Source organism: Terriglobus sp. ADX1 (assembly GCF_036877645.1).
Taxonomy (GTDB): domain Bacteria; phylum Acidobacteriota; class Terriglobia; order Terriglobales; family Acidobacteriaceae; genus Terriglobus.
In genome coordinates, this window is the sequence record NZ_JAEDXV010000027.1 from 1 (window position 1) to 57,340 (window position 57,340).

52 protein-coding genes (1 of these 52 cut by a window edge) are annotated in these 57,340 nt (G+C 56.5%); 32 read left to right on the top strand and 20 right to left on the bottom strand.

The window, feature by feature from the left end:
* The 5 genes from JAO32_RS15800 to JAO32_RS15820 all read left to right on the top strand — a co-directional run.
* The coding region (locus JAO32_RS15800) for a DcaP family trimeric outer membrane transporter (RefSeq protein WP_334242133.1) at nt 1-1,235 on the top strand (1,235 nt) is incomplete at its 5' end.
* Nucleotides 1,236-1,264: 29 nt separating this feature from the next.
* Nucleotides 1,265-2,968: an aspartate-alanine antiporter gene (gene aspT / locus JAO32_RS15805; RefSeq protein ID WP_334242135.1), complete on the top strand. Its 1,704-nt coding sequence runs from the start codon at nt 1,265-1,267 to the stop codon at nt 2,966-2,968.
* A gap of 22 nt (nt 2,969-2,990) precedes the next feature.
* Nucleotides 2,991-4,610: a bifunctional aspartate transaminase/aspartate 4-decarboxylase gene (locus JAO32_RS15810; protein ID WP_334242137.1), complete on the top strand. Its 1,620-nt coding sequence runs from the start codon at nt 2,991-2,993 to the stop codon at nt 4,608-4,610.
* A 285-nt stretch (nt 4,611-4,895) separates the two neighbouring features.
* A complete protein-coding gene (locus JAO32_RS15815) occupies nt 4,896-8,738 on the top strand; it encodes an alpha-amylase family glycosyl hydrolase (protein WP_334242139.1) in 3,843 nt (1,280 codons plus the stop codon).
* A gap of 52 nt (nt 8,739-8,790) precedes the next feature.
* Complete coding sequence (locus tag JAO32_RS15820) at nt 8,791-9,285, top strand: hypothetical protein (RefSeq protein WP_334242141.1); 495 nt, start codon at nt 8,791-8,793, stop codon at nt 9,283-9,285.
* Between the two features lie 9 nt (nt 9,286-9,294).
* On the opposite strand, the gene JAO32_RS15825 is transcribed toward JAO32_RS15820, so the two are convergent.
* Nucleotides 9,295-9,789, bottom strand: coding sequence for a hypothetical protein (locus tag JAO32_RS15825; RefSeq protein ID WP_334242143.1), 495 nt, complete (start codon nt 9,787-9,789; stop codon nt 9,295-9,297).
* Nucleotides 9,790-9,880: 91 nt separating this feature from the next.
* Nucleotides 9,881-10,339, bottom strand: coding sequence for a YraN family protein (locus JAO32_RS15830; protein WP_334242145.1), 459 nt, complete (start codon nt 10,337-10,339; stop codon nt 9,881-9,883).
* Nucleotides 10,340-10,454: 115 nt separating this feature from the next.
* Here JAO32_RS15830 and JAO32_RS15835 point away from each other — a divergent pair, with 115 nt between their 5' ends.
* From JAO32_RS15835 to JAO32_RS15845, 3 genes are all read left to right on the top strand, one after another.
* Nucleotides 10,455-13,034 (top strand): patatin-like phospholipase family protein, encoded by a 2,580-nt coding sequence (locus JAO32_RS15835; RefSeq protein WP_334242147.1) that lies wholly within the window; start codon nt 10,455-10,457, stop codon nt 13,032-13,034.
* Between the two features lie 118 nt (nt 13,035-13,152).
* Nucleotides 13,153-13,818, top strand: coding sequence for a YceI family protein (locus JAO32_RS15840; RefSeq protein WP_334242149.1), 666 nt, complete (start codon nt 13,153-13,155; stop codon nt 13,816-13,818).
* Nucleotides 13,819-13,957: 139 nt separating this feature from the next.
* Nucleotides 13,958-15,520: an alpha/beta hydrolase-fold protein gene (locus JAO32_RS15845; RefSeq protein WP_334242151.1), complete on the top strand. Its 1,563-nt coding sequence runs from the start codon at nt 13,958-13,960 to the stop codon at nt 15,518-15,520.
* A 219-nt stretch (nt 15,521-15,739) separates the two neighbouring features.
* Here JAO32_RS15845 and JAO32_RS15850 read toward each other — a convergent pair whose 3' ends face one another.
* The 3 genes from JAO32_RS15850 to JAO32_RS15860 all read right to left on the bottom strand — a co-directional run bounded on the left by JAO32_RS15850 (nt 15,740) and on the right by JAO32_RS15860 (nt 18,303).
* On the bottom strand, nt 15,740-16,735 hold the full coding sequence (locus JAO32_RS15850; protein WP_334242154.1) for an aldo/keto reductase: 996 nt from the start codon (nt 16,733-16,735) through the stop codon (nt 15,740-15,742).
* 59 nt (nt 16,736-16,794) lie between these two features.
* Nucleotides 16,795-16,935, bottom strand: a complete 141-nt coding sequence (locus JAO32_RS15855; RefSeq protein WP_334242156.1) for a hypothetical protein — start codon at nt 16,933-16,935, stop codon at nt 16,795-16,797.
* A 93-nt stretch (nt 16,936-17,028) separates the two neighbouring features.
* Nucleotides 17,029-18,303, bottom strand: coding sequence for a glycosyltransferase (locus JAO32_RS15860; protein ID WP_334242158.1), 1,275 nt, complete (start codon nt 18,301-18,303; stop codon nt 17,029-17,031).
* 229 nt (nt 18,304-18,532) lie between these two features.
* On the opposite strand from JAO32_RS15860, the gene JAO32_RS15865 reads away from it, so the two are divergent.
* The 9 genes from JAO32_RS15865 (at nt 18,533) to atpC (ending at nt 25,847) form a co-directional block, all read left to right on the top strand.
* Nucleotides 18,533-19,003, top strand: coding sequence for a F0F1 ATP synthase subunit B family protein (locus JAO32_RS15865; protein WP_334242160.1), 471 nt, complete (start codon nt 18,533-18,535; stop codon nt 19,001-19,003).
* An 11-nt stretch (nt 19,004-19,014) separates the two neighbouring features.
* Nucleotides 19,015-19,737, top strand: coding sequence for an ATP synthase F0 subunit B (locus JAO32_RS15870; RefSeq protein WP_334242162.1), 723 nt, complete (start codon nt 19,015-19,017; stop codon nt 19,735-19,737).
* Nucleotides 19,738-19,739: 2 nt separating this feature from the next.
* On the top strand, nt 19,740-20,279 hold the full coding sequence (gene atpH, locus JAO32_RS15875) for an ATP synthase F1 subunit delta (RefSeq protein WP_334242164.1): 540 nt from the start codon (nt 19,740-19,742) through the stop codon (nt 20,277-20,279).
* A gap of 66 nt (nt 20,280-20,345) precedes the next feature.
* Entirely contained in the window at nt 20,346-21,893 is a 1,548-nt protein-coding gene (atpA, locus tag JAO32_RS15880; RefSeq protein WP_334242166.1) for a F0F1 ATP synthase subunit alpha, read from the top strand.
* A 58-nt stretch (nt 21,894-21,951) separates the two neighbouring features.
* Nucleotides 21,952-22,191, top strand: coding sequence for a hypothetical protein (locus JAO32_RS15885; RefSeq protein ID WP_334242168.1), 240 nt, complete (start codon nt 21,952-21,954; stop codon nt 22,189-22,191).
* 4 nt (nt 22,192-22,195) lie between these two features.
* Complete coding sequence (locus JAO32_RS15890; protein WP_334242170.1) at nt 22,196-23,329, top strand: F0F1 ATP synthase subunit gamma; 1,134 nt, start codon at nt 22,196-22,198, stop codon at nt 23,327-23,329.
* A 116-nt stretch (nt 23,330-23,445) separates the two neighbouring features.
* Nucleotides 23,446-23,859 (top strand): hypothetical protein, encoded by a 414-nt coding sequence (locus JAO32_RS15895; protein WP_334242172.1) that lies wholly within the window; start codon nt 23,446-23,448, stop codon nt 23,857-23,859.
* The gene (atpD, locus tag JAO32_RS15900) at nt 23,835-25,277 is read left to right on the top strand and encodes a F0F1 ATP synthase subunit beta (RefSeq protein ID WP_334242174.1); all 1,443 of its coding nucleotides are present in this window, start codon (nt 23,835-23,837) and stop codon (nt 25,275-25,277) included. The genes JAO32_RS15895 and atpD overlap by 25 nt, the downstream gene beginning before the upstream one ends.
* A 141-nt stretch (nt 25,278-25,418) precedes the next feature.
* The gene (atpC, locus tag JAO32_RS15905; protein WP_334242175.1) at nt 25,419-25,847 is read left to right on the top strand and encodes an ATP synthase F1 subunit epsilon; all 429 of its coding nucleotides are present in this window, start codon (nt 25,419-25,421) and stop codon (nt 25,845-25,847) included.
* Nucleotides 25,848-26,012: 165 nt separating this feature from the next.
* Here the strand turns inward: atpC and JAO32_RS15910 are convergent, their stop codons facing one another.
* Nucleotides 26,013-29,258: a TonB-dependent receptor gene (locus tag JAO32_RS15910; protein ID WP_334242177.1), complete on the bottom strand. Its 3,246-nt coding sequence runs from the start codon at nt 29,256-29,258 to the stop codon at nt 26,013-26,015.
* A 317-nt stretch (nt 29,259-29,575) separates the two neighbouring features.
* On the opposite strand from JAO32_RS15910, the gene JAO32_RS15915 reads away from it, so the two are divergent.
* The 3 genes from JAO32_RS15915 to JAO32_RS15925 all read left to right on the top strand — a co-directional run bounded on the left by JAO32_RS15915 (nt 29,576) and on the right by JAO32_RS15925 (nt 35,014).
* Nucleotides 29,576-30,493: a metallophosphoesterase family protein gene (locus JAO32_RS15915; RefSeq protein WP_334242179.1), complete on the top strand. Its 918-nt coding sequence runs from the start codon at nt 29,576-29,578 to the stop codon at nt 30,491-30,493.
* A gap of 194 nt (nt 30,494-30,687) precedes the next feature.
* Entirely contained in the window at nt 30,688-33,213 is a 2,526-nt protein-coding gene (locus JAO32_RS15920) for a 2-oxoglutarate dehydrogenase E1 component (RefSeq protein ID WP_334242182.1), read from the top strand.
* Nucleotides 33,214-33,310: 97 nt separating this feature from the next.
* Nucleotides 33,311-35,014: an MFS transporter gene (locus tag JAO32_RS15925; protein WP_334242184.1), complete on the top strand. Its 1,704-nt coding sequence runs from the start codon at nt 33,311-33,313 to the stop codon at nt 35,012-35,014.
* On the opposite strand, the gene JAO32_RS15930 is transcribed toward JAO32_RS15925, so the two are convergent.
* From JAO32_RS15930 to JAO32_RS15960, 7 genes are all read right to left on the bottom strand, one after another.
* Nucleotides 35,011-36,228, bottom strand: coding sequence for a cation:proton antiporter (locus JAO32_RS15930; protein ID WP_334242186.1), 1,218 nt, complete (start codon nt 36,226-36,228; stop codon nt 35,011-35,013). The two genes, JAO32_RS15925 and JAO32_RS15930, sit on opposite strands and share 4 nt — an antisense overlap.
* 6 nt (nt 36,229-36,234) lie before the next feature.
* The gene (locus tag JAO32_RS15935; RefSeq protein ID WP_334242188.1) at nt 36,235-36,732 is read right to left on the bottom strand and encodes a hypothetical protein; all 498 of its coding nucleotides are present in this window, start codon (nt 36,730-36,732) and stop codon (nt 36,235-36,237) included.
* On the bottom strand, nt 36,732-37,766 hold the full coding sequence (locus JAO32_RS15940) for a zinc-binding alcohol dehydrogenase family protein (protein ID WP_334242190.1): 1,035 nt from the start codon (nt 37,764-37,766) through the stop codon (nt 36,732-36,734). The genes JAO32_RS15935 and JAO32_RS15940 overlap by 1 nt, the downstream gene beginning before the upstream one ends.
* 31 nt (nt 37,767-37,797) lie before the next feature.
* Nucleotides 37,798-38,136 carry a phage holin family protein gene (locus tag JAO32_RS15945; protein WP_334242192.1) on the bottom strand — a complete coding sequence of 113 codons (339 nt, stop codon included), beginning with the start codon at nt 38,134-38,136 and terminating at the stop codon, nt 37,798-37,800.
* 48 nt (nt 38,137-38,184) lie between these two features.
* A complete protein-coding gene (locus tag JAO32_RS15950) occupies nt 38,185-38,517 on the bottom strand; it encodes an Hpt domain-containing protein (protein WP_334242195.1) in 333 nt (110 codons plus the stop codon).
* A 3-nt stretch (nt 38,518-38,520) separates the two neighbouring features.
* Nucleotides 38,521-38,904: a response regulator gene (locus JAO32_RS15955; RefSeq protein WP_334242197.1), complete on the bottom strand. Its 384-nt coding sequence runs from the start codon at nt 38,902-38,904 to the stop codon at nt 38,521-38,523.
* A 155-nt stretch (nt 38,905-39,059) separates the two neighbouring features.
* Entirely contained in the window at nt 39,060-40,121 is a 1,062-nt protein-coding gene (locus JAO32_RS15960) for a 1,9-bis(guanidino)-5-aza-nonane synthase (protein WP_334242199.1), read from the bottom strand.
* Nucleotides 40,122-40,361: 240 nt separating this feature from the next.
* On the opposite strand from JAO32_RS15960, the gene JAO32_RS15965 reads away from it, so the two are divergent.
* Nucleotides 40,362-41,609, top strand: coding sequence for a DUF2264 domain-containing protein (locus JAO32_RS15965; protein ID WP_334242201.1), 1,248 nt, complete (start codon nt 40,362-40,364; stop codon nt 41,607-41,609).
* 1 nt (nt 41,610) lies between these two features.
* On the opposite strand, the gene JAO32_RS15970 is transcribed toward JAO32_RS15965, so the two are convergent.
* From JAO32_RS15970 to JAO32_RS15980, 3 genes are all read right to left on the bottom strand, one after another.
* A complete protein-coding gene (locus JAO32_RS15970) occupies nt 41,611-43,068 on the bottom strand; it encodes a GH1 family beta-glucosidase (protein WP_334242204.1) in 1,458 nt (485 codons plus the stop codon).
* A gap of 328 nt (nt 43,069-43,396) precedes the next feature.
* Nucleotides 43,397-43,588: a helix-turn-helix transcriptional regulator gene (locus JAO32_RS15975; protein ID WP_334242205.1), complete on the bottom strand. Its 192-nt coding sequence runs from the start codon at nt 43,586-43,588 to the stop codon at nt 43,397-43,399.
* Nucleotides 43,581-44,006 carry a hypothetical protein gene (locus JAO32_RS15980; protein ID WP_334242207.1) on the bottom strand — a complete coding sequence of 142 codons (426 nt, stop codon included), beginning with the start codon at nt 44,004-44,006 and terminating at the stop codon, nt 43,581-43,583. Before JAO32_RS15980 ends, JAO32_RS15975 begins: the two co-directional genes overlap by 8 nt.
* 156 nt (nt 44,007-44,162) lie before the next feature.
* Here JAO32_RS15980 and JAO32_RS15985 point away from each other — a divergent pair, with 156 nt between their 5' ends.
* A complete protein-coding gene (locus tag JAO32_RS15985) occupies nt 44,163-45,548 on the top strand; it encodes a nicotinate phosphoribosyltransferase (RefSeq protein ID WP_334242209.1) in 1,386 nt (461 codons plus the stop codon).
* Here JAO32_RS15985 and JAO32_RS15990 read toward each other — a convergent pair whose 3' ends face one another.
* Nucleotides 45,549-46,046: a DUF2062 domain-containing protein gene (locus tag JAO32_RS15990; RefSeq protein ID WP_334242212.1), complete on the bottom strand. Its 498-nt coding sequence runs from the start codon at nt 46,044-46,046 to the stop codon at nt 45,549-45,551.
* 153 nt (nt 46,047-46,199) lie between these two features.
* Here JAO32_RS15990 and JAO32_RS15995 point away from each other — a divergent pair, with 153 nt between their 5' ends.
* Both JAO32_RS15995 and JAO32_RS16000 read left to right on the top strand, forming a co-directional pair.
* Complete coding sequence (locus tag JAO32_RS15995; protein ID WP_334242214.1) at nt 46,200-46,991, top strand: GNAT family N-acetyltransferase; 792 nt, start codon at nt 46,200-46,202, stop codon at nt 46,989-46,991.
* Complete coding sequence (locus JAO32_RS16000) at nt 46,988-47,806, top strand: lysophospholipid acyltransferase family protein (RefSeq protein ID WP_334242215.1); 819 nt, start codon at nt 46,988-46,990, stop codon at nt 47,804-47,806. The genes JAO32_RS15995 and JAO32_RS16000 overlap by 4 nt, the downstream gene beginning before the upstream one ends.
* Here the strand turns inward: JAO32_RS16000 and udk are convergent.
* Together udk and JAO32_RS16010 are read right to left on the bottom strand one after the other, a co-directional pair.
* Nucleotides 47,724-48,368, bottom strand: coding sequence for a uridine kinase (udk, locus tag JAO32_RS16005; protein WP_334242218.1), 645 nt, complete (start codon nt 48,366-48,368; stop codon nt 47,724-47,726). The genes JAO32_RS16000 and udk overlap by 83 nt on opposite strands.
* Nucleotides 48,365-49,216, bottom strand: a complete 852-nt coding sequence (locus JAO32_RS16010; protein WP_334242220.1) for a purine-nucleoside phosphorylase — start codon at nt 49,214-49,216, stop codon at nt 48,365-48,367. The genes udk and JAO32_RS16010 overlap by 4 nt, the downstream gene beginning before the upstream one ends.
* A 165-nt stretch (nt 49,217-49,381) precedes the next feature.
* Between JAO32_RS16010 and JAO32_RS16015 the strand changes: the two genes are divergently transcribed.
* The 5 genes from JAO32_RS16015 (at nt 49,382) to JAO32_RS16035 (ending at nt 53,268) form a co-directional block, all read left to right on the top strand.
* Nucleotides 49,382-49,834, top strand: a complete 453-nt coding sequence (locus JAO32_RS16015; RefSeq protein WP_334242223.1) for a MaoC family dehydratase — start codon at nt 49,382-49,384, stop codon at nt 49,832-49,834.
* A gap of 66 nt (nt 49,835-49,900) precedes the next feature.
* Nucleotides 49,901-50,947 carry an MBL fold metallo-hydrolase gene (locus JAO32_RS16020; protein ID WP_334242225.1) on the top strand — a complete coding sequence of 349 codons (1,047 nt, stop codon included), beginning with the start codon at nt 49,901-49,903 and terminating at the stop codon, nt 50,945-50,947.
* 70 nt (nt 50,948-51,017) lie between these two features.
* Nucleotides 51,018-51,509 (top strand): hypothetical protein, encoded by a 492-nt coding sequence (locus tag JAO32_RS16025; RefSeq protein WP_334242226.1) that lies wholly within the window; start codon nt 51,018-51,020, stop codon nt 51,507-51,509.
* 38 nt (nt 51,510-51,547) lie between these two features.
* On the top strand, nt 51,548-52,426 hold the full coding sequence (locus JAO32_RS16030) for a rhomboid family intramembrane serine protease (RefSeq protein ID WP_334242228.1): 879 nt from the start codon (nt 51,548-51,550) through the stop codon (nt 52,424-52,426).
* Between the two features lie 68 nt (nt 52,427-52,494).
* Nucleotides 52,495-53,268 (top strand): hypothetical protein, encoded by a 774-nt coding sequence (locus JAO32_RS16035; protein WP_334242231.1) that lies wholly within the window; start codon nt 52,495-52,497, stop codon nt 53,266-53,268.
* Between the two features lie 52 nt (nt 53,269-53,320).
* Here JAO32_RS16035 and bla read toward each other — a convergent pair whose 3' ends face one another.
* A complete protein-coding gene (bla, locus tag JAO32_RS16040) occupies nt 53,321-54,211 on the bottom strand; it encodes a class A beta-lactamase (RefSeq protein WP_334242233.1) in 891 nt (296 codons plus the stop codon).
* A 98-nt stretch (nt 54,212-54,309) separates the two neighbouring features.
* Here bla and JAO32_RS16045 point away from each other — a divergent pair, with 98 nt between their 5' ends.
* From JAO32_RS16045 to JAO32_RS16055, 3 genes are all read left to right on the top strand, one after another.
* Complete coding sequence (locus tag JAO32_RS16045) at nt 54,310-55,335, top strand: YihY/virulence factor BrkB family protein (protein ID WP_334242235.1); 1,026 nt, start codon at nt 54,310-54,312, stop codon at nt 55,333-55,335.
* 186 nt (nt 55,336-55,521) lie between these two features.
* A complete protein-coding gene (gene pyk, locus JAO32_RS16050; RefSeq protein WP_334242237.1) occupies nt 55,522-56,988 on the top strand; it encodes a pyruvate kinase in 1,467 nt (488 codons plus the stop codon).
* A 7-nt stretch (nt 56,989-56,995) separates the two neighbouring features.
* Nucleotides 56,996-57,340: the 5' end (the start) of a TIGR03435 family protein gene (locus JAO32_RS16055; RefSeq protein WP_334242239.1), read on the top strand. Its footprint extends 510 nt past the window's final position; only the first 345 of its 855 coding nucleotides appear in the window; its start codon is at nt 56,996-56,998; its stop codon lies beyond the right edge, outside the window.

Below are 57,340 nucleotides of genomic sequence, written 5' to 3' on the forward strand. Positions count from 1 at the left end.
CTCCTTCGTCGGCAGTGCAGCTTTCCGAGCGGAAGACGCGTCAGGGCGCTGGCCAAGCAACGCGGACTTACGACACGTTCTCAGAAGATCCCTTTGCTGTCGCACGGCTCTATAACGTGCCGCTTGATCCCAAGTATTCCGGTTACTTTGTCCTTCCTGGAACTCAGACACTGTTGCGTATCGGTGGATATGCAAAATCAGATTTCAATTTTGACCTTCGACCTGCGGGCAATGCAGAGGAGTTTGTGCCTGCGACGATTCCCGTTCCAGGCGTCGCCAGCACAAATAACTCAACGGTAAGCATCCGTCCCACGCGACTTACTGCGGACTTCCGCATTCCCAAGAGTGCAGCCGGTGATGTCCGTATGTACTTTGAAGGTGATTTCTTTGGAACCAACGCCACCAGCTTCCGTCTGCGCCATGCTTATGCGCAAGTGGCCAACATTGTCGTTGGGCAAACGTTTTCTAACTTCACGGATGGTGATACCTGGCCGGACACGCTCGACTTTGAAGGGCCAAACTCAATTCTTAATGCTCGTAACCCGCAAGCTCGTTACGGTTTTCCTGTTGGCCCCGGTTCAAGCGTTTACGTGTCGGTAGAAAAGCCGACTTCAGACATCGCCTTCACTGTGAACGAAGGCACTGCGACCGCGACCAGTCCCGCGCCTGATAGCAGTGTGCGTTACCGCTATGAAGCGGAAGGAGGGCATGTCCAGGTGGCCGCTCTCTTTCGTGATGTCGCAGCATATCTTCCCGATAGTCGCCATGTCTCGACGCTGGGTTGGGGCGTAAGTTCTTCGGGACTCTGGCGTTTGAAGTCTGACAACCTTGTTTATCAGATTGCTTATGGGAAAGGTATTTCTCGCTATATCAATGACACTTCTGGCCTTGGGTTGGATGCTTCACCCAGATCAGTTTTCGATCCATCTCTTAAGGCGACTCCAGCCTTTGCTCCCTACATTGCCTATCAGCATTACTGGACCAGGCAGGTACGCTCTACAGGGACGTTTGGCTATGTCCTTATCCAGAACTCCGCTTTTGATGCTCCGTCGACGTATCACAAGACCACTTACTCCGAAGCGAACGTCATCTGGAATCCGCTCGGCAGTTTGAATGTCGGTGCGGAATTTCTTTATGGATGGCGCGAGAACAAAAACGGCCAGCATAACTATGCGCCACGTGTTCAGTTCTCGGCAAAGTACAGCTTTATCAAGATGAAGCCCGACAACAAATAACAAAGTTGCTCCAAAGAGGGAAACCTAAAATGCACGCATTCGCGGAGTTTCTGAGGTCCCAACCCGAAATTGCTCTCTTTATTTCTCTCGCATTGGGCTATCTCATTGGCAATCGCAAGATTGGCCCGTTCAGCCTTGGTGGCGTCTGCGGAACATTGTTAGTTGCGCTTGTGCTTGGACAAGCTGGGGTGCGTCTTTCCGCTGATCTTAAGAACGTGGCGTTCGCGCTGTTTATTTTTGCGCTTGGTTTTACGGGAGGACCGCAGTTCTTCGCCAATCTCCGCACTGGTTGGCGATATGGCATTCTCTCCGTGATCGAAGCGGTTTCCGTGATGGCTATCGTGATTAGCACGATGCTTCTCTTTCATCTTGATGAAGGTACGACCGCAGGCATGCTTGCAGGAGCAGCGACGGAGTCTGCGGTTGTGGGAACAGCATCCGAAGCTATCGGGCGACTTAGTCTTCCGCCAGCACAGATTCAGGGTCTGCAAAATAACGTCGTTACGGCGTACAGCGTCACCTATCTTTTCGGCTTGATCACGATTGTTCTTTTCACCAGCCAGGTTGCGCCTCTTATCCTTCGCATCAACCTGCGCGAAGAGTCGGCCAAGTTATTTAACAAAATGAGTGGCGGTATTTCGCTCACGGAAGGGCAGGTCACAGGGGCGCCATCACTCGTTGGCCGGATCTACCGTGTTGATCAGGCTGCCGGGAAAACCGTGGCGCAGTTCGAGGCCGCTCATAAGATGAGCATCACAGTCGAACAACTAAAGCGTGGCGATGCGGTCCACGAAGCAAAGATGGACGATACGCTCCTGGCAGGTGACTTGATTCTCGTCGTAGGTCGCCGTAATGAGCTTGTGCTGGCAGCTTCGGAGATTGGCCCGGAAATAGGCGAAGCAACGCAGCTTGACGCCGTTGAGGGTAGCGAGGATGTCTTTGTCACACGTCGCGACGTGCAGGATGTTGCGCTTGAAGACATGCGTTCGAAAGCGCCCGTGGAAGTGGGGCGCGGCGTGTATGTTTCCGCTATCAAGCGCATGGACACTCCTATTCCTGCATTGCCCGCGACGAAAGTTCATCGTGGCGATGTGCTGACTCTGTTCGGCCTTCGTTCCGGGATTACTCGTGTTGCTCGCGAACTTGGTTATGTCGTCACGCCAACCACGAAGACAGATTTTGTATATCTGGGGTTGGGTATCGTCGCGGGAATGTTGCTTGGTCGTATTACTTTTCACCTTGGTGCCGTTCCTGTGGGTTTTGGAACCGGTGGCGGCTGTCTTCTAAGTGGATTGCTTTTCGGATGGGGGCGATCAAAGTTTCCAGTGATAGGGTCTTTTCCTGCGGCTGCTTCACAAATCCTCAAGGATTTTGGCCTTGCTACTTTTATCGCGGCCGTGGGGCTTTCCTCTGGCCCGGATGCCGTTCGACTTATCAAGTCATACGGTCTTTTGCTTCCGGTTGTTGGTGTCCTGGTCGTGTTGATTCCGGCATGCATCTCGCTTTTTGTCGGGAGACGATTACTGCACTTTGATTCGCCCATACTGTTGGGTGCGATTGCAGGACAACAATGCAGCACGCCCGCCATTAGTGCCGTGACAAGCGTCTCCGGCAATTCCATTCCGGTTATTGGTTACACCATCACTTACGCCATCTCGAACGTTCTTTTGCCGCTGTTAGGCCCACTTCTTATCGGTATTGCTGCTTTGCTCCATCAACGCAGCACGCCCTGATGCTTCCTAAGGAGCTACGATTATGAGCACTAAAATCAACACGAAAAAAGTAGCAGGGCTTAGCCCTTTTGAGATCAAAGACGAACTCATCAAGCTTGCCGGAAACAGTAATGCTCACGCCATGCTCAACGCAGGCCGCGGCAATCCCAATTTCATTGCAACGGTGCCACGTTATGGGTTCTGGCAACTGGGCCTGTTTGCCATGCGTGAGGCTGAACGCTCTTTCGCCTATCTTCCTGAAGGCGTTGGCGGGTTTCCCAAACTGGAAGGTATTGCAGAGCGTTTTGAGATTTTTGTGCGTGAGAATGGAGACACGCCCGGCATCAAGTTTCTTGCGGGAGCTGTGTCTTACGTTCGCGATCAGCTTGGGCTAAGTGACTCCGCTTTTCTCTATGAGATGTGTGAGGGCATTCTCGGCTGTAACTATCCTGTCCCGGACCGCATGCTCAGGCTCTCCGAGCAGATTGTGGCGCATTACATCCATCAGGAGATGATTGGCAACTATCCCTTCCTCGGCAAATACGATCTCTTCGCCGTAGAAGGTGGAACTGCTGCCATGGCGTACATCTTTAACACCATGAAGGAAAACGGACTCATTGAAGCTGGAGACTCTATTGCGCTTGGTCTTCCTATCTTCACGCCCTACATCGAGATTCCTGCGCTCAGCGACTATCAACTTAACCAGGTGAGTATCAATGCCGATCCAATTACCTGGCAGTATCCTGCGCTTGAGCTGGATAAGTTGATGGACCCGAAGGTGAAGGCCTTCTTCCTGGTCAATCCCAGCAATCCTCCTTCACGCCGTATCTCGCAAGAGGGGCTTGAACAGATTGCACGGATTGTTGAGAAGCGTCCTGACCTGATCATCCTTACCGACGATGTTTACGGCACTTTTGCAGACGACTTCATCTCGCTCTTTGCGATCTGCCCGCATAACACCATTCTTGTGTATTCCTTCTCGAAATACTTTGGCGCGACCGGTTGGCGGCTTGGTGTGATCGCAACACATGACGAGAACGTACTCGACAAAAAACTCGCCGCACTTCCCAAGAGAACGAAGGAAGCGCTCAATAAGCGCTATAGCTCGATCACCATCGAACCCGAGAAGCTGAAATTCATTGATCGTCTGGTTGCAGATAGCCGCGCGGTGGCTCTCAACCACACGGCGGGTCTTTCCACACCGCAACAGGTGCAGATGGTCCTGTTTTCGCTCTTTGCACTGATGGATACGAGCGATGACTACAAACGTGCGATGAAGCGTCTGCTGCGGAACCGGATTATCGCTCTCTACCGTGCGGCTGGACTTACACCGGTTCATGACCCCAACGACGTCAACTATTACACCATTCTCGATCTTGAAGTGCTGGGCGAGCAGGTCTATGGCAAGGACTTTGTGAAGTGGATGCTAAAGCAATTCCAACCCAACGAACTGCTCTTCCGGCTGGCGCAGGATTCTGGTGTTGTCCTGCTGCCGGGGCGGGGCTTCGGGACGGCGCACCCATCCGGCCGTGTCTCGCTCGCCAACCTGAACGAGACAGACTACATCAAGATCGGCCAGTCTGTGCGCAAGCTGATCGATGAATACGTTGTGAAATACAACAAAGAAATGAAGAAACACCTGCAGCCGGGCAAGAGCAACTAAATATCCATTTCGGTCTGAGAGCAGCGGCTACACAGGATTTGTGTGGCCGCTGTTGATTTTTCCAAGGAACTTGGAAACCCGCCCTCCCCGAGCGTCGGTCGTTCCTGGGCACTCCTCATGGAGTTGCGGCAAGCAAAGCCCCACCGCTCCCGTGCATCTCAGTCTAAAGAAGCTCCTGATGCATGCATGTATGCAATGCTTTGTGTGCACAGAGAGTAAGCTCATGCCGTGGGCCTTTATGCCCGTTCCGTTGCTGCCTGATTCTTTTGAGAGCCTGAGGTGTTCATGGAGTTCCATATTGCCCGTGTCTTTCGCGACCGATTTCAGTTGCGCGATCTGCTGTTTTCTTACACGGGTAATGTCATCTTTGCGAACGTTGCGGCCAGCCGCCATCTTGCACAGCAGATGAATGACGCGCGTGTGGCCATGGGCGGCCCCACCGCGCAGGAAGACCCCACCTCCGTCGTTCATGCGGGCCAGTTGTTCGCCATGGGGCTGATTGATGAACTGAGCCATGCCGTCGTTGAGCGTTATCGCAAGCAACAGGATCCCGATGTCCTGAAGGACGCGCTGCGTTGGTTCGGCGAACGTGTGGGTGCGGATAATGTCGATGCGCTTCTGCTGTCGTTCACGGAGCGTTTTCCGAACGTCGCGGTTTATAACGGCAAACTGACTGCGAAGGAATGGCTGGCTGGGTCGACCGATGGCATGTCGCATCGGGAAGCCGCGCTGGAAGAGTTATTGCTGTTGTGGCTGGCGAATCAGAACCCGGCGTACAAGCCGTTCCGGATGCTGTTTGACGACACGACCCTGCGCACCACGCTGCCCGCCTATCGCGAGATGCAGAAGGACGCAGATGCTTATTTCGAAACGCGCCCCCAGTTCTCAGCCGATGCGAAGACGTTGTTGAAGGCGCTGCGGGCACCTTTTGAAGCGTCGCCCGATTCACTCAGCGGACAGCTTGATTTCATCCGGCAGCACTGGCCCGATGTGCTGGGTCCGGCGCTCTCGCGGACGTTACTGGCCATTGATACGCTGCGCGAAGAAGAGGTGGCCATCTGGATGCAGTTCCATCCTGCGGGTCACAATGTGCGCCATCACGGCCCTGTGGAATATGGCGGCAAGGAAGGCTTCGTTGGCGATGAGTACATCGGATTCGACGAGTACTGGGAAGACGTTCGCAACGACGATGGCAGCATTTCGCGTCGCAGACGCACTGGCAAACGCTACGCCAGCGATTATCAGGCACCGCTGAATGAGTACGAGGCTTTCTCAGTTGACGATGCGTGGATGCCCAACGTAGTGCTCATGGCGAAGAGCACGTATGTGTGGCTGGAGCAGTTGTCGAAAAAATATCAGCGCCACATCTATCGGCTGGACCAGATTCCGGTAGAGGAGTTGAAGCTGCTGCGCGACCGCGGTCTGACGGCGCTGTGGCTCATCGGTTTGTGGGAACGTTCGCGCGCATCGCAAACTATCAAGCGTTTGCGCGGCCAGGCGGATGCTGTGGCATCGGCATACTCACTGATGGACTATCACATTGCCGAAGACCTTGGCGGCGATGAGGCTTATCAGAAGCTTCGTGATCTTGGGGCCAGCGTTGGTCTGCGGCTGGCCAGCGATATGGTGCCGAACCACATGGGCCTCGATTCCAACTGGGTGATTGAACATCCGGAGTGGTTCCTGCGTCGCAGTGAAAGTCCCTATCCCAACTATCGTTTCGATGGGCCTGATCTTTCCACTGATTCGCGAGTGGAAATCAAGATTGAGGATCATTACTACGATCAGACGGATGCTGCGGTGGTGTATCGCATGCGCTGGCGTGACGCGTCGAATCGTACGGAGTTCATCTATCACGGCAACGATGGCACGACCTTTGCATGGAACGACACGGCGCAGTTGGACTACTCGCAACATGCTGTGCGCGAACATGTAATCCAGGTCATCCTTGAAGTTGCGCGTCGGTTCCCCATCATACGTTTTGACGCGGCGATGGTGCTTGCCAAGCGTCATGTACAGCGACTGTGGTTTCCGCTGCCCGGTGTAGGTGGGTCGATTCCATCGCGCGCAGAAAACGCGCTTACACAGGAACAGTTTGACGCGCTGATGCCGCATGAGTTCTGGCGTGAAGTGGTGGATCGCGTGCAACAGGAAGTTCCCGGAACGTTGCTGCTTGCAGAGGCATTCTGGCTGCTGGAAGGCTACTTTGTGCGCACGCTGGGCATGCACCGCGTGTACAACTCCGCATTCATGGTCATGCTGCGCGATGAAGAAAATGCCAAGTATCGCAGTTATCTAAAGAAGACCATCGAGTTCGATCCGGACATCATGAAGCGCTACGTGAACTTCATGTCGAACCCCGATGAGAAGACGGCCATCGAGCAATTCGGCACCGGCGACAAGTATTTTGGCGTCGCGACGATGATGGCGACGATCCCCGGCCTGCCCATGTTCGCACACGGGCAGATTGAGGGCTACACCGAGAAGTACGGCATGGAGTACAAGACGGCCAAGTATGACGAATGGCCGAATGAAGAACTTGTTGCGCGTCACATGCGTGAGATTGCTCCGTTGCTTGCGAACCGTGCGCTGTTTGCTGAGAGCGAGAACTTTGTCTTCTTTGATTTCTGGACCGAACACGGAACAGTGGATGAAAACGTGTTTGCGTACTCCAATCGCAGAGGTAACGAACGCGCTCTCGTCGTTTACAACAATGCATACGGGGCCACGCGCGGTACGGTACATACCTCTGCAGCCTCCATGAATAAGTGGACAGGCCAGTTGTGGCAGCGTCCGATTGCAGATGCGCTTGCACTCCCACGCGGTGATGAATTTCTTATTGCATGGCGCGATGCCGCATCAGGTCTGGAATATATTCGCCGCTCCAATGACCTGGTTCACGGCGGTCTTTCCATGGATCTCCGCGGTTATCAATATGCCGTGTTGATGCACTGGCGGGAACTGCGCGCCTCCGCAGAGCAGCCATGGGATCAGCTATGCGATGCTCTGCAGGGTGCGGGCGTTCACAATCTCGATGAAGCACTTACGCGCCTGCGCCTGCGTCCTTTCACTGGAGCTTTGCGTCATGCTGTTGGTCACGATGCCGTAAGCCTGATCGCACCGAAAGGCGAGCATCCTTATTCTGAGACAGAGGCCACGCGTACGTGGGGAGACGGCGCAAAGAATATCTTCTATCGCTGGTCCGATCTGGAAACGCCTTCATCGGTGGCAACGGCGGATCGTTATGCCGCTATTGCGACCGCGCTTGGTGCCAGTGCTGTGCAGGCAGTGGTCGCCGCAAAGGCCACTCGCGCATTGCCGCCGCAGATGAACATCGAAGCACATCCTGAGGCGCTTTGGACACCACTGCTCACTGTCGCAGCGTTACGTGCATTGCCATCAGAATCGAAAGACATCGTGGATGATCTTGGCCTGCGTTCCTCGCTCGCAGAGATCTTTTCTGAAGTTGGTGTTCTTGGCCAAGACTCATGGCGTGCAGCGGCGCGTGTGCGGCTTGCACTGATGCGACCGAAGTTCGATGACATTGCGTTCTGGAATGAAGGTGATGTGCAGTGGCTTGCCGCAGTGAACGAGCACGAAGGCGTGCGTTATGTGAATCACGAAGCACTGGAGCAGCTTCTGCAATGGCTTACTCTTACAGCCGCCATGCAGCCTGCGGGGGAAGCGAAAAAGACAGTGCCGCTGGCAGAAATACTTGCAGCCGCAAAATCAGCAGACTATCACTATGACGTCATGGTGAAGTTGGTGACACAGAAACCACCTGCGACAAACGCGAAAGAGTTGACAGAGAAGCAACCCATACCGTCATCGGCAGGCGTGGAAGAGCCGTCAGCCGCAACAAAGAGTGAGGTGAAGGAAGCTCCTGCGAAAAAGGCGGTAACGAAGCAGGCGCCGACGAAGCCATCAACCGTAGTTTCCGCCGCGAAGAAACTGGAAAAGAATGCAGTAACAGCGCAAACGGCGGATACCTTGAAGGCTCATACCGTGGACGGCCATCTGACCGTGGACACGGCCAGCATTGCTGACAAATCAGTGGCCGGCAAGACGGCTGCGAAGAAGGCAGCAGCAAAGAAAGCCCCTGGGAAGAAATCGCCGCCCGCACTGTAACCAACGGCGTATTACCAGGTGTAGTCTGTCACTGATCGACGGAGGGTTCGCTATGCGTGGTTCCGGAGTCGCTCTTCTTCTTGCGTTTGCTTCTGTCTGCTCGGCTCAAACTGGCAACATGTCCGCAACACCTGCGACGGCCATGGCGCTGCCGCAGGGCGGTTGTCCCATTCGTATCGACGTGCGTCAGCAGTCGCATGGCGCATATCTCTTGGCCAACACGGCCCCTTCCTTTCACCCGTCATTTGTGATCTCTTTTCATCCGCGCGGAGATCGTGCCATCCAGCAGGTGGTATTGGATGTCTCCGGCCCAAGCGGGCCACGTTTCCGTGATGCAGCATTGAGCGCGGCCACATCAAGCGGAGCGGATGTGGTGGAAACATTTACCGTTGCTGGTTCTGGCGAAGCTACGATTGTGACGAAAAAGCTGACTGCCGTGGAATGGTTTAGCCTTGTCTCCGTTACCTACGCCGATGGCAATCGCTGGCATCGTAGCGGAACGGACGTCTGCTTCATTCCACCCAACGGTTTTGTTCCAGCAAAGTAAGGGCGTTACTTAATACGCAAAGATATGCGGTGCGGGATAGGTAAACGTGCCATCGCTACGCTGCACTGCGATGAAGAGGCGTTTATCGGGATCGCCGTTGATTGTGGCTGCCACCAACAGCGTGGTGCCGAACGTACCGGAGCCGTCGCTCACGCTCTTGTCCACGTGGTGCGAATGAATCGGGCCCACCGGAGAGTACTTCGTCCAGTCTTCCGTGAACCGCTGCAGGGGATAGCCACTGTACTTGTCGGGATGCTGCTGCCAGTCGGCATCGTTCTGGTAGATGCCGTATGCCTTGGCAAAGTCCTGTTGCTCAATCGCTGTCAGAAATTTGTTTACGCGATGTTCCGTGTACACATTGCTGAAAAGCCATCCATGCCCTGAGATGAAGCCAGCAAACGTGGCCACCACCAGCAGCGCGACCAAAACACCCGCGCCGATCCATGCGTACCGCATGCGTTTGGCTTTTCCCGCGTCGTAGACAGGTGCATTCATCAGCGTCATGGATCGTTCCTCTTCTTTTGGGCAGTCTTTGCCGCCTCTGAAGCATTAGACACCGCGGCAGTGGAGATTGGTCAATGCGTGTCCGAAAGTTTCAGAAGACATTGCGTATCAACTGCACATCTGGCCTGCCTTTTTCGCGAAGATGTACCAGCACGGCATCAAAGCGGATGGCGATCTTTGGTCTGCGGCTGTCCGGCCACGGCAGTTCTCGCACATAGGCATCCGCCTGGCGTTCCATTGCCTGCTGCTTCTCTCCATCGATTGCGGCTTCGGTGGCGATAGGAGAGTTCTGTCTGCGTGTTTTCACCTCAATGAAACAAAGCGTCTCGCCCTCCCAGGCCACAACGTCCACTTCGCCCGGTGCAAAGTCATTTTCCCAACGCTGCGCCACGACTTTGAATCCAAGACGTCGCAGATAAAAATATGCAGCATCTTCACCTATGTGGCCTCGCATGGTGGCGCTATCCACGCCTCGTCGTCGATCGTGCCACTGCGTGGAAATCGTCGTAAGACGTTCCATCAGCGTAAGTAACGGATGTAATCGCAGCATTCGCGTCCAGTATGTCAAATCTGACAGTCGTCACGGGGCGTTTTTGCATCCAACCTGCTAAATCATGAGGATGATGTTTTCCGGAAGATACAGCCGACTCTTGGCCTGCTCGTTGATGGCAGTGTTTCTCCTGCCCAAGCTACCTGCTCAGGCAAACGGAGCCGTGGCTCCAGCTTCCGGCGGCGGCACCAATCAGCAGTTGACTCCGCAGCAGGGCACTCCTCAGGGTGCGCTGGCGCACCCGCCCACGGGCAGTGGAGCGCAAGGCGATTCCTTTCCGGATCTCGGTCGTAAACGCATCGGCCTTGCATTGGGTGGCGGGGGTGCGCTTGCGCTGAGCGAGATTGGTGTGCTCCGGTGGATGGAAGAAAATCATATCCCTGTGGATGTGATCGCAGGCACCAGCATGGGCTCGTTGCTTGGTGCGCTGTATGCAACAGGGCATACCCCGGATCAGATTTCCGCCCTTACCAGCGATGCCGTATTTTCCAAAGTGTTTCGTCTCGATACAGATTTTCGTCAATTGAACTTCCGTCGTCGTGAAGACCAGCGTTTTCTTCCTGGTGGTTTCAACCTTGGTTTGAAGCACGGCGTCTCTGCGCGGAACGGTGTTCTTCTTGATTACGGTCTGAACCAGTTTCTGAATGCGCAGTTCCTGCCCTATGGAGCAGACTTTTCGTTTAACAATCTGCCGCTACCGTTCCGTTGCGTGGCCACAGATATCCTTGTGGGCCGTGAAGCGGTGTTCACGCGCGGTCCACTTGCTGAGGCGGTGCGCGCTTCCATCTCCATCCCCGGCGTGTTTCCGGCACTGGAAGATGGTGGCCATATCTACGTGGACGGCGCGCTGACGGAAAACCTGCCGACGGACCTGGTCAAACGCGAGCTTCATGCGGACGTGGTGCTGGCTGTCTCGCTACCGTTGACACCGCCGGCCGCGGGCGATACGAATTCTCTCCTCGGCATTCTTGGTCGTAGCTTTTCCGTTGCTTCCTGGAGCAACGAAGTTCGTTCGCGTCAGCTTGCGGATGTATTGATTGAACCCATTGCGCCTGCAGGTGCGGGAACCTCCGACTATGCCAAAGCCAGCGCGTTGGCACAGGCTGGCTACGTGGCCGCACAGAAGATGGCGCCGCAACTGCTGAAATATCGCGTTAGCGATGAGGAGTGGGAGGCATACATGGCCCACCGTCAACGTCGCGAACCGCGCCCACCGCAGAACATAGCCTCTGTCAAAGTCCTTGCCCCTAATAACCGCAGCGCCATCGGTGTGCGTGATACGGTAGACGACCTTCCAGGAAACAAGCTGGATACGAATAAGGTGGAGGCGAAGCTGAATGAAGTCCGCAGCGATGGTCGCTACAACACGGACTACTTCCTCACACGTCCAGGCCAGAAGATAGACACCGAAGTTACCGGTCCTGCAAATGTAGGGCGTCATGTAGAGGGCAGGGAGTTGCTGCATCCGGATGAAAAGCGTGGCCCCGGCGATGACACGCTACCGGACATGCTGCAGGCGGCAACGCAGCAGGGAGAAACGGGCGCCGAGGCTCCGAATAATACGATTCCTCCCGGTAAAGCGGCGAAAGAATCCAAGAAGAAAGAGGCGAAGGCGGTCTTTGAGACGGTCGCTCCCAGCAGCGCAGGCAAGGTTGCCAGCGCCGTCGCTCAGAAGCCTGGCTATGTTGCTGGTCCTGATGATGTGGATCTGAACATGGTGGTGCGCGATCGGCCCGGTGGACCACCGTATGTTCTTCTCGGCGGCAACATCATTGCGCAGAGCGGAGGCACCAGCCGTGTCTCGCTGGATGCGATCTTTACCCAACAGGACCTCGGCACCTACAAGAGTGAAGGCCGCCTACTCATGCGTGTGGGACGTGTGACACAGTTTGTGCCGGAATATTATTGGCGTCCCAATGATCACCGTTTCTTCGTCGCACCCCGACTGCAGCTTTACCGAACGCTGGAACCCATCTGGGAAGATCAACGCAAAGTATCCGAACGCCTCACCCAAGCAGCTGGCGGCGGTGTGGACCTTGGCTATAGCCAGAGTCACTTCACAGAGTGGCGCTTCGGTTACCAGATGACGCATCAGCTCTGGAATCTCAGCACGGGTACTGATAGTGAGCCTGACATTCGTGGCAACTCTCAGCTTGTACGCATGCAGTACAGCTTCAACGGCCAGGACCGCGCCATGGTGCCGCGTCATGGTCTGCGTGCGGATGTGTCCGCGGGTTATCTCTTCAACACAGTGAACAGCGTGAATGCGCCGCGACTTGAGGCTTCCGGCGCCTACTTCCACGACCTTGGGCATGGCAACACCGTGTCCTTCAGTCTCGAGGGTGGCACCATGGGCAATCGCCAGGTGGCTGATCCCTTCCGCTTCACGCTCGGTGGTCCGCTACGCCTGACGGCGTCTTCCTACGATGAGTATCGCGGCACGGACTACTTTCTGGTTCGGCCCGCTTACTTCCGTCGCATCGCTGAGCTGCCCATGCCGTTGGGGCAGAGCATTTATGTCATCGGCACCTATGAACTCGGCCGCATGTATGCACCCGATCGCGATACGCTGATGCGGCAGGATGTCTTCTTTGGTTTGGCCGCGGAAACACCCATCGGCGCTATTACTTTCGGGCCATCCATCGGAGACCACGACCACCGCAAACTCGTCTTCACCCTGGGAAGGTTCTTCTAACTGCTGGGGAGAAACGTAGCGATACCGAAAGGCCGCGGATTTTTTCTGCGGCCTTTTTCATCGGCAATCGTCTATTCTGCACAGCATCAGATATTCGAACTTCTCGTGGAGACCCACCATGTCCCTTCGGCGCATCTTGCCCGCCGCCATTCTTGCTCTTAGCGCATCGCTTGCCGTAGCCCAGACGCCCGGGGGCGGACAGCGTGGTCCCGGCGGACCGCAGCAGCCGCCACCGCCACCCACCGCGGGCGCGAAGCTCGACATCATTGAAGGCTCGTCTGCCAGCTATCGCGTGACTGAGCAGCTTGCCGGCATCGACTTCCCGAACGAAGCCGTTGGCACCACGACGGGTGTGAGCGGCACCATCCAGATCCTTCCGGATGGCTCCATTGCGCCCAACTCGAAGCTCGTCGTTGACCTGAAGGGACTCACCAGCGACCAGGGCATGCGCGATGGCTACATCCGCAACCGCACGCTGGAAACGGATAAGTTCCCTGACGCGGTGTTCATCCCCACGTCCATCACTGGCGTTCCGAAGATGGTGCCTTCCGCTGGTCAGGTTGGCGTAGCTCTCACTGGCAACCTCACCGTCCACGGCGTCACCAAGCCGGTCACGTTCAAGGGAATTGCGACGCTGGATCCGCGCTCGTCCACAGTGGCAGGCCGTGCTCTGACGACGTTCACCTTCGCAGACTTCGGTCTCACAAAGCCGACGCTTGCACGCCTGATGAGCGTGGACGACAAGATCACGCTGGAGCTGGTTTACAAGTTCAAGCGCAGCTAAGAATCAAAAGCAGTACGCAACGAACGCAAAGAAAAACTCCGCAATGGACGCAATGATCTTCGTTGCGTCCATTGCGGAATTTTGCTGCATTTCTTTTCCCGAAGCGATAAGCCGGCGGGAAGTCTATACTTCGTCCCAAATGCGAGCCGCCTTCCTAGCCGTCGCTCTACTCCTGCCATTCGCTGCAAAAACACAGGAACCCTATCCGCTCACGCCGGATTCCGAAGTGCAAAATGTCCCGCACGGCACGGTGGAAAAGACCACGCTACCGCCGGGACAGTTCTATCCGGGCACACCGCACACGGTCAGCATCTATCTGCCACCCAACGCAGGCGCAGAACCATTGCCGTACATGGTCTTTCTCGACGGCAGTGGCTATCTCGGCGGACGTATGCGCGCAGCCACCGTCTTCGACAACCTCATCGCGAAGCATCAACTGCCGCCGATGGTTGGCATCTTCATTGACCCTGGGGTGCTGCCCGCGATCCGACCCGACGCGCAGAACCGCTACGAGCGCGTCTTCGAGTACGACTCGCTCTCGAATCGCTATGCGAACTTCCTCATGCAGGAAGTCATTCCGTTCGTTGAGAAGCGCCACGCACTATCGAAAGACCCCAACGCGCACGCCATCGGCGGTACCAGCACCGGAGCAGTGGGAGCGTTCGTCGCTGCATGGCATCGACCCGACCAGTTTCGACGTGTCCTCTCGCTCATCGGAACCTACGTTGCGATGAAAGGCGCAGACACACTACCGGAACTCGTCCGCAAGACCGAGCCCAAACCCATCCGCATCTGGATGCAAGACGGAGCCAACGACCACATCACCGCAGACGAACCCTACGGCACTTTCTATGCAGGCACATGGCCGCGTGCAAACCAGCTTCTCTTTGATGCTCTACAGTTCAGTGGTTATGACGCAAAACTAACCATCGGCACCGGCGGCCACGACACAAGACAAGGCTCTGCGGAACTCCCCGATGCGTTGCGATGGCTCTGGCGCGACTACTCGCCAGAGAAGGGAATCGGCAAGATCGAAGTTCACCCGCCCGCCGCACTCAACACCGCAGGCTTCGATAAGCGAGGCAGCATCTGGGCGACCGTGGATGCGGTCGGCAACTGGGAGGAACTCGGCGATGCTGACATAACAGATGTTCGTGAATTGAATACGATGATGCTTGCTGGGGTTGCCATCGCGAAATCCACTAGGATGTACACGAATGCTGGAGGATTTGTTCGCTGGGGAGTTAACGGAGTGAAACAGGGCCAAGTCCCGTCCCCGGCGAAAGAAACATTTGGGGTCGCTCTTTCGCCAGACCAGGCGATGCTCGTGGTCAGCGACACCAAAGATCGCCATCAATGGTCAATGCAGCTTGATAAAGACGGCGTGCCCACCAACCCAGAGCCCTTCTACCGACTTGAAGTCCTTGATGACGAAACAGGCGCAACCGGAGCAGCTTTCGATAGCATCGGCCAGGTCTACTTCGCCACAAAGATTGGCGTGCAGATAGCAGAAGCAAATGGCCGTGTCGCGATGATTCTCAACAGCCCGATCCCAGATCAACCCGTGACGCATATCGCATTCGGGGGGGTGGACCACGACTGGCTTTATGTCAGAGCCGACGGCAAACTCTTCCGACGCAAAATGAAGACCCACGCCATCCCGGTCGACAAACCGGAGAAGCCACCACAGCCACCGTTGTAAAGAAGGCTCTAAGGTTCGTCATTCTGAGCAAAGCGAAGAATCACAACGTATTCGCCTCAAGCAATGCCGCTCTAAGTTTTCTTGCAAGAAACTCAAAGCAGCATTGCCGCAGGAAACGTCGCTGGGATTCTTCGTCGCGATGCCCCTCAGAATGACAATGCAAAAGCGCTCGCTATGACGGCCACAAGCGCTCGCTATGGCGGCCAGAAGTGTGACTGTTTACCGCCCGACAGCCTTCATGCCGCCTTCGTTATAGCGATCGCCTGCCACAGCATCGATAGGCACGGCAGCCTCAAGCTCCGCGACTTCCTCCGCACTCAACTTGATGGAAGCCGCAGCGGCATTCTCTTCGAGATACTTCACACGCTTCGTTCCCGGAATCGGTGCCAGATCATCGCCCTTGGCAAATACCCAGGCCAAAGCCAACTGCCCGGGCTTGACCCCGCAACGCTCCGCGATCTCCGAGATGCGATTCACAATCAACTGGTTCTTATCCAGGTTTTCACCCTGAAAACGCGGATAGCGAGAGACGCGAGCATCCTTGCCATCGTTCAGCACATCCTTGGTCAGCGCGCCCGTCAGAAAGCCACGGCCCAGCGGGGAATACGGCACAAAGCCAATACCAAGCTCGCGCAACGTGGGCAGAATCTCTGCTTCCACATCGCGCGTCCACAGCGAGTACTCACTCTGCAGCGCCGTAATGGGATGCACTTTGTGTGCGCGACGAATGCTCTCGGCACTTGCTTCGCTCAGGCCCAGGTATTTCACCTTGCCTTCTTTTACGAGCTCTGCCATCGCACCCACGGTCTCTTCAATCGGCGTATCGGGGTCAACGCGATGCTGGTAGTACAGATCAATCACATCTACGCCCAGCCGCTTCAGCGAAGCTTCGCACGCTTCCTTCACATACGCCGGTTTTCCGCTGATACCGGTGAAGTTGCCCTGGGCATCGCGTAGATGCGCAAACTTGGTGGCAAGAAAAACCTCGTTGCGCCGCGGGGCGATGGTCTTGCCCACCAAGATTTCGTTGTCGCCGCGCCCATAAACATCGGCTGTGTCCAGAAAGGTGATGCCAAGATCCAGCGCACGCAGAATGGTTGCGGCGCTCTCCGCATCATTGCGTTCGCCGTAAAACTCGCTCATGCCCATGCAGCCCAGCCCTTCGCGGCTGACTGCGGCACCCTGTGATCCCAGTTTGATTTGGTCGACACTCATGCGCACTTGGATGAGGTCGGCGCCCTCCGCGATTCGCGTGGCGCGATACGGCTTTTAGGCTATCCGTGTCCCACATGAACCTGGCTTGTCAGGGCGAGAATGCAGAAGACTGCCAGGATCGCAAACATGGTGGTGATCATGCCCCAGAAATAGATCCCGTCGAAGTTTCTGTGGCGCGCGTTTCCTTGCTCGTCGGCCATAACGTTCCACTCCGCTACGAAATGAGACGCGGAAAGGCAGGAGAGAGGAGGCTTCCTGGTAATAAAAGAAGCTTCCCTCACTTGTCGCCAAACTTATGAAATCGTGGCCAGGAACCGTTCTATTGCGTTCACTGCGTTGGCTGTGCCGTCTTCTTTGCGGATCGTCTCGCCTACCTGCGCAGCGCGTTCTGTGAAAGTGTTGTCACGGATCAGGCGCAGCAGGGAGTAGTGGGCCTGCCGGTCCCTCCACATTCTGCGGTCATGCTTCAGGCCCACGCCGAGTCTCACAATGCGTGCGGCGTTGTCCGGCTGGTCAAAATTGAAGGGAACCACGACTTGTGGACGTCCGGATCGCAGAGCCTCGGCTGTGGTGCCAATGCCGCCCTGGTGCACGATGATGGCGGCGTGCGGGAAGAGTTTGCTGTAGTCGGCGTAAGGCACCGTCAGGATAGTTGGTGAGCTTAATCCGCGTGGATCGCCGACGAGGATGGCACGCATACGGAGCCGATGCGCCGCGCGAGCGCTCATCCAGAAAAAATCACCTGCCGCATGAACGGCTGCAGAGCCAAGCGTGAAAACGATTGGCGGTGTGCCTGCTTTCAGGAAGTCGTCAATGCGTTGTTGCACACCGTCGTGTTCGGGAAGAGATTCCTGTTCGTAATGCGCGAATCCGGTTTGCAATGTGTTTGCTGGCCAGTCTGGCTGCGGCTTTGCAAACTGTTGCGAGAACATCGCCAGCACCAGGTTTGCTTTCAGCTTGCCCGTGCGCAGGGCTTCGGAATCGTCTGGCAGGCCGAGGCTCTTACGAAATTCCCGCAGCGAAGTACTCCAACGGCGGAATGCGAGTGCGGGTAGCTTGAGAAGCGCCTTTTGGAAGCTCAATGGCCAGCCAAGTGTGAAGGACAGGAACTGAAGGGCTGGCAGTATGGAGGGATCGTGTGGCGAGAGAAAGCTGATGGGTGAGAGCAGAACGGAAACCCATGGCATGCCTGTCTTTTCAGCGAAGATGGGCGCTGCCAGCACCATTTCTCCTGCGATGAGAAGGTCAGCGCCAGCGCAGATGCGTTCCAGATCTGCATACATCTGCGGCACGTTTGGCAGAAACATCTCGCGAAACAGGTATTCCGGGCCGCGCGCGGTGCGCATGAGGCGATGCATCAGTTCCGGATCTTGCGGGGAGACGGTTGGCCCCAGCGGTTCAAACTCAAATCCAAGGGCCTGAATGCGTTCGCTGTAGAAGGAAGCCGTGGCTATGACGGGGTGGTGGCCGCGGGTGCGAAGCTGCTTTGCCAGCGCTAGAAATGGGTGAAGATCGCCGAGCGATCCAAATGACGCGATGACAATACGTTTCCCAGAAGTTTCAGCCATGCCATCATTCAGGCTATCGTATGGCTCCGGTGGAAGTGAAAGTGCCGTGAAATCCACAGGAAAAACCCTCTGTCGAAGGTCCGCATACTGTCTGGATTCATTGACCGAAAGGGTCCGGGATTGGTATAACAAAGGGGTTGCCGCTGTCCCCTTTGCTCCGCCAGGGTGCCCTCTCCGGGCGCTTGAACGAGAACGGGAGCTCCCTTAGGACACCGGCCCACGGTCCTTCATGCAAGAGATTCTGAACCAACTTGGCGATCTTGTGCTCGGCTCCGTGCCGACCGCCATCTTCTTCCTGATCCTTCTGGCCGCCTACCAGGTGCTTGTCCGCAAGCCCATGGAGAAGGTGCTGGCGGATCGCCATGGCCGTACCGGCGGGGCCATGGATGAGGCAAAGGCAGCGATTGCCGCAGCGGAAGCGAAGACCTCGGAGTACGAGACCCGTCTTCGCGATGCCCGCAGCGAAATCTTCAATGCCCGTGCCGCCCGCCAGAAAGCAGCTTCCGATGCGCGCGACAAGGCGCTGGCAGAGGCACGCGCTGCAGCTCAGCAACGTATCGGTGTTGCACGCGAGTCTGTGGAGCGTTCCGGAGCCGAAGCAAAGGCACAGATCGAGACGCAGGCAGCCGCCCTGTCGCAGCAGGTGATGGCAGCTATCCTGCCGCATCGTGCTGGAACCGGCGTGGGAGTGGCCCGTTGAAGATTTTCCGTATGAAATTCGTATTTGCAGCCCTGCTGGCGGTTTCGCTGGCTGCGCCTGCTGTTCACGCCCAGGAGCCTGCTCCCGCATCGCCTTCCGTGGCTTCTGGTCAGAAGCTTGAGCCTGAGGCGGTTCCTGAGAAGAACAATCCGGAGCGCAAGGAAGCTGAGGGCGGCGAAGAGGCCTTCCGTAAGTCTCCGTCGGTCATCAAGCTGGGCCACATGCTGGGCATGGAGCCGGGAACGGCTTCCGCAGTGTTTGAGTGGTTCAACGCCATCATTCTGCTGGGCGCTGTGGGCTTTGGCCTGGTAAAGGCGCTGCCGAAGGCCTTCCGCGCTCGTACTGAAGGCATTCAGAAGAACATTGTGGAAGCCCGCGTAGCCACGGAAGAGGCGAAGGCTCGCCTATCTGCTGTGGAAGGACGCCTGGCGAAGCTCGATAGCGAGATTGCCGCTCTCCGTACTGAAAACGACAAGGCTGCCGCGGAAGAGGAAGTTCGCATTCACGCGCAGGCTGAAGAAGAGAAAAAGCGCATTCTGGAAGCGGCAGAGCAGGAAATTGCCGCTGCATCCGCTGCTGCTACCCGCGATCTTCGCGCCTATGCTGCTGAGATTGCTGTGGATCGCGCCGCTTCGCAGTTGAACATTACGCCGGAAGATGACCGCATCCTGATCGAATCGTTTGCGGGCCGCCTGTCTTCTGTTAAGCCGGGCGCAGAAGGGAGCCGGAACTAATTATGGCCGCCTTCGAACTTCGTTACGCGCGCGCATTCCAGCAGGTTGCTGCTGCGCAGAATCTGAACATTGACAGTGTTCGCCAGCAGGTTGCAGACTTTGCCGCAACGTTAGATGGCAGCCGCGAACTCCGCGAGTTTCTGCTGAACCCGGCTCTGGATCACAAGGACAAGGTTAAAGTTCTGGATGCTGTTTCCGGCCGTGTGGGTCTGGATAAGACTGTTCGCAACTTTATTGCTGTCCTGATGGATCACGGTCGTCTGGAATCGCTGAAGGACATCGCTGCTGAGTTCAGCACGCTGGCCGACCAGGCGAACGGCATTGCCGAGGCAGAAATTGTTACGGCGAAGCAGCTCTCGGAAGACGAGAAGCAGTTGCTGGGCAGCAAGGCGGGAGCGCTGGCAGGTAGCCGCGTTCGCGTCACGTGGTTGCAGGATGCGTCGTTGCTGGGCGGAGCGGTGATTAAGCTCGGTTCGCAGGTGTACGATGGCTCGGTTCGCGGGCAGTTGCAGCAGTTGAAGCGGCATCTGGCAGGCGCTTAAGAAAAGTTTTGCAGTATTAGGTTTTTTCAAGCGCCAGTAGATCGGCGCAGGAGACGAAAGAGACACATGGCACAGCTCAAGGCAGACGAGATTACAGAACTGCTTCGTCAGCAGATCGAGAACTACGAACAGAAGATTGCAGTCGATGAAGTCGGCACGATCATCTCGCTGGGTGACGGTATCGCACGCATCCACGGCCTGGATAAGGTCATGGCTGGTGAGTTGCTTGAATTTCCGAAGGGTGTCGCCGGTCTGGCGATGAACCTGGATGAAGATCAGGTGGGCGCGGTTCTCCTGGGTGACTATACGGAAATCGCGGAAGGCGAAGAGGTTAAGCGCACCGGCAAGATCATGTCCGTACCCGTGGGCGAGGCTCTGATTGGACGCGTGGTGAACGCGCTCGGCCAGCCTATCGACGACAAGGGCCCCATCAATACGCCGCACTCGTCGCCCGTGGAGCGCCTGGCACCTGGCGTTATCGATCGTAAGTCGGTGACGGAGCCGATGGCTACCGGCATCAAGGCCATCGACACCATGATTCCGATCGGCCGTGGCCAGCGCGAATTGCTGATTGGCGACCGCCAGACGGGCAAGACTGCCATCGCTCTGGATACCATCCTGAACTCGGCGAAGAACGACCTCATCTGCATCTACTGTGCAGTTGGTCAAAAGCGTTCGTCCGTGGCACAGGTGGTGCAGACTCTGGAAGAGCACGGCGCGATGGCGTACACCATCGTTGTGGCCGCAACGGCTTCTGAGCCGGCTCCGATGAGCTACCTCGCTCCTTACGCGGCAACCGCAATGGGCGAGTACTTCCGCGACAACGGCAAGCACGCCCTCATCATTTACGACGATCTCTCGAAGCACGCCGTGGCATACCGCGAAATCTCGCTGCTGCTGCGTCGTCCTCCGGGCCGCGAAGCATACCCGGGCGACGTGTTCTATCTCCACTCGCGCCTGCTTGAGCGTTCGTCGAAGGTTTCGGACAAGCTGGGCGGCGGTTCGCTGACGGCTCTTCCGATCATCGAGACACAGGCTGGTGACGTGTCCGCGTACATTCCGACCAACGTGATTTCGATCACCGACGGTCAGATCTTCGTGGAAACCGATCTGTTCAACTCCGGTATCCGTCCAGCTGTGAACGTAGGTCTTTCGGTGTCGCGTGTAGGTTTCGCGGCTGCCATGAAGGCCACCAAGCAGGTGGGTGCGACCCTGAAGCTGGATCTGGCGCAGTACCGCGAACTGGCTGCCTTCGCGCAGTTCGGTTCGGACCTGGACCCCGCGACGCAGAAGCAGCTGAACCGTGGTTCGCGCCTGGTTGAGATTCTGAAGCAGCCGCAGTTCCAGCCGCTTACCGCTGCACAGCAGGTATCCATTGTGTTTGCTGGAACGAAGGGTCTGCTGGACGACATCGATGTGAAGCAGGTGCAGGCGTTCGAGGCAGGCTTCCACGAGTACATGAAGACCACCGGTCAGTCGATTCTGGACGCCATCATGACGAAGAAGGCTCTGGATGACGAGATCACCAAGAACCTGACCAACGCCATCAATGATTACAAGGCTTCGTTCAAGGCCGGGCTTCAGGATAAGAAGCCAGCCCTGGCGACGGCATAACAGGAATCGCCGGGTTGGGAGCAGATGCTTCCGCCCGGCCCAGCCAAAGGTTATTCCCATGACGACCTCGGTCGTAGTCCTCGTAGTAGCTTTCGCAGTTCTCAATGTGGCGTTTCTGACCTGGTCGCACTGGATGCAGACACGCCGGATGAAACAGTTGCATCACCGGCTTGATATTCATTCGCACGATCTGGGCCGGGTGCAGGCAGAACAGCAGGAAATCGAGGCACGCGTTTCCGTGGGTGAGCAGGAACGCCGCTGGCAGGAAGAGATTCGCAAGGTTTCGGAAAAGTACTAAACGAATGGCAAACGTACTGGATCTAAAGCGGCGCATTCGCTCCGTGAAAAACACGCGGCAGATCACCAAGGCCATGAAGATGGTCTCGGCGGCGAAGCTGCGCCGTGCGCAGGAGCGTGCGTTGCAGGCACGTCCGTATGCGCAGATGCTGGCTAACGTACTGCAGTCGCTGGTTCGCCGTGCTGCTCTTTACGGCGAAGAAGGCAACGGCGATGTCATGCATCCGCTGCTGGTGGAGCGCGAAGAGAAGAATGTGCTGCTGCTGGTCGTCGCAGGCGACAAGGGCTTCGCAGGCGCATTCAACTCCAACATCGGCAAAGCCGCGCAGAAGTTCATCGACTATCGTCGCGAACCGAAGCAGGTGACGGAAGACGATCCGCGTCCGGGCGAGCAGAACATTGACGTTGAGACGGTCGGCCGCAAGTCGCGTGACCTGTTCAAGCGCAAGTATCCGGAAGCTGTGTGGAAGCATGTCGATGAGGAGCATGATGAGCCCATCGGCATCTCGCACCACATTGAAGATCTCCGCGAGCGCAAGGCGCCGATTGAGATCACCAAGGATCTTGGTTTCCTGCTGACGAAGTTGAACTTCACGGAAGTGGACAAGTCTGCGCATTCGATCATTGACCGCTACGAGCGTGGCGAGATCGATTCCGTTTACATCGTCTACAACGAGTTCAAGAGCGTGATCGCGCAGCGTGTTGTGGTGGAGAAACTCCTCCCCATCCGCAAGCTTGGTTCTCAGGAGATCACGGCTGCGGAAGAGATGACGGAAGAGCAGAAGGAAGCTACGGCTCGCGCTGCTGCAACTTCGGGCGTCTCCATCAACGAGCCGGAAGAGACGGAACTGGACCGCGAAGCGAAGAAGTTTGGCACGGCGGACGTGGATTACATCTACGACCAGGAGCCGGCGAAGCTGTTCAAGCACCTGCTGCCGCGTTATGTGACCACGCAGATTTACCATGCGCTGCTGGAATCCAGCGCCAGCGAACACGCCGCCCGTATGACGGCCATGGACGCCGCCAGCAGCAACGCGAGCGACATGATTGATTCGCTGACACTGACCATGAACCGCGTGCGTCAGGCAGCCATCACCAAGGAAATTATCGAGATCGTTTCGGGAGCGTCGGCTGTTTAATGAACTCCGCACAATCAATTCTCATGAAAGAGATTTGGTCGCGGCGGACAGATAAACGGATTTTGTGGTCTGTAGTACGGATCGTGCTAGCACTCGTAACTTTTTGTCTAGCCGTTATGTTGTACGAATTTGTAACTTTCAGATGGCTCACGCCTTCTGGAAGAAGGAAAGCACAGCAGTTTATTGAGCAGTCTGAAAAAGTAAGGTTTGGTAGCGAAGAAGAAGTAAAGCGATCGAGGGATAGCTGGGACAGTGAATCTAAGAAGCTAGACTGGTTCACAGTGGCCAACCGGGGACTCGAAGTACGAGCGCAGCTTCTGATAATGGATGCGGAAAATTGCAGACTTGTGGAGTTGAGACTTCCAAAGATCGCGGCTTCTGCCCGAAAAGATTGGCTGGTGAAGTTGAACCAGCAGCAGTGTAAGAAGTACGAGCAAGATGTAAAGAGTTTGAGGGAATCGTTACAGAACGCTCCAGCGTTTCAGATTTCGGAAAGACAAGACTTATGGCAGAGAACATTGGCAAAGTAATTCAGATCAGCGGCCCGGCCGTTGATATCCAGTTCGACGAGAAGCACATGCCGCCTATCTATCAGGCGCTGCGCATCACGTCCGAAGGCTTCGACATTCCGACCCCGCTGTCGGTCATCGTTGAGGTGCAGCAGCACCTGGGCGAAGGTCGCGTGCGTACCGTTGCTATGGAAGCGACGGAGGGCATGGTGCGTGGCATGAAGGCTATCGATACCGGCAACCCGATCATGGTTCCCGTGGGCCGCGAGACGTTGGGCCGTGTGCTCAACGTGATCGGTGAACCCGTGGACGAGCTTGGCCCCGTGCAGACGGAAGTTCGTAAGCCCATCCATCGCCAGGCACCTGCGTTCGACGAGCAGGCTACGGGCGAAGAGATGTTCGAGACGGGCATTAAGGTCGTTGACCTGATCCAGCCCTTCTTGAAGGGCGGTAAGATCGGCCTCTTCGGCGGTGCTGGTGTAGGTAAGACGGTTCTGATTCAGGAGCTAATCAACAACGTTGCCATGCAGCACGGTGGCTTCTCGGTGTTCGCTGGCGTTGGCGAGCGTACCCGTGAAGGCAACGATCTGTGGATGGAATTCCAGGAGTCGGGCGTTATCGATCCGCACGACTGGCGCAAGTCCAAGGCCGCTCTTATCTACGGCCAGATGACCGAGCCGCCGGGTGCGCGTCTGCGCGTGGCGCTGACCGGTCTGACCATCGCGGAACACTTCCGTGATGAAGAAGGCTCGGACGTGCTGCTGTTCATCGACAACATCTTCCGCTTCACGCAGGCGGGTTCTGAGGTTTCCACGCTGCTGGGCCGTATGCCTTCTGCTGTGGGTTACCAGCCGAACCTCGCCAGCGAGATGGGCCAGCTCCAGGAGCGCATCACGTCCACGAAGAAGGGTTCCGTTACGTCCGTGCAGGCCATCTATGTGCCCGCCGACGATTTGACCGATCCCGCTCCGGCGACGACCTTTGCCCACTTGGACGCGACCACCGTGTTGAACCGTGCGCTGACGGAAATCGGTATCTATCCGGCCGTCGATCCGTTGGCTTCTACATCGCGTATTCTCACCCCGCGCGTTGTGGGCGAAGAGCACTACGCAGTGGCCCAGCAGGTGAAGGGCATTCTGCAGCGTTACAAGGATCTGCAGGACATCATCGCCATCCTGGGTATCGACGAACTAAGCGAAGACGACAAGCTGACCGTGTCGCGTGCACGTAAGGTACAGCGCTTCCTGTCGCAGCCGTTCCACGTGGCTGAAGTCTTCACCGGCAACCCCGGCAAGTACGTCAAGGTCGCCGATACGGTGCGCTCCTTCAAGGAGATCATCGAAGGCAAGCATGACGACATCCCCGAGCAGGCCTTCTACATGAAGGGCGGCATCGAGGAAGTGCTGGAAGCCGCAGCGAAGATGAAGGCAAACGCGTAAGAACAGCTTTTGGCTATGAGCTTCGCTCTTAGCTATGCTGTTGGCGAATTGAAACTTTGCGGACTGCTTCAAAAAAGTTGAAGCAGTCCGCACCTACACATTGCTCTAGCTAAGAGCTAGAAGCTAAGAGCGAAAAGCTAAATGGCAGACGCAACCACACATTCCGGCCAGCTCGCAGTCCGCATCGTTACGCCGGACCGCGTTCTGATTGACACCACGGCGGACGCGATTGAGCTGCCCGCTCTCTCTGGCTACATTGAAGCGCTGTACGGCGCTGCACCGCTGCTTGCAGAACTGGGCGCGGGCGAAGTGAAGCTCCATGGCGGCAACTCCGGTAATGCGAAGCTCTTCGTAGCCTGGGGATTTGTCGAAGTCCTTCCGGAGCGCGTAACCGTTCTCGCAGAGACGGCGCTGAAGCCGGAAGAGATCGACGCTGCCAAGGCGCAACAGGAACTGGCTGACGCCGAGAAGGATTGGGCTCAGGCAGGCGATGACGCTGCGAAGTACGACTATGCCCGCGCAGAGATTCGCGTGGCAGAAGAGAAGATCGCTGCATCGAAAGATCGCTAAGCAAATTTTCAGAACATTACGAGAGGGGCCGATTTTCGGCCCCTCTCGTATTTTGCGTGCGAAATGGCTGATCTTCCGCGGTGTTTTGTTCCTGCGATGTTCCAGGAAAAGTAAGAAGGGCCCGAATTTCGGCCCTTCTTTTAGTTGTTGCGTTGTTTTGAAGCGTTAGAAGGTGAGTTTCAGTCCCGCCTGCATTACACGGGGCGCGACTGGGCCGGTTCCGGTGATGCGGCCGTAGGTTCCGCTGGTGGGGTTGTTATTGGGTGTGCTGAAGCTGGTGTGGTTGAAGGCGTTGAACAGCTCCCAGCGGAATTGCAGATGGTAGCGGTCGCGTGCGGTCCAATTCTTCATGATGGCTGCATCGCTATAGTTCACGCCCGGCCCTTTCAGGATGTTGCGACCGGTGTTGCCGAACGTTCCGACAGCATTGGTTGTGAAGGCCGCAGTGGTGAAGTACTGATTCAGCCACTGCTGCTTGCTGCCCTGATGCGTTTGCACAACCACGCCGGGTACATAGTCGGCGCGGTCTCCGCCTTCCTGCGCACCGGAATTATTGCCTGTGCCGCCGGAGATGCCAAAGGGACGACCCGACTGCAAGGTGTAGATGGCGCTGATCTCCCACTCGCCCAGCACGCCACGTGCGATGCTGTTCCATCCGTGCAGCGCGGGTGTTGTGTAGACAAGGTTCGTGACAGAGACCAGCGGCACGTTCAGGTCAGAGATACCGCGGTTATAGCGGATGTTGTATGGGTTTGCGATGCTGCTGGTGAATGAAGCATTGCCGCTGGACGCAATGTCCAGGTTTCTTGACCAGGTGAAGCTGGATTGCGCCTGGAAGTTATGTGAGAAGCGCTTTTCAATCTGCGCCTGCAGCGAGTTGTAACTGGCCGTGCCGATGGATTGGATCGTGAGGATCTGACCGAAGTTGGACATGGGACGGATGCCATACGCTGCGCCCGATGTCTGGCCAGGATTCGCGTCCAGAATCAGTGACTGGTGATAGCTCTGGCTGCCAACGTAAGCCAGGTGCAGCACTACATCATTGCCAAGCTGTTGCTCCACGGATGCGTTCCAGCTTTGCGTCATGCCGAGCTTGAACTTTGGTGTGAATGCTGCGGGAACGGACGTGGGTGAAGGGAAGGTGGAGTTGCTGGGCGGTGTACCGCCGGAATACACAAACGGCGGAAACGGACTCACGCCGCCTGTGCCGGGGTAGCTTGCCCACGGGTTGGAGAAATCGATCGGTGACGCTGCGGTCTCATTCAGCGTGTATGTGGGGCTGAACGGGGTTACGTCTGCAACGTGGTTGTACGAAGAGTATGGCAGCGGCGCCGTGAACAGACCGAAGCCTGCACGGAAGGTCGTTTTGGGATGCACCTGCCACGCTACGGCGAGACGCGGTTCAAAGTAGCCATAGGTGTTGGGCGCAAGGCCAGCACTTACCCCGTTATCGCCGGGGAAGACGAGGCCGGTGGGAGCGTTCGGGAAGACAGTGCTCTGCTGTCCCGGATTCCACACAGCGCCGCGACCATCCTTCGATTGCGGAGCCAGATTCGGATCCCAACGAAGACCTGCAGTAACAGTGATGTTGGAACGCAGCTTGAACTGATCCTGCGCGTACACGCCAAGAAGATTGCCACTGACATCGGCAATTTCACCTGCGCCCTGTGTGTATGTGCTGACACGACCAAGGAGGAAATCTGCAAGACCGAAGCCGGTGGAATAGCCGTTGAAGCTGATGATGGGCGCTGCGGGATAGTACGTCAGCTCACGTGCGCGCTGATGCCATAGGTCTACACCTGCGGTGATGGTGTGATTGCCAACGATCTTGGTGATGAAGTCAGAGAAGCCCCACGAACGGCGCATCTCGCCTGTGTATTCGGAGTACTGTAGACCAAAGCCGCCGCTGGCATTCAAGCCTTCGCTGTAGCAAGTGCCTGCGGGTTCATTCACGTTGATGTAGCGAGACAGGCAGAACGGTGAACCTGCATTGTCCAGTGGTTGGCCCACGTTGTAGACATGCTCCTGATTCCAGAAGAGCGACAATGCGTTGATGAGACTGGGAGTGACGGTCCACGTGTGATTCAACACTTCATTGAAGAACTTACCCTGCTTGCCTGTGTTCAGCGCAAGGATGTTGCCGGGCGTCGCGGCTTCGCTGCGGTTGTAGTACTGGATGAAGCTGCGCAGCGTCAGGCGATGCTTGTCGTTCGGTGTGTAATCAATACGGCCTGTGCCTTCGTTGTATGTCTCAATGGTCTTGGGAACGGTGTAGTACACCAGACCGCTGGCGGGATCCTGGCCCAGTGGCAGTGCTGTTTTTGCAATCTGCACTGCAGCAGGATTGAAGAGTGACGGATCAATGCGATTGTTGACGAAGCCACCGGTCAACGTCTTGGGATACGCAGAGAAGTCACCATTCAACATGGCTGCTGTCGGCGTGTTTGTGCTGTTCGCAGTGGACGTGGTGGACTGACGCGTGCCTTGATAGTTGCCAAAGAAGAACAGACGATCCTTGATGACAGGACCACCCAGGAAGCCGCCGAACTGATTACGCTTCAGCGAATCGACTTGCTTTGAAAAGTAGTCTGCGGAGTTCAGCGCATTGTTGCGCAGGAACTCAAATGCACCACCATGCAGAGCGTTAGTACCACTCTTGGTGTCAATCGAAACAACCGCGCCTGGTGAGAAGCCATAGTGCGCGTCGAAGTTGTTGGAGATGACGCGGAACTCACTGGTGGCATCGGCATTGGGTGTCGGTGCAGAGAGCGACATGTAGGTGTCCATGTTCGGAACACCATCCAGAAGATACAGCGTGCTGCCCTGACGTCCACCGCCTGCAGATGCACCGCTTTCATTGGGGAACGTGGTCTCACCCTGCAGTGTGCCTGCGCCTGTATTCAACACATTCACCGTACCGGGCGACAGCAGTACAAGGCTGGAAGGGTCGCGACCATTCAAAGGCAGTTCGCGGATGGCGTGTTCGCTCACAGTGTTGCTGACTTCGGCGTTCGTGGTGTTCATCAACGGTGCGCCAGCGGTTACGTTCACCGTTTCTGATTCGCTGCCCACGTGCAGGCCAATGTCGATCGTTGCCTGTTGACTAACAGTCAGTACAACGCCTGTCTGCTGGAATTTCTGAAATCCTTTTACGTTCGTGGAGATGACATAACGTCCCGGCGGAATCGTCGGGAAGCGATAGAGACCGGAACCGTTGGAATCGGCATTCAATACCAGGTTGGTGTCCACATTGGTGGCGGTCACGTGCGCGTTGGGGACGGCCGCGCCGCTGGCATCGGTCACCGTGCCGCTTAGTACTGCACTGCCGCCTTGGGCAAGTGCTGCAACGGAAAATAGGGGAACAAGCGAAGCGTATAGAACGGGGTTCCGAAAAAACGGATGAGATCGCATTAAGATCCTAAGCCTCAAAAAGGGGAATCGCAGGCAGCGCATATTGTTGTGATTTTTGTTCGGTGCCTGTGGTGTTGTTTTGGCAGGGGAAGAAAGGAAATACCGGTAAATAACCGGTAAAAAAGCGGACAATAACCGGCAGTTAGGATAGCGAGCGAGATGAGCAAAAGTCTTCGCGCAAGATACGCCGGATTATGCCGTTGCGAGGAGCGGCAGAGTACGGCGCGAATCGGCATAGCGTGCTTGATGAAAGTGCTGTAGTCCGTTGAAGTTCTTTTCTTTTCAGAAAGTTCATGGACGGAGGGTAGACTCCGCACATGCCGAATCTTGATCGTCGTCGTTTCCTCTCACTAACTGCGGCTGGAGTTGCTGCATCCTCGTTGCCTTCGTTCGCTATGTCACCTGCTGCAACGGAGGAATTCAGCTTTCTGTTCATGACGGATACACACATCCAACCAGAGCTACATGCCACAGAAGGTTGCAGCATGGCCTTCAAGAAGGCGCGCATGTTGCATGCAGACTTTGCGATTCAGGGCGGTGATCACATCTTCGACGGACTCGCTGTGCCACTCTCACGTTCGCAGGAGTTGTTTCATTTGTATGGCGAGACGGAACAGCAGTTGGGACTGAAGGTCTATCACACGATGGGCAACCATGATGTGATTGGGCTCTTCCCGAAGAGCGGTATTGATCTAACCGATCCGAACTACGGCAAGAGTTTCTTTGAAGACAAGATCGGCCCACGCTACCAGAGCTTCGACTACAAGGGCGTTCACTTCATCATCCTGGATTCCATCGGCTTCGCGCCGGAGCGCACGTACTTCGGCTTCCTCGATGAAGGACAGTTGCAGTGGTTGCGCACCGATTTGGCAAAGGTATCGCCAACGACTCCGGTGATCCTTGTTTCACATATTCCGCTGATCACGGCGTACGGCCAGTACTCTGCGCCTCCAGCTACGCCGCCGGCTCACAATGGCTTGTCCGTTTCCAACACATACGAGATTCTGCCGCTGCTGGCAAAGCACAATGTCATCGGCGTGTTGCAAGGGCATACGCACGTGAACGAACGCGTTGAGTTCAACGGTATTACCTACATCACCGGAGGCGCTGTGTCTGGCAACTGGTGGAAGGGCATCCACGAGGGCACGCCGGAAGGCTTCACCGTCTGCACTGTCAAAGAAGGAAAGCTGACCACGCGCTATGAAACCTATGGGTTTCACGCCGACCCGGCCTAAATAAAGGCAATCATGGAGGTTCCGGGGTGTAGGGGCGAGTTCAAGAAATCGGCCCATACACCCCGATTTCATTTATGTGGGATTTTCGGGAAGTTCGGTGCGAATATCGAACATTGACACCGTAAACCGCACAATGCCACCTCCCCAGCCGTCGTTTGGAAGGTCTATCCTTATAGGCACGAAATCGAGGATGCATGGCAACCAGGGCGAAGGCGAACGGGAAGCAGGCGGCAGCGGTGGCAACACAGGAACAGGACAACAGCAATCCGCAGTTGCGGATGGAAGTGTTTGAAATTTTTCGCCGGTGGGGTTATCTGCAGGCGACGCTGGATCCCCTGAAGCAGTACCTGCCACAGGAGCCATTTCCTATTGATCTGCCGGAAGGCTCTGATGCCATTGCAGTAGAGGCGCGCCGCTATTACTGCGGCAACATTGCGCTTGAGTTCTCGCACATTGCATCGCCGGAGAAGCGTGAGTGGCTTCAGAAGAAGATGGAGCAGACGCACGTTGAGACGCCTCAGCAGCAGGCGAAGACGCTGACGCAGCTCATCAAGGCCGACCTCTTTGAGCAGACCATCCAGCAGCGTTATCTGGGGACGAAGCGGTTTTCATTGGAAGGCCTGACGGCGCTTGTTCCGTATCTTGATCGCACCTTTGAGGTGTCGTCGGAACTGGGTGTGGATGTCTGTCTGTTTGCTATGAACCATCGCGGTCGTTTGAACGTGATGGTGAACACGGTAGGCCGCAGCGCTGCCGATATCTTTACCAAGTTTGAAGACGTCGATCCGCGTAGCCATCTGGGCGGCGGCGACGTGAAGTATCACCAGGGTGCAACGGGCACATACACTTCGCCGACAGGCAAGACGATTGACCTTCACCTGGCATCGAACCCTTCGCATCTTGAGGCAGTTGATCCTGTCATTATGGGTCGCGCGCGTGCACGTCAGGTACGCATTGGCGAAGAGGGTCCGAAGAAGGTGTTGCCCATCATCATTCATGGTGATGCGGCGTTCGCAGGACAGGGCATCTGGGCAGAGACGCTGGATCTGGCTACCATCAGCGGTTATACCGTTGGCGGCACGATTCAAATTGTCGTGAACAATCTGCTTGGATTCACCGCGGAGCCGCAGGAATCGAACTCGTCGCGCTTCGCTACCGATATGGCCAAGCGTCTGCCAATTCCCATCTTCCATGTGAACGCGGAAGACCCGGATGCGGTGGTGCGTGTAGCAGCGATTGCAGCGGAGTACCGCGCTACGTTTGGTTCGGATGTTGTTGTCGATCTCATCGGCTATCGTCGTCACGGTCATTCCGAAGTGGATGATCCGACTGTGACGCAGCCGCGCCGCTACGCGAAGATCAAGGAAACGCCGGTGCTCTACAAGAGCTATGCAGAACGCATTGGCGTGGATGCAACGGCAGAGATCAAGGAGATCAGCGAGAAGTTTCTTGCAGACCAGGCAGAGGGTAAGCAGGCGCAGCATGTGCCGCATCTGTCGTCGCTGCCGAAGTATTGGGACAACTACAAGGGCGGTTATCTGCCTGCGGATGAACCCACGAAGACAGGCTTGCCTGCAGCGGAAATCACGCGGTTGGCGCAGCTTCTGCTGAAGACGCCGGAAGGCTTCAACATCCATCCCAAGATTAAGGCTCTGCTGAAGCAGCGCGAAGAGATGGGCAATGGCGCCAAGCCGTTTGATTACGGCACGGCAGAGCTTTTGGCGTATGCGTCGCTGTTGGAGAAGGGAACGCCTGTGCGTCTCTCTGGACAGGATTCGCAGCGCGGCACGTTCAATCAGCGTCACAGCTTCTTCACGGATACCGAGACGGAGAAGCGATGGTCGCCGCTGCAACATATTTCGGATAAGCAGGGCCGCTTTGAGGCGTACAACTCCATGCTGAGCGAAGCCGGTGTTCTGGGCTTTGAGTATGGCTATGCTCGCGACTATCCGGAAGCATTGGTGCTATGGGAGGCGCAGTTTGGTGATTTCGCCAACGGCGCGCAGATCATCATGGACCAGTTCATTGCGGCAGGTGAAGCGAAGTGGGGCTTGCTGAGTGGTGTGGTTCTTCTGTTGCCGCATGGCTATGAAGGGCAGGGGCCAGAGCATTCGTCCGCACGCATTGAGCGTTATTTGCAGCTTTGCGCGACGGACAACATGTATGTTGCGCAGCCGTCAAATGCAGCGCAGTACTTCCTTCTGCTGCGTCGCCAGGCGATGAGCGAGTATCGCAAGCCGCTGATTGTGTTCACGCCGAAGTCGATGCTGCGCCACCCGGATGCAGTGTCACCCATTGCAGACTTCAGCGCAGAGAAGTTCCAGACGGTGCTTGCGGATACTGAAGCAAAGGATCCGCGTCGCATCCTTGTCTGTTCTGGCAAGATTGGCCACAACCTGCGTGTAGAGCGCGCGAAGCGTGGCGATTACTCGACGGCGATTGTGTTTGTGGAACAGCTTTATCCGTGGCCGGAAGAGGCGTTGGCAAAGGCGCTGGAAATGTATCCCAACGCGGAAGAGGTTGTGTGGGTGCAGGAAGAACCTGCGAACATGGGACCGCTCACGTATGCGTATCCGTTGCTGAAGCGCACGGCGGGTAATCGCCGCGTGCTGCGTGTGTCTCGTTCGGCTGCAGCCACCCCTGCAACCGGCTCGGCCAAGGCGCACGACCTGGAAGAGAAGGCGTTGATTGAATTAGCGCTAGGTAAGGCGAAGAAGTAAGGTGTTATCCGTTTGTAAAAAGGCCGGACTCGAGTCCGGCCTTTTGCATTGTGCAGATTGCGCGAGTGCTGCATTCTGCATCTAGCAAAGAGAGAGCATGAATCCAGAAGCAAGCCAGGACACCGTTGAAGAATCATCCGTTCCAGTGATTGCGGCGGCTGCAGCAGCGCCGCGTCCCCCACAGGCCAACGGCTTTGGCCCACTGAAGATACCGCTGTTTCGTGATCGCTGGATTGCTTCCACCGTATCCAACGTGGGCACGTGGATGCAGGACACGGCCGCCACATGGTTGATGACAGCGCTTACAGGGTCGCCATTGCTGATTGCGTCTATGCAGACCGCAGCCAGCTTGCCGGTATTGATGCTCGGATTGTTTGCGGGAGCTACAGCAGACATTTTCGAGCGCCGCAGACTATTGATCTTCTGGCAGGCGTGGCAGATGGTTGCCGTCTTTATGATGGCGGTGCTGGCGCTATTCGGTGTCATCGGTCCTATGGCGCTGCTGTCACTTACGTTCCTAATGAACGTGGGTTCTGCCATGAACAGTCCTGCATGGCAGGCGATTGTGCCGGAGTTGGTGCCGCGCGAAGAAGTTCCGAACGCCGTCGCACTTGCTTCTGCCAGCAATAATCTTGCACGCGCGGTTGGCCCGGCTATGGGCGGTCTCATGGTGGCCCTGTTTGTGAAGGCAAGCACCGGCGCTGGATGGGTCTTCGCTCTGAATGCGGGCTCTTTCGCGGCAGTGATCTGGGTGCTGTACAAGTGGAAGCGCAAGCCGATGTTCAAAAGCGCTCTGCCCGCCGAACGCATCTTTGGTTCGGTCGGCACGGGGCTGCGCTATCTGCGTTATGCGCCTGTATTGCAGGCAATTTTTCTGCGTGCGTTCCTCTTCACGTTTTCAGCTGCTGCGGTATGGTCGCTGCTGTCGCTGATTGCACGGCGTGAGTTTATACATAGCCATTACATATCCGGCGCGACAGGTTACGGTGTGTTGAATGGCTCGATGGGATTAGGCGCTGTGTTGGCGGCTGTTGCGTTGCCGCGCATTCGTGCGAAGTTCTCTGCGGATCGAGTGCTTGCAGTTGCCAGCGTGCAGTTTCTTGCCACATTGTTAGTGCTGGCGTTTATCCACTCGGTCACGCTGGACATCTTATTTCTCATCGGCGGTGGATTCGCGTGGACTTGCACCATGGCCACGCTGAATACCGGTGTGCAGTTGTCTTCGCCGGGATGGGTGCAGGCACGTGCGCTGGGTATGTATCAGATGATCTTTCAGGGTGGATTGGCGCTGGGTTCGTTCGTCTGGGGTTATGTTGCGGAACACAGCAGCGTCACCGCTTCCATGGCCAGCGCGGCTGTTCTGATTGCGGTAGCCATGCCTGTCACTCTGCGACTGCATGTATTGCGTGGCAGTCTGCCGGACTTAACGCCGTATCAGTTCAAGCGGCCAGTGCCGCACCTGGAACTGGAGCCCGCGCCGGAGGATGGCCCGGTTCGCATTCTTGTGGATTACATCGTAGACGTTGAGAACTACAACGAGTTCGTCGGTCGTATTCACAAATTGCGTGAAGTGCGCCTTCGCACAGGAGCGGTTCGATGGGCGGTGTTTCGCGATGGCAATAATGCCGAGCGGCTGGAAGAAAGCTTCGTGATGGAAAGCTGGCTGGAGTATCTGCGTAGCCGCGAACGCATGACGACAGCAGACTTCGCCATATTGCAATGCGTGCGCGATCTGCATAAGGGCGAGGAGCTGCCCAGCGTGACGCACCAGGTCTATGCAAAAGAGATGACGCAGAGCTAAGCTGCGCTGTTGTGATAATTAATGCGCAGTAGCGTCAGCAGCGGCGAAGTCATGATGGTGGTTACCAGCGCGACGACGACCAGTGCAGCAAACAATGCTGGTCCAAACACGCCTTGTGTATAAGCGATGTTCAGCACGATCAACTCAACGAGGCCGCGCGTATTCAACATGGCGCCAAGTGCAAATGAGTTGCGCCATGATTCGCCGAGTGGCCGCGCAGCAATGACTCCACCACCAACCTTTCCTACGACTGCAAGAAGCAAGAGCAGTAGCGTCCACGGAAGCACTCCGCTACCTTGCAACAGATCCAGACGAGTGCGAAGTCCTGTAAGCGCAAAGAAGAATGGCAGCAACAGTGATGTGACTGGTACTTGCAACGAGTCATTCAGCGTCTTCTGCCATTTTGGAATGCGTGGGAACGCAAGACCTGCAACGAATGCTCCGAACAAAGAATGAAGACCGAGCGCATCGGTAGTTGCGGCTGAGAGCAATGCCACCAATACCGCACCTGCAACGGTCGATGCTGGAAGCGAACGATCGCGATAACGGTTTGCAATGGCACGCGTGCCACGTGCCACAATAAACGCCACAAGAAGATATGCAGCGAATAACACCATACGCAGTGGCATGGAAAGTGTGCTGCCACTGTGCGGCATGATGGACATCGCGATTGCCAGCAACATCCATGCGCAAACGTCATCAGCCGCAGCACACAACAACGCTGTTACGCCTAACGGCGTGGACATAAGCCCGCGCTCTTCCAGGATTCTTGCCAACACAGGAAACGCGGTGATGCTGAGAGAAATGCCGAGGAACAATGTGAAGGGAAGTACCGCAGCCGATGTGGGGAAGCGTGCCATCGTTGGCCTCGCAATTATGACTCCCAGAGCAAACGGCAACAACAGACTGGCAAGCCCCGCTGCAGCCGCGGTCTTCTTCTGCTGACGCATGTGGCTGTAGTCCAGAGAACTGCCAATCAGAAACAGATACAACACCAGGCCTAGCGTGCTGAGTACATCAAATGCGCTAAGCGTCGCGGGAGTAAAGAGCGCATGCCACGTGGAAGGTAGGAGCCGACCGAGCAATGTTGGCCCCAGCAGAATGCCGCCGGTCATTTCGCCAATCACGCTGGCTTGCCCCAGCCTTCGTGCAATCCATCCGCACAGCAGCGTCGTGGACAGCACTACCAGCATGGAAACAAGAAGAGGATTCATGCGTGCTTACGATGTTGCCGCGGCTTTCTTCTTCGCGTCATGGCGTGCGGTCAGCATTACGAGCCCTTCCGTCACCAATAGCAGCGCGCCGGGAATCGCCAGGCGGGAGCCAATGGTGGATGGCCACAGCAATCGGTAGTCCTGAAAGACATCCATGGAGAAGAGGATCGATCCCACGACAAATAGAACGCTGCCAACCCAACGACGGAAGTGGCTCAGATTGCTTTCGCCTTTGTACGACTTTCCTGCAACTTCAAACAGCGGAGCTCCCACAAGCCCATGCGCGTCATACACGCGACAGCGAACCTGTGGATGCTCGTTCACATAGTTCTGCGCATATGCCTCTGCTTCGGCTACTGAGGCGAACACATCGCAGTATGGTGAACCGGTAAAGCCGTCCGGGAAGCTGGAGTAGTGCACGGCAAATTCGCTAGCTGCAAGGCGCTGATTCCATGACGAGGGCTGTACCGCTGGATCGAAAAGCGGCACGCGTTTACTCGTCATTACTCCCAGCCTTCCAGAACAATTTTGCCGATTGAGCGTCCACTCTCAATCCATGCATGCGCCATCTTCAGGTTCTGTGCATTGATCGTGCCATAGCTCTGCGTCATGGTGGTCTTCAGCGTGCCCAGATCCATCAGCTTACTGACTTCCGTAAGCGAGTCATGCTGGCGAAGGATATCCGGCGTCTCGTAGTAGCTGCGCGTGAACATGAACTCCCAACAGATGGATGCGCTCTTGCGCTTCAGCGGACGTGCATCCACGGGCTTTTGCGGATCGTCAATGATGGCGATCTTTCCCTGTGGGGCAAGCAGTTCAGCGATGCCGGGATAGTGCGTATCCGTGGCGGAAAGCAGGGCAATGTATTCCACTTCGCCAAGCCCCAGTTCCTGCATCTGCGTGCGGATGTCGCGATGATGGTCAATGACGTAATCCGCACCCATCTGTCGGCACCACTCGGTGGTCTCCGGGCGCGATGCTGTTGCAACAACGGTCAACGGTGTCATGTGCGACGCAATCTGCATCAGCATGGAGCCCACGCCGCCTGCCGCACCAATGATGAGGATCGATCCCTTGCGCGGTGCGCCGTAGCCAATGCGCCGCTGCTCCACACCAAAGCGGTCGAACAAAATCTCCCAGGCTGTCAGCGAAGTCAGTGGAAGTGCAGCTGCTTCCGCGAAGCTCAGTCGCTTTGGCTTGATCGCCACGATGCGTTCATCTACGGAATGAAACTGGGCATTGGCGCCCTGCCGGGCGATGCAACCCGAGTAGTAGACCTCGTCGCCCTTCTTAAACATGGAGGTCAGCTTGCCGGTGCCCACAACCACACCGGCGCAATCCCATCCCAGCACCTTGTACTCCTTGCCGGGGTCGGGCTTGGCGCTCTTGCGTTGCTTGATGTCGACAGGGTTCACGGAAATCGCCCGGACCTCTACCAACAGGTCACGGTCGCGCACTGTAGGCATCTCCAGTTCAATGTCCAGCAATGCGTCCGGGTCGTCGATGGGGAGGGGGGTGTGGTAGCCAACAGCCTTCATAGAACCGAGTCTACCGTGCCCCCGCCCGTCGTTACACGATGTAGGAAAGAAGAACGTTCACAATGGCAACGATCAGTGCGCAAAGAAATGCCGCCATAAAGTTCTTCACGGCAAACCCTCGCAGAAAACGCGACACGATGTAAATCATGATCGCGTCACAGATCAGGTACATCAAGCCGGGCAGCAGCCACGTGACAGGGAATGCTGCCACGCGGATCAGGAATCCCAACGTTGCGTTCAGCAGGCCGATCAGCACAGCCGCAATCAGCGCCGTGCCAAACGAATCGATCTCCACCGAAGGAAGGAGGTACGCCGCGATAACAAGCGAGAGCGCACTCAGGAGCCATACCAACAAAGCATGAAGAATCATGCCAGTAGGATTAGCACGAAACCACTATCGGTCGCCTCACTATTTTTATCAGCCTGTTTCTTCGCTCAGATGAGAGGCAAGAACGGCTGCGAGGGCGTTTACCTGCTCCTGCAGTCGCTCAGGCTGCGGAAGACCCTCGTGATCGAGAGTGTGTTCAACCGCGCGCGCGGTTTCCGTAGCACTGTGCAACCCGAACATGCCCAGTGAACCAGCCATTTTGTGCGCTGTGGAAAGGGCGTGCGCCCGCAGATCATCGTCCATGGTGCGGGTTGTGCTGAGTTGTTCTGCGGCACGCTGCAGTAGGGCCAGTCGCTCACGCGTTTGCGGCAGGTTTTTCTTCCAGATGGCGTCCAGCGCTGCCTGCATGGGGACTTCTGTCATGGCTTATGCGGCGAGGGTTTCCCAGTGCAGCACATCGGCAATTTGCTGCGCCAGCGTCATGGGATCGAAGGGTTTGAACAGGACCGCGGCTACACCCAGGTCAGAAAACCGCCGCTGATCCACGCCCTGCACTTTGGCCGTGAGAAGAATGACGGGGATGTTCGCCAATTCGGGAATCTTCTGCATTTCGCGAAAAGTGGTGGGGCCGTCCATCTCGGGCATCATCACGTCCATCAGGATGGCTTCCGGCTTTTCTGCCAGCGCCACGCGGATGCCAGCAGCACCGGAGTTCGCGGCGATCACTTCCCATCCTGCGGTTGCCTCCAGCGTGAGCGAGGCGACCTCCCGGATGTCGTCTTCATCGTCGATCAGCAGAATGCGATGCATCGTCGTAAATAATCTTACGGCTGGCAGAAGGCGTACGTCATGCAGCTTCTGTGGGATACCGAACTCTTGTTGTGTGGTTGAGTTGCAATCTGGGAATTAGGCAAATAAGAACGGCGACCCCGAAGGACCGCCGTTCGATTTCCCGTTTGGGATGCTTACGCCGTGACCGGCTCCAGCACCTGAGCGAAGGCCTTGCCCGTGCGGGCTGCGAACGCCTTCTTGTGGTACGCGTAGCCGGCAATCAGCGGCAGGGCGATCGTCGCCTCGCTGTATACCATCTGCTCCCACGTCAGGTCGACCTTGCCCCACGAAGAAGCTTCCTTCAGGGTCGAGCCGGAGAGAGCACCGTCGCGAGCGTCGGCAACCGTGATCTGGATCGCGTACTTGTGCATGGAAGCTTCCACTCCCAGAATGTCGGCAGCCACAACGATGTCCTGCGCGAAGTTCTTCGGAACGCCGCCGCCGATCATCAGCAGGCCGGTGGTCGGGTTCTGAATCTTCAGCTGCGTCAGTTCGTAGAAGTCCTTGCCGCTGTCGATGGAGCACATCGGCTTGCCCTGGCGAGCGTGCTGGTGAGCCACGATGCCGAAGCCGAACGAGCAGTCAGAGAATGCGGGGCAGAAGATCGGAATGTTCAGCTCATAGGCAGCCAGAACGATGGAGTCTTCGTTGCCGTTCTTGGGTGTGCGACCGTTCTCAGCCAGGTACTTGCCCATCTCCTTGATGAATTCACGCGAGGAGTATGCACCCGGCTTCATGCCGTTGATGATCTTCTCGGTCGTTTCATCGCAAATGCGCAGCTCTTCCTCATCGATGAACGTGTCATAGATGCGGTCGATCATCATCTCGCGCAGTTCGGCATCGCCCGCGCCGTACTTGTATTCTTCGCCGGCTACGTAATGCTTGAAGCCGAGGGCCTCAAAGAAGTCCTGGTCAACGATGTTTGCGCCGGTGGAGACAATTGCGTCCACCATGTTGTTGCGCAGCAGGTCAATGATGACCTGCTTCAGGCCCGCCGAGATCAGCGATCCGGCGAGGCAGAGGATGACGCCGCACTCGGTATCGCGCAGCATCATGTCGTAAATCGTGGCAGCGCGTGCAAGGTCGCGGGAAGAGTACGCCATGTGGTTCATGGCATCAACCAGTGCGACAACGTTGTGCTGCTTGATGTCGATGTGCTGGATCGGGTTCTGGAGGAGTTCCTGTTTCGTTGGCATAACGTCTACCAGTGTATCGCGTTTTCGCCAGTCGGGACGCGGGTTTTATGAAGATTTCGTGAGTAGAGAATTACTTCCTTTTTTCACCTTATTTTCGCTGTAAAAGCGTGTATTTTTGGCCTGCGGTATATCAATGAATCGTGAAGGCACGACTTCGCCCGCAAGGGCCTGTTGGATGCCTCAAGTGCAAGCACCCAAATGCACGCGGTAGGATGCTGCACACGAGGACAATAGCCAAAGATGAATCGCCGTAACTTTCTCGGAAACGCAACACTTGCCGCCATCGCGCCTGCATTCGCCAAAGCGCAGTCATCACAAGATGCTGCGATCTCAGCCAACACGCGCGAGCAATGGCTCAACTGGCTTGAGAAGGTTTCTGAGCCGGTCCTCTCTGCGCTTTCGAAACGGGAACTGCGTAAGACAATGCCGGTGGAAGCCGTCAAAGGCCATGAAGCAGAGCGCGCCATCGGCACACATCTTGAGGCACTCGGTCGATTGATGATGGGCCTCGCGCCGTGGCTGGAGCTCGATCCTTCGTCTGGGGAAAGCGCGCGTGAAACGAAACTGCGCGAACGCTATCGCGCCATGGCGAAGGAAGCGATCGCTTCCGCGGTTGATCCTGCGTCGCCGGATTACATGCGCTTCGGCGATTCGTCGCAGACGGTGGTCGATGCGTCCTTCCTCGCACTTGCCATGCTGCGTGCGCCGAAGCAGTTGATCGATACGATGTCTGCAAAGACGAAGCAGCAGGCAATCGCAGCGATGATTGCGGAACGCAAAGTCTTGACTGGCCTGAATAACTGGGTACTCTTCTCTGCGATGGATGAAGCGTTGCTCTTTCGCCTGGGCGCGGATTACGACAAGATGCGTGTTGCCTACGCGCTCAATTCGTTGCATAGCTGGTACAAAGGCGACGGCCTCTACGGCGATGGGCCAGACTTTCACGCGGACAACTACAACAGCTATGTCATGCAGCCATACCTGCTGATGCTGATGCAGACGCTTGGTGATGAAGCCACGGTGTGGAAGGCCATGCGGCCCGAGATTGAGAAGCACGCCACGCGCTATGCTGCGATTCAGGAGCGCATGATTGGACCGGACGGAACGTTCCCGGTACTTGGTCGTTCGATCACATATCGCGCTGGTGCATTTCAGTTACTCGCAGACGTTACGTTGCGTGGGCTGCTGGATGAGCATGTGAAACCAGCGCAAGTTCGTGGCGCCTTAACTGCAGTGCAGCATCGGACACTGGATGCAGCAGGCACGTTTGATAGCAAAGGCTGGTTGCAAATTGGTCTTGCCGGCCATCAACCATCGCTGGGCGAAACGTATATCTCCACCGGCAGCCTGTATCTGTGCAGTGCGGCATGGTTGCCATTGGGCCTGCCACACACGCATGCGTTCTGGGCGGACGCGGATGCCGCATGGACACAGAAGAAGGTGTGGGCGGGCGAAGATATGCCCGCCGACCACGCCATCACCGGATAACTTACAGTGCGTTTTTTGCGATTACGTTTTTATAGAAATCGCTGCTTAGTTTCGGCGTGCGTTTCTGTGTTTTGAAATCAACATAGGTAATGCCGAAGCGTTTGTCATAACCATCGGCCCACTCGTAGTTATCCAGCAGGCTCCACAGGAAGTAGCCCTTCACCGGAACGCCTTCACTTACTGCACGCTGCAAGTGCATCAGGTAGTTGCGCAGATACATGACGCGGTCCGTGTCATAAATGTGGCCGTCACCTGCGACCACATCGGCAGAGGAACAACCGTTCTCTGTAATGTAGATTTCGTTTACACCGAACACTTCATGCACCAGTTTCGGCGCCCAGTACAAAGCATCAGGGCCAATCGTTAGCCACGGGCTTTCCATGTGCGGATAGGAAGCCGGAGCGCCAACAATGTCGTAGCCAATCTCGTTGTTCACAGCGCGCGCATAGGTCGGCGTGTAGATGTTCAATCCCTGAAAATCCAGCGGTGAGCCAATGGCTTTCATCTCATCAGGAGTAAACTTCGGCGCATCAGCACCCAGCGTCTTCAGGTAATGATCGGTGTACTTGCCTGTGCGCATTACGGTCAGATAGCCAGCGTTCTGTTCCACCATCGCCTTGCGTGCTGCCGCTACCTGTTCGGGCGAGTCATACACAGGCACAATCGCCTGCAGATTTTCAGCCGCACCTACCTTTGCCTTTGGTGCTGCGGCACGTACTGCGCCTACGGCCAATCCGTGACCCAGAACAGCGTGATGACGTACCTGTGCCAGTTCACCGTGCGACAGTTTCAATCCGGGTGCATGGACACCGTTTCCATAACCGAGTTCCACGAATGTCCAGATCTCATTCATGGTCATGAAGTTTGAACAGAGATCGCTGAGCTTGCCTGCAGTGTAGCCAGCGTAGTCCGCGAATATTTTCGCCGTGTCATGGTTTCGCCATCCACCTTTGTCTTCCAGCGCCTGCGGCAGGTCCCAGTGATACAGCGTGCAGTACGGCTCAATGCCTGCGGCGTGCAGCGCTTCGCAGAACTTGCGATAGTGATCGACGCCTTTTTGATTTACTTGTCCACTACCTGTAGGAAAGATGCGCGACCATGCGATGGAAAAACGGCATGTCTTCAGGCCGAGGTCTTTCATCAGGGCAATGTCTTCCGGGTAGCGATGGTAGCTATCCGTCGACACGTCGCCCGTGTCGCCGTTGTGCGTTTTGCCCGCGGTATGGCTGAACGTATCCCATATGCTGGGGCCGCGTCCGTCTTCATTGACCGCACCTTCCACTTGATACGAAGCAGTTGCTGAACCCCATAGAAATCCCTTGGGGAAGGAAAGACCTGCAGCATGTGTTGTGGACTGTGGCTGTCCCATGTCTGCAAACAGACGAAGAGGAGAAGCGGATGCCGCAGCAAAGATGCCTGCGAGTTTTCCAAATCCACGGCGGGAGATACGGTACGGCATGGGAGAGGACCCCTTTCGGAAAAACTTCCTGGTGTCGATAGTAGACCCGCATTATGCCGTACCGTGTACTCCTGTTTTTAGAGCGGCAGCGGCGAGCTCTGGTCCATCGTGCAAGAGGTATGCGCATGCTGATGCGGAGTCTCTTGCGATGGCCTCATAAGCAACATGAGCGCCGCGAGAATCAGTGCAAGAGGAAGAGCATAGTCGCGAAAATGAAAGTTAGTGTTCATGGTGTCGTTGTCCTTTCAGAAAGTGTTTTGAAGACAAGAGGGGACAGGCGTGCAGTTATGCCACTGCCGCAGGATGATGTTGGAACGTGTTCGGGAACTTAGTCGGCGATGAAGATCGTTTCGATGGGCAGGCCGAAAAGCTTTGCAATGCGGAAGGCAAGCGGCAATGACGGATCATACTTGCCGGTTTCAATGGCATTCACGCTCTGCCGTGACACCTCAAGTTGTTCGGCGAGATATGCCTGCGACCATCCACGTTCCGCTCGAAGATCACGCAGATGGTTATTCATCTTCTCCTCCGCGATTCATCATGGAATGGATTGCCTGCACCAGGCCGACCGTGATCCAGAAGGCGATGAATTCCGTGAATGCGGGCAGTTGCGTATCCACGCCATAGCTGCGCAGAAAACCGGAGAAGACTGAAAGTGAAAGCGCGACACCTGTGGCCCACAGCAGGCTGCGCACAATCAGGTCACGTTGATATTCATCTCTTTCGTCTTTCAGATAGCGCGCCACAATGTACGCAAGGCAAAGAATTGGAATAGTGGGGAGGGCAGCGGCCAGGAACAGGTGCCAGCCTTTGGGATGCCAGTGGTTCACCATGACGCGCGATGACACAACCAGGCCAACGTACGACATCATCACTCCGAACGTCCCCTGTAGATAGCGGCGTTTCGCAGGACTTGTATTTCCAGAACAGAAGAGCATGTGTGATTTCTCCTTCACTCAATGCATCAAAGCGGCCGATCTCTGATGACAAGTAAACTTTACGTAAAGCTTACTTGTCATGTCAAGCGTGCTTGTCAAATTATTTTTCAAGTCGTTTGCGACCGTTCGCTGCTTGCTACCCTCTTAAAGACAGCCATGATCATCAACTTCTCTGAGCGCGCGCATAACCATAACTGGGACCTTGACCCCATCGTGCGTTCGCTGCTCGATACGGACTTCTACAAGCTGCTGATGCTCCAGTTCATCTGGAAGCACTTTCGCGATACGAACGTCTCCTTCAGCCTGAACAATCGCAATCACAAATTCCGTTTGGCGGAGATGATTCCGCGCGAGGCTGTCATCGCGCAGTTGGATCATGTGAAGAAACTGCGGTATCGCAAGAGCGAAATGATCTGGCTTGCGGGCAACACGTTTTATGGCACGCGTGGCATCTTTGAACCTACATTCCTTGAATGGCTTGAGAACGACTTTGCGCTCTGTGACTATCACCTGTCCGAGCGTGATGGTCAGTTTGAACTGAGCTTTGAAGGTTCGTGGATCAGTGTGACCATGTGGGAGATTTATGCGCTGTCTATCCTCAACGAACTGAAGACACGCGCTGCGTTGAAGGGCATGAGCGAGTTCGAACTCGACATTCTGTATGCGCGCGCAAAGACGCGTCTGTGGGGCAAGATCGAACAACTACGCGATGTGCCCGGTATTGCCGTCGCAGACTTCGGAACGCGCCGTCGCCATTCCTTCCTGTGGCAGGAGTTTGTAGTAGAGGCGATGCACTCCGAGTTGGGTGCTGCATTCACCGGCACCAGCAATACATTCCTGGCTTACAAGCACGACATGGAAGCCATCGGTACCAATGCGCATGAGTTGCCGATGGCGCTTGCAGCGATGGCAACGAACGATGAGGAACTGAAGGAATCGCAATATCGCATTCTGGAACTTTGGCAGCAGACGTATCACGGCGCATTGCGGGTAATGTTGCCGGATACCTATGGCACAACACAGTTCCTGCAACACGCACCGGACTGGGTTGCCGACTGGACTGGTCAGCGTGTGGATTCGAAGGATCCATTTGTTGCAGGCGATGAGTACATTACGTGGCTTGCATCGCGTGGCAAAGATCCTAAGACGAAGCTGCTGATTGCGAGCGACGGTCTTGATGTGCAGACGATACTCAGTTTGCATGCGTATTTTTCTGGAACTATTGCACCTGGTGTTAGCGTGCGTGACTTCCGTAGCGCAGCAGATTTCTTGGATACCCGCAAATGGCGTCTGGATCGGCGCATCCGCTTCTCTGCAGGTTGGGGAACTTTGTTAACCAATGACTTTCGCGACTGTCATCCGCGCAGCGAAGACGCGTTGGAACCCATCTCGCTGGTCTGCAAACTGACATCGGCAAACGGACGTCCGTCTGTGAAGCTTTCCGATAATTACGAAAAGGCAAGCGGTCCGCCGGACCTGGTCGAACATTATCGCGAGGTCTTCGGCCTTGCCGGGATCAGCCGCATTCCGGTTGTGGTGTAGTTAAACCGCCGTGCGCGGCTTACGTGTGGCGCGCTCCAGAATGCGCGTTAGCAGCATCGCAAGTGTTGGCGTTAAGACGGCAGCCATGACAGCCCACAGCACCAGTGCATGCCACTCCCACGTCCACAGCGTGCGCAGCAGATCAAGCGGATGTGTTTTCACCATCTGCAATATCTCTGATGGCTGCAGTGGCAGCGGTCCCATGCCAAACACGAGTGACCCAGCCTGAAGAAAAGGCAGTAACAGAAGAATCTGAAATGGATAGGCGCTATGCGTGCCAAGCTGCGATGCGGGATGGTTCAGGCGAAACAGATGCGAGACGGCAATCGTCAGCACCGTCGTGGAACCAATCACCGGATTAATGCCGATGATGAAGCCAATCGTCAGGCTCCATGCCAGTCGCTTTGGAGAGGCTCCTCGGCGAAGCAGCCGGACCACGGGCGAAACAATGGTTCGCCGAAGCCATGAGTGCCGCACATCCTGAGCAACTGTAATCACCTGCGTCAGACTACAGGAAATGACAACGGGGCGTGATTCATCGTTGGCTCACACAGGTGTTCCCGTACTTTTACATTCTGTTCCCGAACTGTTCTCACAGCCGCGCCACACTCGACGCAGTACGTCAAAGAACGCTGCACTGCCGGAGCCGCTATGTCGACCAGTGTCCTTGTATCTCCTGTCTCCGCGTATCCGCTTTCAGCGGTCGATACCTCATCCCCAGTCATTGCAGAGTTTGGCGCTTACCGCGCGCGCCTTGCAGCCACAGTAGACGACCGCCTTGCCGCATATCGACTTCGCTTCCTCGTGTTTAACGTGGAGTTGAATGAAGGTCTTGCATCGTCGTATGCCACAGGCTATGACACGGATCAGTTTGACGATGTCTGCGACCATCTGATCGTCGAGCATGCAGGAACAGGCGAAGTCATTGGCACATATCGCCTGCAGAGTGGCGACGTCGCTGCGCAGTATTTTGGCTATTACTCTGAACAGGAATTTGATTTCTCGCCCTACGAAGAAATGCGTTCCAACGTGCTGGAACTGGGCCGTGCCTGCGTGCATCGCGATCATCGCTCGCCCGAGGTTTTGAACCTGCTGTGGAAGGGCATCATGCGCTATGCGAAGGCGCGTGGATTGCGCTACCTCATGGGCTGCTGCTCGCTTACATCGCAGTGTGCGGAAGAAGGCACGGCAGTGTTTCGTGCGCTGGAACCGTATCTGATTGAGTCTTCATTGATGACGGTTCCCACCAAGGCGTTTGCCATGGCGATGCGCGACGGTGTGGAAACCATGCAGGAGCCGCCGCGCTTGTTGCGTGCGTATCTGGCGGTGGGTGCGCGCATCTGCTCCACACCGGCGATTGATTGCAGCTTCGGCACGATCGACTTCCTCACATTGCTCGATCTGGAGACGATGCATCCCCGCATTGCAAGGCGTTATCTGTGAGGCGACAGCTTTACTCCATCCCAACAGCATGTGTTCGGCTTACCTGCTTGTTCGCCATGTTGTTTGGCATGTGGATCGAAAGTACCGTTCGACCTCTGCGCACCACGCGTGAACGCGCATGCTGGTCGCAGAGATGGGCGCAACGCATTCTGCGCTTTCTGCATTGTCCTGTGCAGCCGCGTGGCGCGCTGCCGTCCCGCGGTCTTATTGCCGCAAATCACATCAGCTATATGGACGTGTTGGTGCTGGCTGCTCTTACGCCGACTATCTTTGTTGCGAAAGCAGAAGTGCGGCGCTGGCCCTTGATTGGATTGTTGTGTGAGCGGGCAGGCGTACTGTTTCTCGATCGCACTTCCATCCGTGCTGCCGCTGCAGCAAATCGAACCATTGCAGAAGTTTTGCGCAGTGGCCAGTCCGTCGTTGTCTTCCCCGAGGGAACAACATCGGCAGGCGAAACCATACTGCCGATGTATGCTGCGTTGTTTCAGTCCCCATTGGACTGCAACGAGCCGATCATTCCCACATGGATTACCTATGGCGACGCCGCGCAGCGCGAACGCATTGCCTACTGGGGTGACATGACCCTCATGCCGCACCTGCTACAGCTCATGCGGTTGCGTTCCATGGACGACGTATCTGTACAGTTCCGCACCACTGGCATTCCTGCGCGGCATCGCACGCAGGCCGCAGAGATGTGCCGTGTGGTGTGGCAGCAGATGATGGAAAAGCGTGTCAGGCCTGCGACAGGAGATTGCGGCGACGCAGCTCCGACAGCACCACTTCAATCGACCAGTCCAGCGCTTCTGTCCCTTTGACAGTGAGGTCAGAGACATCTCGGCTGGGGAGCACATACTCGTCGGCCATCGGGCGTGCGTACCGCTCGAACTGCTCGCGGACGCTCTCTTCTGTGCGTCCCCGTTCGCGCGTATCGCGATAGATGCGTCGTGTCAGGCAGACTTCGTGCGGAGCATCGACGTACACGGTCAGGTCATACAGCGGCTTCAGATCAACGTAGTGCAGCGCCAGAATGCCTTCCACGATGATGAAGGGCTGCGGCTCCAGGTGATCCGTTACATCCTTCACGCGCGAGTGCGTGCTGAAGTCGTAGTTGGGCCGATCAATGGATTGGTTCTGACGAAGCTGTTCCACATGCCGCACGATCAGGTCGTGCTCCAGCGACTCCGGATGATCGAAGTTGTAGTGATCGCGTTCTTCACGCGATAGGTGAGCCAGATCGCGATAGTAGAAGTCCAGCGGAAACAGCACCGCGTCCAACTGCGATGCCAGTTCGCGTGCCAGTGTCGTCTTGCCGCTGCCAGAGCATCCACCCACGCCCAGCACCACCGGCTTTATCGCGCTGCCGGAAGAATGGCTCATGCTGCTATGACCGCCTTGGGAACAATTGCTGTCAGCAGGGCAGAGAAGCGTTTGGCTGCATGTTTTCCATGCTCCATCACTTCGCTGTGATCGATGGATTCGTTGCTGACACCTGCTGCGGCGTTGGTCACCAGCGACAGTCCGAGCACTGCCATGCCCATGTGCCGTGCCACAATCACCTCATGCACGGTGCTCATGCCGACCAGATCTGCGCCTAGCGTGCGGAATGCACGAATTTCTGCGGGTGTTTCGTAGCTCGGTCCCAGCACAGCAATGTACACACCGGTCTGCATCGACCAACCGTGTTGTTGCGCCGTCTCCTGGGCCAGTTGCAGCAGACGCGGCGTGTACGCCGTGGTCATATCAAAGAAGCGCAGGCCGCTGCCCTGCGTTACGGCAAAGCGAGGTTCGTTGCGTCCCAGTGCAGCGTTCGTGCCGGTCAGGTTGATGTGATCGGAGATGCCCACGATCGATCCTGGTGCAAAGTCTGCACGGATGCCGCCAGCGGCATTCGTCACAATCAGCGTCTCCACGCCCATCAGGCCAAGAACGCGGGCAGGAAAGGTCACCTCATCCATCCGATAACCTTCATAGGCATGCACGCGACCCTGCATCACGGCTACCGGCACACCGGCAATCGTTCCCAACACCATGCGTCCCGAGTGGCCTTCCACGGTCGATTGCGGAAAGTGCGGAATCTCGGAATAGGGAACAGCAACGGCGTCTTCCACACTGTTGGCAAAATCGCCCAGACCAGAGCCCAGGATGATGCCAAGTTTCGGACGATACTTTGTCTGTGCCAGAAGATGGTCGGCGGCGGAACGTGCGTGCGTGTAGAGGTCACTCATAGGAAAACGGGCAAAATGCCTTCACTAGTGAATCACAATCTGCGAAGAAGGCGGCAGGTGACCGGATACCGCCCGTGGAACCGTTACAAGCATCGCCTTTGATAGACTTCGGCTCTTATAAAGAGAAGACAGAATTCCGCGGCACCTGAGGGGGACAGTTCCACCATGGCAGACGAACTCTACTTTGAAGATTTTCACCTTGGCCAGAAGTTTGAATCCAAGGGCAGCGTGAAAATCACGGCACGCGAGATTACAGAGTTCGCTGAAAAGTACGATCCCCAGCCCTTCCATCTGGACGAAGCCGCCGGCAAGAGCACGTTCTTCAAGGGACAGGCTGCCTCTGGATGGCTTACTGCTGCTGTTGTCATGCGCATGCGTGTGGACACCATTAAGGTCCACGGCGGCATGATCGGCGCAGGCGTGGAAGAGATCCGCTGGACGGAACCGGTTCGTCCCGGCGACTCGCTACATACAGAGACGGAAGTCATCGGCCTGCGTGCGTCCAAGAATCGTCCGGAACTGGGTTTAGTGACGATTTACACCAACACCTTCAACCAGCGCGGCGAGATCGTGATGAAGAGCACCGTGAAGTTCCTGGCGCCCTTGCGGAATGCGTAACGAGTGACCTGAATCAACCTAGTTACTACCTCGTAATCCACGTTACGAACCAGTAAACTAGCGTTCATGATGCGGATGACGGTTCTCGCCTCGGGGTCTAAAGGCAACAGCGCCGTGATTGCGTCGTCGCGAACGCGCATCCTGGTGGATGCGGGGCTTTCCTGCCGCGAATTGATGCGCCGGATGAAGCACTCCGGCGAAGACCCTTATGCGCTGAACGCCGTTATCATCACGCACGAGCACGCGGACCACGTCTCAGGGCTTCCGGTATTAGCGCGTAAGTTAAACATTCCCGTCTACTTTACGGAAGCGACGCACCGCGCCTGGGTGCGGCAGATGACCCCGCGTACCACCATGAGCTACAAGCAGTGGTTGGAGAAGACGCGTCTTGAGAAAGAAGCGCGACTGGAGGCGCAGGCTTTAGCGCACCAGATTGCTGCCTCATCGCAGGAAGACCGTCCAGACGACCATTTTTTCGCCTCGGATATCGACGTGGATGCCGTTGACGCCACCACGGACCCGGAAGCGGCATTACAGGCTGCCGCAGTCGCGGATTTGTGTGAAGACCTGCCAGCGGAAACTAAGACCAGCCTTCGCGACAATCCCTCGTATCTGCCTGCTGTGGAGTACTTTGAGGCCGGGAAGCGCCTCTGCATCGGCGATATCGACGTTCTGCCTTTCACCATTCCGCATGATGCGGCAGACCCCTGTGGATTTGTCTTTGAAGGAGAAGGGTTACGCTTCGGGTTCGCAACCGATCTTGGTTATGTTCCGCAGAATGTGAAGCTTGCGCTAAAGAAATGCGATGTTCTGCTGCTGGAATCGAATCACGATCTGGAGATGTTGCGCGACGGACCATACCCCTGGAGCGTCAAACAGAGAGTGTTGTCACGAGTGGGGCATTTGTCGAATGCCGCAGCGGCGGAATTTCTCACACGCGATTATGACGGCGGCGCCCATGCGATCATCCTGGCGCACCTTTCCGAGAGCAACAATATGCCGGAATTAGCCCGTCTGGCCGCGGAGCAGGCGTTGGGGAATCACCCCAGCCTCCTCGGAAATCGAATTTTACTTGCAGATCAGGCTGCACCGATGGAACCTCTGGTTATGTAAAGCGTAAGACAAAGTATTGAATCACTACTGGATTTCCTTGCGTCTGAACAACTAGAATGGATATGAACCCATGATGAATACCGAACCTAAATCCTATGTGCACGACCTCCGCACACACGGATTCGCTGCGGCCATGCTGGGCAGCGAAGACGGCTGCGAGGACCAGGTTGTGGGAGACATCCTCTCCGGGTGGCGGTACGACCTTTCGTCAGTCTCGCCTGAAGTTCGTGGCGTTTATGAAGATCACTTGCACCAGTGCTGGCACTGCCGCGCACGTCAGCGTCTTCATCGCACGATCGATGTAGTTCTGCTTTCTGTCTTTACGCTCTCAGCTTTTGCGTTTCTGTTGGCAACCATGGTGATCCACCGCGGCCCCTGGGCTCAGGTGACCTTTGCCGAGCTTCACATGCACCACCTTTCCATGGCACTTACCACGCAGACCATTGCGGTTGCGGGGCTTCTGCTGTCTGTGCTGATGTGGATTCTGGTGGCCATTGCTACGCCGGCACCGGGTCTGATCTCGCATACTGTTCAACAGCGCCGCCGCGAACGCGTGCTCTAAAACTCCAATCCCCCTAACGCCGCACCGCGAACGCTGCGATGTCTCTCGAATCTTCTCCGGATTTTGACGCCCCCCGCTACGGTTCTCCGGCGGACGATGTGCAACGGGAAGATGCAGCGCTGCAGAATGCGGCAGCGCGTCGCTCCATGGGCAGCCGCGTGCCGCGGTTTCGGCAGGCCCCCGCAACGTACGTCCTACTCGGCATCAATATCGTCGTGTACCTGTGGATGGTGCTTCACGGCGTGGATCCCATCTCGCCTGATCCGGATGCGCTGGTTCATTTCGGCGCTACGTATGCGCCACTGGTCTTCCTGAACCATGAATGGTTTCGTGTGGTTACGGCCATGTTTGTGCATGTAGGCGCGCTGCATCTTGCCACCAACATGTGGTGCTTGTGGAATCTGGGCGTCATTGGCGAGCCTCTATTGGGCTTCTTCGGCCTCTGCTCGGTCTACCTGCTCACCGGCATCTCCGGCAATCTGCTCTCGCTCACCTTTAACGGGCACGGAGGAGTTGTAGGTGCTGGCGCCTCAGGAGCGGTCTTCGGCATAGCGGGCATCCTGATCGTGCTGTTCTCAAACAAGAAGCTGGCAGAACCGCGGCCGGGTTTCCGTGGCATTCCGTTGCAGGATCTGCATGCCATCCGACGCTCCGTGATCTCCTTCGCCGTGCTGAATCTCCTGATCGGTATGGGGTCGATGTCCGGAGCGCTGATGCACAGCGTCCATTTGGATGGTCTACGGATCGATAATTTTGCCCATATTGGCGGACTGCTCTTCGGATTGCTGCTGGGGCTGCCGCTTGTACCGCGGATGACCAGTGGCCGACAGGCTTATCTCAGCCGTCAGAAGGTCACCTTTGCCGGAGCCCTGCTTGCGCTGGCGCTCTACGGCTACTTCTTGTCAAACCTGCAGTAGAACTAGGCTTGCTCTGTGTATCTCCACTGCTGGTGGAGGTTCTGCGGTAATCTGCTTGCGATATGGGCATGTTCAATACTCCTGCTTCCAGTGGTTCCGGGAATGATGTTCCTGAGAGCAAAGGGCCTTCCATTAAGAAACTGATTTTGTGGTTTACCCTGCTGTTGGTGGTGGTGGCTGCGGTGCGTGTATATCTGATCTGGCGCACGCGTCATGAGGCCGATAAGCCTGTTGCTACTGTAGAAGAGAGCTACAGTGCGGACGAGATGGTGCTGCCGCGTAAGTTGCACCAGACCGATCTGAAGGATGCGCGTGAGTTGAATGGCAAGCGTATCTGGGTCTATGCAGCCGGGCAGTTGAATGCGTATCCTGCGACGGCTGCACACATGGACTATGCGCATGCGGGGCCGCTGTTGCTGGGGGCGGAGCCTCTGGAAGTGGTGAATTTCATTGAGCAGAAGGCGCCTGCGTCGGTGTACAGCCGTGTGCCCAAGGGCGATGCGCAGGTGATCATGCTGTTCCATCGCAAGGATGATCCTGAAAAGTTATGGGGCACTCCAGTAGGAGATCGCGAGGGCAAGTTTTATAACTTCTTCCTCGATGAATGCTTCTTCTACGACGATCCGCATGAGTTGTACAAGCACTGGAAGCCTGAGGTGTGGAAGGCCGTAGATGAACATCGCGTGGAGAAGGGCATGAATGAGTTGCAGACCGATCTGGCGCTGGGACAGGTGAGCAAGCCGGGGCCGGGACAGGTGGGCGATCGCACCGTGTTGTTTGATAACGACGGCAAGCCGGTGAGTGTGACATTTGTGAAGGACAAAGCGGTCAGTATTAACTAGTGGCTGTGCAGGAACAAGAAAAGAGGCGGGCTCAATGCCTGCCTCTTTTGCATTAGCCGAAGAGGATAGCTTCCCGAACGTAGCGGCCAATCTCTGCAATCATGTCTCCGCGTTTTGTCTCCGGGCCGGGGCATTGTGTGATGTAGCAGGTGACGATGACTGGTGCCCTGTGGATGGGCCACAAAACAGCAATGTCGTTGGTGGTGTGTTCGCCGTTGGAGCCGGTCTTGTCTGCTGCACGCCAGCCTTCCGGCATGTTCTTGCGCAGGCGTTCCAGGCCGGTGAGGCTGTTCTCCATCCACTCGGTAATCTGGCGGCGCGATGCGGGCTTGAGTGTATTTCCCAGAAGAATGCGTTGCAGGTTCTTTGCCATGGCAGTGGGCGTGGTGGTGTCGCGCGGGTCGCCGTCGATGCTGGAATTCAAGTCCGGTTCGTTGCGATCGAGTCGCGTAAATTCGTCGCCAATGGAGCGCGCAAATGCTGTGATGGCCGGCGGGCCACCAATGGCGTCCAGAAGAACATTCGCGGCGGTGTTATCGCTCTGGTTGAGGATGGCGTTGCACAGAGCGGCGACAGACATGGTTGCGCCTGCGTGTGGCTCCGTCAGAGGTGAGTGACCCACCAATGGCTTATTCGGGATAGGCAGTACGTCACCAAGCGATTGTTTGCTGTCATCCACGCGTTTGAGAACTGTGGCTGCCAATAAGAATTTGAAGGTGGAACACATGGGGAAGCGCTGGTCTTCACGATGACCTGCGAATTTACCGGTGTCCGTATCCAGCGCGTAGACACCAATGCGGCCACCGCTGGTCGCTTCAAGAGCTGCAACCTGCTGCGGGAGGCGCTGAAAGATATTGTGAGGCTTATCTGCACGGGCTTGTCCAAGCGCCAACGATGTCGCGGCGAGGGTGGAGTTGGAGAGGAAGCGTCGGCGGGTGAGCATGTATTCATTCATGCGGATTCGCGGATGTGGAAACAAGTCCTTTCGCAATGGCTTGCACCTCGTTGGTCAAGAGCGCATCCTTTAGGCATGCACCGGGTTTGTTGCATGCAGAGGAGATAACGCTGGTCCCAACAGACTCAGAGGATATTGACCGGACGACACGGCGCACGAATCGCGCCGCAGCGGCTGTGCTGCATCATGCGCGTTCTGCGCACCGTCATGCCATGGAAATGGGTGCGGACCTGGGCAATGAGGGCCTGCGTTTCACGGACAAGGTACGTCTGGCGTACTGGAACGCCTTTCAGCATGACTGCCTGAACACGGCCAAGGCGACGGCATATTCCGCGATCTTTGCCATCTTTCCCATGATTGCGGTTCTGGCTGCGCTGATTGCGCTGGTGCCCTACACAGGGCCGCTGCGTTCACAGATTGAGATCTTTGCCGTCCGCGTTTTGCCGGAGAGCGTGTGGCCGCTGTTTTCCGGGTTTTTCAACACCACGCACAGCAAGCCGCAATCGACCACTGTGCTGCTGGGCGCGATGTTCGTCAGCATTGGTGGCGCGGCGGGTGTTCTAGCCACGCTGATGGAAGGATTTCGTCGCGCGTATGGTCTCACGGAAACCTGCTGGGGCTCGGGGTGGCGCGGGCAGATGAAGCGGCAGTTGCAGTCGTACCTGATGGTGCCGATTGCAGCCCTGCCGATGGCCATAGCCAGCATGCTGGTGATCTTCGGACATTACGGCTTGCTGGGGCTGATGCGGTACTCGCCCACGGGTTGGGACACGGGACTGTACTGGACCGCGAACGCTGTTCGTTGGGTGGCATCGTTGAGCGCAACGGCTGCTGTGCTTGCAGTGATTTACCGGTTTGGAATCCCGGTGCGTCCAAGCTGGCGCGAGGTAATGCCGGGAGCGGCGTTTGCCACAGCAACATGGTTTGTCTCGACGGTTGCGTTTGGCTTCTATGTCACACGATTCGCGCATTATTCAAGGGTGTATGGATCGCTGGGAACGGGCGTGGTGCTGCTGGTATGGCTGTTTCTGACGTCGTTGACCGTACTGTGCGGCGCAGAGTTGAATGCGGAGCTGGCTCGAGATGCCGGACCCACAGTTTTCGACATCTGAGTCTGTGTATGAATTTTTGAACAGCACAGAGAGCGCGCCGAGAGTGAGCGATATTCGCCCCGGTTTGCCGGAATCCGTATAGTTACCGATAATGCGAGAGGCCCCATGCACAGATTGTTTCCCTTCTTCGGGAGGAAAAATTAAGCTGTGCCGACGGGAATTTTCACACGTCCGGTCTGGAGAACGATGAGCGAAGGTAATTTTCTGCTGGGCGGCACGGGCCGCAGCGCCAAGATTGTAGGAACACTGGGACCGGCGTCGTCTTCGCCGGAGGTCTTCCGGCAGTTGGTGCGTGCGGGCCTGGATGTGGCGCGTTTGAATTTCTCGCACGGCTCGCATGAACAGAAGGCGGAACTGATCCGCATGGTGCGCGAGGTCAGTGAGAGCGAAGGTAAGCCGATCTGCCTGTTGGCCGATCTGCAGGGACCGAAGATCCGCACGGGCAAGCTGGTGGACGGCAAGCCAGTACTGCTGGAAGCCGGCAAGCAACTGATCATCACGCCGCATGAGATGAAGGGAACCGCCGAGAAGGTGAGCACCGTGTTTCCCACTCTCGCGGAGAACCTGGGGCCCGGCGATACCATCCTGCTGTCTGACGGTTTGATTGAGTTGCGCGTGGCGCGCGTCGATGGTCTGGACGTAGTCTGTGACATCGTCAACGGCGGCATGCTGGGCGAGAACAAGGGCATCAACCTGCCGGGTATTCCTGTGAAGGTTCCTGCGCTGACAGAGAAGGACGAGGAAGACCTCGAATTCATCGCAAAGCAGGGTGTGCATGCGCTGGCATTGTCGTTTGTGCGCACGGCAGAGGACATTCGTTACACGCGTCGTCGCATGAAGGAACTGAACTGCGATGCGTGGATTGTGGCAAAGCTGGAGAAGCCGCAGGCGATTGAGAACCTGGAAGAGATTCTGGAAGAGACCGACGCGCTGATGGTGGCTCGTGGCGACCTTGGCGTGGAAGTGCCGCCGGAGAAGGTGCCTGCGATTCAGAAGCACATCATCCGTCGCGCTCTGGCGTATCGCAAGCCGGTGATCACGGCGACGCAGATGCTGGAGAGCATGATCGACAATCCGCGTCCGACGCGTGCGGAAGCCAGCGATGTGGCGAACGCCGTGTATGACGGTACGGATGCGGTGATGCTTTCGGCCGAGTCCGCAGCGGGCAAGTATCCGGTGCAGGCCGTGGCCATGATGGCGAAGATCATTGTGGAGACAGAGGCGCAGATGACGCTGGATCCCACAACGGCTCCGCAGCTTCCCATGCACGCAAAGGGCGCAAAGCTGAGTGTGGCAGAGACCATCTGCGAGAGCATGGCGCATTCTGCTGAAGACCTGGATTTGAAGGCGATTGCCGTGTTTACGGAGTCGGGAACGTCAGCGCGTCTGCTGTCGAAGTACCGGCCAAATGTGCAGATTTACGCTCTGTCCACAGAGACGGATGTCATCGGCAAGTGCATGATGCTGTGGGGTGTGTATCCGCTGAAGGTTGACCGCTTTGGCGGTGGCGATCTGCAGATTGAGATGGCCGAGCAGAAGCTGCGTGAACTGGGCCTGGCAAAGCCGCGCGAGGTTCTGGGCATTGTGGGTGGAACGGCCAGCCGCATTGGCGGTACGAACTTCATGAAGCTGCATGAGATTCCGGACGCATAGGCGACAGATGTCGATCCATGTTTCAATCCAAAGCGGAGCCCGTAGGCTCCGCTTTGTTTGTTTTGCCGCTGCGCTTCTCGTATGCGGTGCGGTTTGCGGACATGCACAGACCTCGTTTGATGTTGCGTCGGTTCGGCCAAACAACGGAGAGGGAAGATCTCTGTTGGAGGCGACGCCGGGCCGGCTTGCGGCGACGAATATCTCCGTGCAGCGGCTCCTGTTGATTGCATTCGGTATTCAGGATTTTCAGATGGTCGATGCGCCCTCGTGGACGGCCTCCGAACACTACGACGTGACCGCAAAGGCGAGCGGTGACACAACTGTGAATCAGATGGAAGGGCCAATGCTTCAG

What these genes read in the sequence shown, in the direction of transcription:
- JAO32_RS15985 (WP_334242209.1), top strand. Translation starts at nt 44,163, where the DNA reads ATGATCATCAACTTCTCTGAGCGCGCGCATAACCATAACTGGGACCTT.
- JAO32_RS15995 (WP_334242214.1), top strand. Translation starts at nt 46,200, where the DNA reads ATGTCGACCAGTGTCCTTGTATCTCCTGTCTCCGCGTATCCGCTTTCA.
- JAO32_RS15870 (WP_334242162.1), top strand. Translation starts at nt 19,015, where the DNA reads ATGAAATTCGTATTTGCAGCCCTGCTGGCGGTTTCGCTGGCTGCGCCT.
- JAO32_RS15885 (WP_334242168.1), top strand. Translation starts at nt 21,952, where the DNA reads ATGACGACCTCGGTCGTAGTCCTCGTAGTAGCTTTCGCAGTTCTCAAT.
- JAO32_RS15960 (WP_334242199.1), bottom strand. Translation starts at nt 40,121, where the DNA reads ATGCCAACGAAACAGGAACTCCTCCAGAACCCGATCCAGCACATCGAC.
- JAO32_RS15915 (WP_334242179.1), top strand. Translation starts at nt 29,576, where the DNA reads ATGCCGAATCTTGATCGTCGTCGTTTCCTCTCACTAACTGCGGCTGGA.
- JAO32_RS15935 (WP_334242188.1), bottom strand. Translation starts at nt 36,732, where the DNA reads ATGACGAGTAAACGCGTGCCGCTTTTCGATCCAGCGGTACAGCCCTCG.
- JAO32_RS15950 (WP_334242195.1), bottom strand. Translation starts at nt 38,517, where the DNA reads ATGACAGAAGTCCCCATGCAGGCAGCGCTGGACGCCATCTGGAAGAAA.
- JAO32_RS15910 (WP_334242177.1), bottom strand. Translation starts at nt 29,258, where the DNA reads ATGCGATCTCATCCGTTTTTTCGGAACCCCGTTCTATACGCTTCGCTT.
- atpA (WP_334242166.1), top strand. Translation starts at nt 20,346, where the DNA reads ATGGCACAGCTCAAGGCAGACGAGATTACAGAACTGCTTCGTCAGCAG.
- JAO32_RS15825 (WP_334242143.1), bottom strand. Translation starts at nt 9,789, where the DNA reads ATGACGCTGATGAATGCACCTGTCTACGACGCGGGAAAAGCCAAACGC.
- bla (WP_334242233.1), bottom strand. Translation starts at nt 54,211, where the DNA reads ATGCTCACCCGCCGACGCTTCCTCTCCAACTCCACCCTCGCCGCGACA.
- JAO32_RS16020 (WP_334242225.1), top strand. Translation starts at nt 49,901, where the DNA reads ATGATGCGGATGACGGTTCTCGCCTCGGGGTCTAAAGGCAACAGCGCC.
- JAO32_RS15810 (WP_334242137.1), top strand. Translation starts at nt 2,991, where the DNA reads ATGAGCACTAAAATCAACACGAAAAAAGTAGCAGGGCTTAGCCCTTTT.
- udk (WP_334242218.1), bottom strand. Translation starts at nt 48,368, where the DNA reads ATGAGCCATTCTTCCGGCAGCGCGATAAAGCCGGTGGTGCTGGGCGTG.
- JAO32_RS15855 (WP_334242156.1), bottom strand. Translation starts at nt 16,935, where the DNA reads ATGGCCGACGAGCAAGGAAACGCGCGCCACAGAAACTTCGACGGGATC.
- JAO32_RS15930 (WP_334242186.1), bottom strand. Translation starts at nt 36,228, where the DNA reads ATGAATCCTCTTCTTGTTTCCATGCTGGTAGTGCTGTCCACGACGCTG.
- JAO32_RS15895 (WP_334242172.1), top strand. Translation starts at nt 23,446, where the DNA reads ATGTTGTACGAATTTGTAACTTTCAGATGGCTCACGCCTTCTGGAAGA.
- aspT (WP_334242135.1), top strand. Translation starts at nt 1,265, where the DNA reads ATGCACGCATTCGCGGAGTTTCTGAGGTCCCAACCCGAAATTGCTCTC.
- JAO32_RS15925 (WP_334242184.1), top strand. Translation starts at nt 33,311, where the DNA reads ATGAATCCAGAAGCAAGCCAGGACACCGTTGAAGAATCATCCGTTCCA.
- JAO32_RS15835 (WP_334242147.1), top strand. Translation starts at nt 10,455, where the DNA reads ATGGCAGTGTTTCTCCTGCCCAAGCTACCTGCTCAGGCAAACGGAGCC.
- JAO32_RS16025 (WP_334242226.1), top strand. Translation starts at nt 51,018, where the DNA reads ATGATGAATACCGAACCTAAATCCTATGTGCACGACCTCCGCACACAC.
- JAO32_RS15970 (WP_334242204.1), bottom strand. Translation starts at nt 43,068, where the DNA reads ATGCCGTACCGTATCTCCCGCCGTGGATTTGGAAAACTCGCAGGCATC.
- JAO32_RS15815 (WP_334242139.1), top strand. Translation starts at nt 4,896, where the DNA reads ATGGAGTTCCATATTGCCCGTGTCTTTCGCGACCGATTTCAGTTGCGC.
- JAO32_RS16035 (WP_334242231.1), top strand. Translation starts at nt 52,495, where the DNA reads ATGTTCAATACTCCTGCTTCCAGTGGTTCCGGGAATGATGTTCCTGAG.
- JAO32_RS15955 (WP_334242197.1), bottom strand. Translation starts at nt 38,904, where the DNA reads ATGCATCGCATTCTGCTGATCGACGATGAAGACGACATCCGGGAGGTC.
- atpC (WP_334242175.1), top strand. Translation starts at nt 25,419, where the DNA reads ATGGCAGACGCAACCACACATTCCGGCCAGCTCGCAGTCCGCATCGTT.
- JAO32_RS15845 (WP_334242151.1), top strand. Translation starts at nt 13,958, where the DNA reads ATGCGAGCCGCCTTCCTAGCCGTCGCTCTACTCCTGCCATTCGCTGCA.
- JAO32_RS16010 (WP_334242220.1), bottom strand. Translation starts at nt 49,216, where the DNA reads ATGAGTGACCTCTACACGCACGCACGTTCCGCCGCCGACCATCTTCTG.
- atpH (WP_334242164.1), top strand. Translation starts at nt 19,740, where the DNA reads ATGGCCGCCTTCGAACTTCGTTACGCGCGCGCATTCCAGCAGGTTGCT.
- JAO32_RS15830 (WP_334242145.1), bottom strand. Translation starts at nt 10,339, where the DNA reads ATGCTGCGATTACATCCGTTACTTACGCTGATGGAACGTCTTACGACG.
- JAO32_RS15980 (WP_334242207.1), bottom strand. Translation starts at nt 44,006, where the DNA reads ATGCTCTTCTGTTCTGGAAATACAAGTCCTGCGAAACGCCGCTATCTA.
- JAO32_RS15840 (WP_334242149.1), top strand. Translation starts at nt 13,153, where the DNA reads ATGTCCCTTCGGCGCATCTTGCCCGCCGCCATTCTTGCTCTTAGCGCA.
- JAO32_RS15860 (WP_334242158.1), bottom strand. Translation starts at nt 18,303, where the DNA reads ATGGCTGAAACTTCTGGGAAACGTATTGTCATCGCGTCATTTGGATCG.
- JAO32_RS15975 (WP_334242205.1), bottom strand. Translation starts at nt 43,588, where the DNA reads ATGAATAACCATCTGCGTGATCTTCGAGCGGAACGTGGATGGTCGCAG.
- JAO32_RS15820 (WP_334242141.1), top strand. Translation starts at nt 8,791, where the DNA reads ATGCGTGGTTCCGGAGTCGCTCTTCTTCTTGCGTTTGCTTCTGTCTGC.
- pyk (WP_334242237.1), top strand. Translation starts at nt 55,522, where the DNA reads ATGAGCGAAGGTAATTTTCTGCTGGGCGGCACGGGCCGCAGCGCCAAG.
- JAO32_RS15945 (WP_334242192.1), bottom strand. Translation starts at nt 38,136, where the DNA reads ATGATTCTTCATGCTTTGTTGGTATGGCTCCTGAGTGCGCTCTCGCTT.
- JAO32_RS16030 (WP_334242228.1), top strand. Translation starts at nt 51,548, where the DNA reads ATGTCTCTCGAATCTTCTCCGGATTTTGACGCCCCCCGCTACGGTTCT.
- JAO32_RS15890 (WP_334242170.1), top strand. Translation starts at nt 22,196, where the DNA reads ATGGCAAACGTACTGGATCTAAAGCGGCGCATTCGCTCCGTGAAAAAC.
- JAO32_RS15940 (WP_334242190.1), bottom strand. Translation starts at nt 37,766, where the DNA reads ATGAAGGCTGTTGGCTACCACACCCCCCTCCCCATCGACGACCCGGAC.
- JAO32_RS15920 (WP_334242182.1), top strand. Translation starts at nt 30,688, where the DNA reads ATGGCAACCAGGGCGAAGGCGAACGGGAAGCAGGCGGCAGCGGTGGCA.
- JAO32_RS15865 (WP_334242160.1), top strand. Translation starts at nt 18,533, where the DNA reads ATGCAAGAGATTCTGAACCAACTTGGCGATCTTGTGCTCGGCTCCGTG.
- JAO32_RS15965 (WP_334242201.1), top strand. Translation starts at nt 40,362, where the DNA reads ATGAATCGCCGTAACTTTCTCGGAAACGCAACACTTGCCGCCATCGCG.
- JAO32_RS15850 (WP_334242154.1), bottom strand. Translation starts at nt 16,735, where the DNA reads ATGAGTGTCGACCAAATCAAACTGGGATCACAGGGTGCCGCAGTCAGC.
- atpD (WP_334242174.1), top strand. Translation starts at nt 23,835, where the DNA reads ATGGCAGAGAACATTGGCAAAGTAATTCAGATCAGCGGCCCGGCCGTT.
- JAO32_RS16015 (WP_334242223.1), top strand. Translation starts at nt 49,382, where the DNA reads ATGGCAGACGAACTCTACTTTGAAGATTTTCACCTTGGCCAGAAGTTT.